We start from the raw sequence: 54,034 nt of genomic DNA, 5'->3' as shown, positions 1-54,034 counted from the left end.
TTTAGAAGCGCTGTCAACCACCATTTCAACCGCTTGCGATCTTTCGATCGTAGCCCTTTCAACGCCACCTTAACTACCTAACTCATTGAATCTCAAGGAGTTTGTCGTTCCGATGTCGCTGGAAGTGGGGCGCATTATAAGGGGATTCGAAAGGGCGTCAACCATTAATTTCAAGAAACCGTAATATCGCTGAAAAGCAAAGCAGGGAGGCCTGGCGGCCTCCCTGCTTTTATATAGCACCCGCCGCTTCTACAGCACGCCGGCCTCCCGCAAGCGCTGCACCTCACCTGCCTCCAGCCCCAGCACTTCCCCCAGTACCGCCTCGGTATGCTCACCCAGCAGCGGCGGCGCCCGTCGGTACTCCACCGGCGTCTCCGACAACCGTATAGGGCTGGCTACCTGCGGCACGCTACCCGCCAATGGATGCGGAATGTTCACCGCCAACCCACGCGCCAGCACCTGTGGGTCCTGAAACATCTGAGCCAGGTCATTGATAGGCCCGCACGGCACCCCAGCAGCCTCCAGCTGGGCAACCCATTCGGCGGTTGTCTTGAATACTGTGGCCTGGCGGATCAGTGGAATCAGCTCGGCCCTGTTGGCCACCCGCTGCTTATTGGTCAGGAAGCGTGGATCGTCCGCCCATTGTGGCTGCCCGGCCACTTCTGCGAATTTGCGGAACTGGCTGTCGTTGCCCACGGTAAGAATGAAGTCGCCATCCGCCGTCGGGAAGTCCTGGTAGGGCACTATATTGGGATGCGCATTGCCCAGGCGCCGAGGCGGGTTGCCCGTGGTCAGGTAATTCATGGCCTGGTTCGCCAGGCAGGCTACCTGTACATCGAGCAACGCCATGTCGACATGCTGGCCCACCCCGGTCTGCGCCCGATGGGCAAGGGCGGCAAGCATGGCCACCGTTGAGTACAGCCCGGTAAGGATGTCGGTAAGCGCCACACCCACTTTGACCGGCCCCGCGCCTTCCTCACCCTCCGGGCGGCCGGTCAGGCTCATCAGCCCACCCAGCCCCTGGATCATGAAGTCATAACCCGCACGCTTGGCATACGGGCCGGTCTGGCCGAAACCGGTAATGGAGCAATAGATAAGCTGCGGGTTGATCGCCTTCAGGCTCTGGTAGTCCAGCCCATAGGCCGCCAAACCACCCACCTTGAAGTTCTCGATGACAATATCGGACTTCGCCGCCAACTCACGCACCAGGCGCTGCCCTTCAGGCCGGGTGAAGTCGATGGTCACCGAACGCTTGTTACGGTTGGCCGACAGGTAGTAAGCCGCCTCGCTGGTGTTTTCACCCTCGGCATCCTTGAGGAAAGGCGGCCCCCACGCGCGGGTATCGTCACCACTGCCCGGGCGCTCCACCTTTATAACGTCAGCGCCCAGGTCAGCGAGAATCTGGCCAGACCATGGGCCGGCCAACACGCGCGAAAGGTCCAGCACCCGCAGATGTGATAGCGCGCCCATGGGCTGGCTCCTTATTAATAGAAGGCCTGGATACCGGTCTGCGCACGCCCCAGGATCAGTGCATGCACGTCGTGAGTACCTTCATAGGTGTTGACCACCTCCAGGTTTACCAGATGACGGGCCACGCCAAACTCATCGGAAATGCCGTTGCCACCCAGCATGTCGCGCGCCATGCGAGCGATATCCAGCGCCTTGCCGCAGGAATTGCGCTTCATGATCGAGGTAATTTCCACAGCAGCGGTACCTTCATCCTTCATGCGCCCCAGGCGCAGGCAGCCTTGCAGCGCCAGGGTGATTTCGGTCTGCATGTCGGCCAGCTTTTTCTGGATCAGCTGGTTGGCAGCCAGGGGGCGGCCGAACTGCTGACGGTCCAAGGTGTACTGACGCGCGGTGTGCCAGCACGCCTCGGCCGCACCCAACGCCCCCCACGAGATGCCGTAACGGGCAGAGTTGAGACAGGTGAACGGGCCTTTGAGGCCGCGCACATCCGGGAAGATGTTCTCTTCTGGCACGAACACATTGTCCATGACAACTTCACCGGTGATCGAGGCACGCAGGCCGACCTTGCCATGAATGGCCGGGGCACTGAGGCCCTGCCAGCCCTTCTCCAGGACAAAGCCGCGGATATCCCCTGCATCGTCCTTGGCCCACACCACGAACACATCAGCGATCGGGCTGTTGGTGATCCACATCTTGCTGCCGGTCAGACGGTAGCCGCCGTCGACCTTCCTGGCACGTGTGATCATCGAGCCAGGGTCGGAGCCGTGGTTGGGCTCGGTCAGACCAAAACAACCGATCCACTCGCCACTGGCCAGCTTGGGCAAGTACTTCTGCTTTTGGGCCTCGGTACCAAATTCATTGATGGGCACCATCACCAGCGACGACTGCACGCTCATCATCGAACGGTAGCCCGAGTCGATACGCTCGACCTCTCGGGCAATCAGCCCATAGCACACGTAGTTCAGGCCACTGCCACCGTACTGTTCGGGAATGGTGGCACCCAGCAGGCCGACTTCACCCATCTCCCGGAAGATCGCCGGGTCGGTCTGCTCGTGGCGGAAAGCCTCGAGCACACGCGGGGCAAGCTTGTCCTGGGCGAACTGATAAGCGCTGTCACGCACCATGCGCTCTTCTTCAGTGAGCTGTTGATCCAGCAGCAGTGGGTCGATCCAGTGGAAGCTTGCTTTACCGGCCATGAGCGAAATCCTCGTAATAGGGGGCAGTTTCTTGTGCGTTTGAGCCTAGGCCTGATCGGCCGCCGGGACAAACGAGGATTGCGCACCAATTAGTGATAATTTGTCACTTCGTAAATCGGCAAGACACCACAAAGACAGCCTTACGAGTGAGGTTGACGTACATGCGCCGCAAGATCCCCAGTACCACCGCTCTGGTTTGCTTCGAGGCGGCGGCACGCAACGAGAGCTTTACCAAGGCCGCCCAGGAACTCGCCCTGACCCAGGGTGCCGTTTGCCGGCAGATCGGCGGCCTCGAGGCTTTTCTGAATGTGGAACTGTTCCGCCGTTCCCGCCGCGGCGTGAAGCTGACCGAGGCCGGCCTGTCCTACAGTCGTCAGGTTGCCGCTCAACTGGATGCGGTAGAGCGCGACACCCTGTCGGTGATGGGTCAGCAGGGCGCCAGCGTGATCGAGCTGGCCGTAGTGCCTACCTTTGGTACCCAATGGCTGCTTCCGCGCCTCAAGGACTTCCAGCAACGCCACCCAGAGGTGACGGTCAACCTCACCAACCGCACCCGGCCATTCCTGTTCGCCGACACCCCCTTCGATGCCGCAATCTATTTCGGTGATGCCGACTGGTCCGGCACCCAGTCGCACCGGCTGATGGGGGAGAACCCGGTCCCCGTCTGCAGCCCGGCATTGCTGGCCGGGCAGGGCATACTCGAAGCACAGCGCATCGCCCAACTGCCACTGCTGCAGCAAAGCACGCGCCCCTATGCCTGGCGGCAGTGGTTCGGCAGCCTAGGGATGAATGTGCCACGCGACATGACAGGCCCGCGTTATGAACTATTCTCGATGCTCGCCCAGGCGGCCATACATGAAATGGGGGTCGCACTGATCCCACCGTTCCTGATCCAGCGCGAGTTGGGGGAGGGTAGGCTGGTGGTCGCTAACAGGCATGCCCTGATCAGCGACAAGGCCTACTATCTGATGATTCCGGATCGCAAGGTAGAGTCAGCTTCGCTGCGCGCCTTCCGAGACTGGCTGGTGAGCCAGGCCTGGGCCTACACCGCAACAGCTTGATGAAGTGCGACAAATTGACCCTGTAGTCAATTATTTTAAACACCTACAGATATATGTATTTGTCGCATATCCATAAACTGTTATGCCCGCCTGGAAATACCCTTTAACCCTGCTAACCACGCGGCTTTGCGGGTGATTTTGCGACATTCACCGTGCCGTAAGCGTATCAACCCAAATATTTTTGATTTTTTCTCCTAATCTGCCAATAGCCCATGCTTGACGGGCTGGAGCCTTACCGCTGCGACAAGCGGTCACAGGGTGACTTGTAGTTTTGACTTCGTTTCGCTCCATAACCGGTTGAAGGCCCCCGGGTTCGTCTGCAAAATGCTTCGCCCGCCCGGGAATCGGCGGGTCGGCGCTCCACAGCCGCCCCAGCGCACCATCCGAAGTGTGCTGGCTCATACAAAGACAAAAGGTCACCGCAGGAGAAATAGTCGTGCACATTGGTGTTCCTCTCGAGACGCAGACCGGTGAGACAAGGGTCGCTACGACCCCGGAAACCATCAAGAAACTGATTGGCCAAGGCCATCAGGTCACCGTCCAACGGGGGGCAGGGCTCAACGCCAGCATTCCGGACAGTGCCTATGAGGCCGCAGGCGCTTCCCTAGGGAGCGCAGCCGATGCATACGGCGCCCAATTGGTACTCAAAGTGGTCGCACCCAACGACCAGGAGCTGGCCCTGATCAACAGTGGCAGCCTCCTGGCGGGCATGCTCAACCCCTTCAACAGCGAACTGATCGCCAAGATGGCCGAACGCGGAATCACCGCTTTCGCCCTGGAAGCCGCTCCCCGCACCTCGCGGGCGCAGAGCCTCGACGTGCTGTCGTCACAGGCCAACATCGCGGGTTACAAAGCTGTGTTGCTGGCGGCCCATCACTACCCACGCTTCATGCCCATGCTGATGACCGCTGCAGGTACCGTGAAGGCCGCGCGCGTGCTGATCCTGGGGGCGGGCGTTGCCGGCCTGCAGGCCATCGCCACCGCCAAGCGCCTGGGTGCGGTGATCGAAGCGTCCGACGTACGCCCGGCAGTGAAGGAGCAAATCGAGTCGCTGGGTGCCAAGTTCATCGACGTGCCTTACGAGACCGATGAGGAGCGCGAGTGCGCCGAAGGCGTCGGCGGTTACGCCAGACCGATGCCAGCCAGCTGGATGCAACGCCAGGCCCAAGCCGTGCACGAGCGAGCCAGGCAGGCGGACATCGTCATTACCACCGCACTGATCCCCGGCCGCAAGGCTCCGACCCTGCTCAGTGCCGAGACCGTGGCGCAGATGAAGCCCGGCTCGGTGGTCATCGACCTCGCCGCAGCCCAGGGTGGCAACTGCCCACTCACCGTTGCTGATCAGGTAGTACGGGAGAATGGCGTGACCATCGTCGGCCCGACCAACCTGCCGGCCCAGCTGGGTGCCGATGCCTCGGCGCTGTATGCGCGCAACCTGCTGGACTTCATGAAACTGCTGTTCGACAAGGACGGCGCACTGGTCATCAACCTCGAAGACGACATCGTCGCGGCCTGCCTCATGTGCCGTGATGGTCAAGTCGTCCGCAAGAACGGCTAAGGAGCACGACAATGGAAGACATGCTGATTTCCCATGGCATCTACAACCTGATCATCTTCGTGCTGGCCATCTATGTGGGCTACCACGTGGTGTGGAACGTCACCCCGGCGTTGCACACGCCGCTGATGGCCGTGACCAATGCCATCTCTGCCATCGTAATCGTCGGCGCCATGCTTGCTGCCGCGCTGACTGTGACCCCAGCCGGCAAGCTCATGGGCACTCTCGCCGTAGCCCTGGCTGCGGTCAATGTGTTCGGTGGCTTCCTGGTCACCCGCCGCATGCTTGAGATGTTCAAGAAGAAAGCCAAGAACGAGGGGCAGAAGTAAGCATGAGCATGAATCTGGTAACACTTCTGTACCTGGTCGCTTCGGTGTGCTTCATCCAGGCGCTCAAGGGCCTGTCGCACCCAACCACCTCACGGCGCGGCAACCTGTTCGGCATGATCGGCATGGGCATCGCCATGCTCACCACGGTTGGCCTCATCTATAAGCTGGGCGCCGAGCTGGCCACCGCCGGTATTGGCTATGTCATCGTCGGCCTGCTGGTCGGTGGTACCGCGGGTTCGATCATGGCCAAGCGCGTCGAGATGACCAAGATGCCGGAACTGGTCGCCTTCATGCACAGCATGATCGGCCTGGCTGCGGTGTTCATCGCCATCGCCGCCGTGCTGGAGCCGCAGTCGATGGGCATCGTTGCCGCAATCACCGACCCGATCCCCACCGGTAACCGCCTGGAGCTATTCCTCGGCGCAGCCATCGGTGCAATCACCTTCTCCGGTTCGGTGATCGCCTTCGGCAAATTGTCGGGCAAGTACAAGTTCCGCCTGTTCCAGGGCGCACCGGTACAGTTCCCCGGCCAGCACAAGCTGAACCTGATCCTGGGCCTGACCACCATCGCCCTGGGCCTGCTGTTCACCTTCACTGGTCATTACAGCGCCTTCACCCTGATGCTGGCCCTGGCCTTCGTCATGGGCGTGCTGATCATCATCCCGATCGGCGGCGCCGACATGCCCGTGGTGGTGTCGATGCTCAACAGCTATTCGGGCTGGGCGGCGGCCGGTATCGGCTTCTCCCTGAACAATTCGATGCTGATCATCGCAGGCTCCCTGGTGGGTTCGTCCGGTGCCATCCTCTCGTACATCATGTGCAAGGCGATGAACCGGTCGTTCTTCAACGTCATCCTTGGGGGCTTTGGCGGCGATACCGATGCCGGCGCGGCACAAGGCTCGAAAGAGCAGCGCCCCGTGAAGTCCGGTTCGGCCGACGATGCCACCTTCTTGCTCAGCAACGCCGACAGCGTGATCATCGTCCCGGGATACGGCTTGGCGGTGGCCCGTGCCCAGCACGCGCTGAAGGAGCTGACCGAGAAGCTGACCCACAACGGCGTGACCGTGAAGTACGCCATCCACCCCGTGGCGGGCCGCATGCCCGGGCACATGAACGTGCTGCTGGCCGAAGCCGAAGTACCGTACGATCAGGTGTTCGAGATGGACGACATCAACGCCGAATTCGGCCAGGCCGACGTGGTGCTGGTGCTGGGCGCCAACGATGTGGTCAACCCGGCGGCGAAGAACGACCCCAAATCGCCAATTGCCGGTATGCCAATCCTCGAAGCGTTCAAAGCCAAGACCATCATCGTCAACAAGCGCTCCATGGCCAGCGGCTATGCCGGCCTGGACAACGAACTGTTCTACCTGGACAAGACCATGATGGTGTTTGGTGACGCCAAGAAAGTCATCGAGGACATGGTGAAGGCCGTGGAGTGAAAACCACGGCTGCAAACCAACTGATATAAAGGACGCCCCGGTCAGATTCTGCCGGGGCTTTCCTTTTATTGATCCGGATCAACGGCTCGACTTCAAGGCTTCTCATACGACCATGGTCGTGGGACGGCAATGGGCGAAATCTCTAGACTGCGCTGCAGTAGTTTCAGTAGCCCGAGATAACAATCCATGTACCGTGATCGTATCCGCTTGTCCTCCCTGCACAGCAAGGTAATGAGTGCGGCTGATGCCGCTGGTCTGATCGAGGACGGCATGACCGTCGGCATGAGCGGTTTCACCCGCGCCGGCGAAGCCAAGGCCGTACCGCATGCCCTGGCCGAACGTGCCAAGCAGTCGCCACTGAAAATCAGCCTGATGACCGGCGCCAGCCTGGGCAACGACCTGGACAAGCAGCTGACCGAGGCCGGTGTGCTGGCTCGCCGCATGCCGTTCCAGGTTGACAGCACCCTGCGCAAGGCCATCAACGACGGCCAGGTGATGTTCATCGACCAGCACCTGTCGGAAACTGTCGAACAACTGCGCAACCAGCAGCTAAAGCTTCCGGACATTGCGGTGATCGAGGCCGTGGCCATCACCGAGCAAGGCCACATCGTGCCAACCACGTCGGTAGGCAACTCGGCCAGTTTCGCGATCTTTGCCAAGCAGGTGATTGTCGAGATCAACCTCTCGCACAACCCCAACCTCGAAGGCCTGCACGATATCTACATCCCGACCTACCGCCCGACCCGCACGCCAATCCCACTGGTCAAGGTCGACGACCGCATCGGCAGCACCGCCATCCCGATCGACCCGGCCAAGATTGTCGGCATTGTCATCAGCAACCAGCCGGACTCCCCGTCCACCGTACTGCCGCCGGATGACGAAACCCAAGGCATCGCCGACCACCTGATCAACTTCCTCAAGAATGAAGTTGAAGCTGGCCGCATGACTAACAAGCTCGGCCCACTGCAAGCCGGTATTGGCAGCATCGCCAACGCGGTGATGTGCGGCCTGATCGAGTCGCCGTTCGAAGACCTGACCATGTACTCCGAAGTACTGCAGGACTCCACCTTCGACCTGATCGACGCCGGCAAGCTGAGCTTCGCGTCGGGCAGCTCGATCACCTTGTCCGGCCGCCGCAATGCCGACGTTTTCGGCAACCTGGAGCGATACAAGGACAAGCTGGTGCTGCGCCCGCAAGAAATCTCCAACCACCCGGAAGTGGTACGTCGTCTGGGGATCATTGGGATCAACACCGCACTGGAGTTCGATATCTACGGCAACGTCAACTCCACCCACGTGTGCGGCACCCGGATGATGAACGGCATCGGCGGCTCGGGTGACTTCGCCCGCAACGCCCACCTGGCCGTATTCGTCACCAAGTCGATTGCCAAGGGCGGCGCGATTTCCAGCGTGGTGCCGATGGTCAGCCATGTCGACCACACCGAGCATGACGTAGACATCCTGGTTACCGAGCAAGGCCTGGCCGACCTGCGTGGCCTGGCGCCTCGCGAGCGGGCACGGGCGATCATCGACAACTGTGTGCACCCGGACTACCGCGCTGCGCTGAACGATTACTTCGAGCGTGCGTGCCAGCGTGGCGGCCATACCCCGCACATCCTGCGCGAAGCGCTGAGCTGGCACGAAAATCTGGAAGAAACTGGTCGTATGCTGGCTAGCTGACCCAAATACCGGACGGAACAGCAGCCCTGCTTCTGCTGTTCCGGCCTCTTCGCGGGCAAACCCGCAAAAGGGCCATGACAGTCAAATCCTTCTACTCGTACACCCATTTACTGCGACTAAATAAAAGTGTACTACTGTACTGGTTGCCTTGCCTCGCTATACCTGTAAACGCCGCTATCCAACGTTAAAACGCACCAACAAAGTGCGGACCGGTACAGTTACGCCATTTTCGAGTGCAACAGTAGGGTTACACAGTTAACTGAGCCATCGTCTTACTACAGAACTGTATCTACTGTTATGGACAGCAGAGGAGGATCATTGGCATCAGTTAAATCACTACCTAATCCCGCCATAAGCGGAAGGATGAAGCATCATGGAACGTACCCTCAGTTCCGGTCTGGTTTTTGAAAGCAACGCTCAGCAATCCAACACCTCGATGCCGCTGCGCGCGCTGTCTACCCTGCTGCTGTGGCAGCGCCGTATGGCCAGCCGCCGTCAACTGGCTCGCCTGGACAGCCGTCTGCTGGCCGACGCCGGTATCAGCGAGTCGCAGCGTTACGAAGAGCTGAGCAAGCCTTTCTGGCGCTAAGCACCGGCTTGCCGGCTTAGGCCGGCACCGCGAATTCCCAAACCCGTTGCAGGTGACTGCGACGGGTTTTTTTATGTCCAGGCCGCACGGCAGAGCGCTTCAAGGTCAATAGGTACAGTTTTCATAAACACAAAACAAGCCAGCACAGTTTACTGGCGTGCCGTTCATTAACTTCCACAAACAACGGCGCGTGATACGCTTGGCTTAACAGTCTGTTGAAAGCCGCTGTTAAACGTACCGTGACGAGCTGTGTCAGCGTCCGATAAGCACCACCACCCGACCCTAGTCCAGGAGTCCACCATCATGTCCCGTAAATACCTGATTGGCGCCGCCCTGATGCTGAGCCTGGCCGGCACCGCAAACGCCACCAGCTTCGTTGTCACCACCGACGCCGTTGTCGGCGCAGTGGCCGCATCCACCGATGCCACTTCCGACGTCACCTCTTCGTTCAAAGACGACAAGATCGTGCAGGCCGCCCGTGACGACGCCGCCAGCTTCGTTGGCAGCCAGGGCGACATCCGTGGGGCCAAGCTGGAAAGCGCTTTTTTGCACATCCGTTCGCAGATGCCTGACCTGCAAGCCAGCGACGCGCAATTGGCCCAGGCTATCCTGGCGCTCTGACCCCGAATAAGCCGTGCAACTGCGCTGCTCAGCACCTGCCCAGTTACACGCGCTTCTGTCACCCACGTTCCCAGCCGTTGTAGAGCCCATGCGTTATCTGTTGCCACTGCTGTTCTCTGTTGCAGGTATGGCCAGTGCCCATGCCATGGATACCACCACGCAAGGCATGGTCATCACTGGCTATGTCACCAGCCAGGTCACCAGCGCACCGTTCGATCGCAAGCTGGTTCGCCAGGCGCGCGATGATGCTGCTGCCTTCGTTGCCAGCGACGGCCAGATCCGCGGTGTTCGGCTGGAAGCCGCGCTGGAATCATTACGCCACAATTGTTCACAGCACGCCGTCGGCGACCTGGAACTGGCGCAGGCAATTCTCGTCCAATAGCTACATCTGACTCCCTGTATTTTTTCGGAGATGCTCCATGCGTAAACCGCTGATTGCCGCTAGCCTCGGCATGTTGCTGCTGGCCGACCTGGCCCATGCACAGACCTTGGTGGCCACCAGCAACATCATCGTGCGTGCCTTTGGCCGCTCGATCGACTTCACCTCAGACACCACCACCTCGATTCGCGACTCCAAAGTAGTCCGCGAAGCGCACGATGACGCCGCCAGCTTCGTCGCCAGCAATGGCGACATTCGCGGTGTCCAGCTTGAGGCCGCCTTCAACACTCTGCGCGAGCGTGTGCCTGAAGCACGTGGCGCCAGCGACCAGGTACTGGCTGAAGCCATCCTCGCGCTGTGAACCGCATGCGTACCTGGCTGCTCGGCTGCGCCCTGACGCTGCTCGGTACGCCCGCATTGGCCGACCTGCAGCTCCAGCTGCAGGCATCGGGCCTCGACCCACAACAAACCCAAGCCACCCAGGCACTGCTTGACGAGGCCATGGGCAAACTGCCCCCTCGCTTCAAGCAGCAGCTGGACCGCCGCGTGCGGGTGAGCTGGAGCGACACCCTGCCGGCCGATGCCTACGGCCAGGCATCGCTGGTGTCCACCCTTGAGCTCAACCGTCGCCTGCTGCCCAGCCTCACCGACGGCAGCGCCGCAACCGAGCGTACCAATCGCCCACACGGCACAGTGCGTGAAGAACTGCTGGCCACCGTGTTGCATGAGCTCACCCATATCTACGACCGTGCCCGCCTGTGGCCCGCTGCCGAGAATTCGCTGATTGCCCGCTGCAAGCGCCAGCAAGGCACGCTGGGCAAGATCGGCCTGCCAGAAGCGTGCCGCGGCCAAGCCGAGCGCCGCTTCACCCTTAGCGACGACCCGCGCCTGCTCGACCTGGCTGGCTGGCAGCAGTACGTGGGCCGACGCGGCGAGCGCGAACAGCACAACGGCCAGTTCGTGCGCAGCCCCGACAGTTATGAACTGAGCAGCCCCAAGGAGTACATCGCGGTCAACATGGAGTATTTTCTCCTCGACCCGAGCTACGGTTGTCGCCGCCCGGCGCTGAACCAGTATCTGCGCGAGCACTTCGGTTGGGCCCCCCAACAGGACACTTGCGCCAAGGGCCTGCCGTTCATCAACGCTGGCAGCGACTTCGCTCGCCAGCCGTTGGGTGAAATCGATCCCGAGCGGGTCTATGAAGTGGACTACCTGCTGGCCGAAGCCAACCAGAACCTGGTCAGCCGTTGGGGCCACAGCATGCTGCGCCTGGTGATCTGCAAGCCCGGCCGCCCACGCGGGCCGGACTGCCGCCTTGACCTCGACCAGAGCCTGGTGCTGTCGTACCGCGCCTTCGTCAACGATGTGCAGCTGTCCAGCTGGGACGGCCTGGTCGGTGTCTACCCCTCGCGATTGTTCGTACTGCCGCTGGGGCAGGTGATCGATGAGTACACCAAGACCGAACTGCGTAGCCTGGCCTCGGTACCCTTGAGGCTCAGCCGCGAAGAAGTCGAGAGCCTGGTGCGTCAGGCAGCCGAGATGCACTGGAGCTATGACGGCAACTATTGGTTCCTGTCCAACAACTGTGCGGTGGAGTCGTTGAAACTGCTGCGCAGCGGCACCGCCAACCCACGCCTGAACGACCTCGACAGCATCATGCCCAACGGTTTGCTGGCCGTGCTCAAGGGCAGGGGGCTGGCCGATACCAGCGTGCTGGACAACCCGCGCGAGGCATTACGCCTTGGCTACCGCTTCGATTCCTACCGAGACCGCTACCAGGCGATGTTCGAGGTACTGAGGAAGCAGCTGCCGATCAAGCAGGCCCTGGTGGAAGACTGGCTGGCCCTGGATGCCGAGCAACGCCGCCCCTGGTTCGCCAAAGCCGACCTGCGCACCAGCGCTGCGTTGCTGCTGCTGGAACAGGCCAGCCTGCGCCGGCAGTTGCTGCTGGCCCAGGACGAGGTCAAGCAGCGCTACCTGAATGCAGCGGCGCTGAAAGATGGCAGCATCAACAAAGCTGACGCCACCCTCAAGCAGATGCTCGCGAACAGCGGTTTCCTCAGCCGCCCTGCAGAATTGCTCGATGCCAAAGGCTACGGGCTGCCACAACCCGAGGAGCGTAAGCACCTTGAGCAGGTGAGCAGCGAACGCCAGGCACAGCTGTTGCGCTTGAGTACCAGCCTGGACAAAGAGGTGAGGGCATTGCTGGAGCCATCGCGCGCCAAGGAAATTGCCGCCGTCGAGGCCAATGTGAAACAGATCGGTGAGCATTTGCGGGCGCTGCATAAAGCTGCGGGTGGCCTGCAATTGTAAGGAAGGCTGTACCGGCCCTATCGCCGGCAAGCCAGCTCCCACACATTCTGCACAGGCCTTGAGTACTGCGCAGTACCTGTAGAAGCTGGCTTGCCGGCGATAGGGCCTGCAGCACCAGCACAATTGCTTACTGGCTTTCGCCATCCTCTTCTGGCAAAGCTTCATCCAGATGCAACCAGGGCAGCCGGCTACCCACCCAGATATGCCGGGTGGCCCGCACCCGCTCCGGGTGATCCAGCGTCGCCACCGTCACGTCAACCGTCTCAGGGCTGTGCGTAGTCACCAGCGCCACATGCGCCCCGCAATGCCCGCAGAAGTACCGGTTGCAACTGGCCGGCGCCACATAGCAGTTGGGTTCGCCCGCCAGCCACTTGAACCCCGAACCGGGCAGGGTGAGCCAGGTGACCACCAGCCCGCCGCTTACCCGGCGGCAGATCGTACAATGGCAGTGGGCAACGTCTGTCAGGTCACCCTCCAATCGGTAACGCAAGGCGCCGCAATGACAGCCCCCTTCGGTCACATTCTGCATCACCTACCTCTCGTCGCCTTTGCTTCAGCGAAAGCTGGCTGAAAGCTTGCCCTCATAGGATAGCCCCCACTACCGGCACAAGACCGGTCAGCCAGGGCGCCGGTAAATACCGCGCCCGGCCCAATCAACAACAACAATGGTGATTCTGATGTATTCCTGTGCCCGCCTTCCTGCAGTACCTCTCCGCATGCTCCCCGCGCAGCGCCTGACGCGCTGATCCGCCCGAATCGACTTTCCTTTCGCCGCGCCACGCCTGGAGTATTGCCATGCTGACCTTCCTCGGCTTTGCCATGGTCATCACCTTCATGTACCTGATCATGACCAAGCGCCTGTCGGCCTTGATCGCGTTGATTCTGGTACCCATCCTGTTTGCCCTGTTCGGGGGCTTTTCTGCCAAGATCGGCCCCATGATGCTCGAAGGCATCAGCAAGCTCGCACCTACCGGCGTGATGCTGATGTTCGCCATCCTGTACTTCGCCCTGATGATCGACTCTGGCCTGTTCGACCCGGCCGTGCGCAAGATCCTGAAGCTGGTGAAGGGCGACCCGCTCAAAGTCTCTGTCGGCACTGCCGTGCTGGCCTTGGTGGTCTCCCTCGACGGTGACGGCGCCACGACCTACATGATCTGCTGCGCCGCCATGCTGCCCATGTACAGCCGCCTGGGGATGAGCCCGCGGATCATGGCCGGCCTCATCATTCTCGCCGGCGGGGTCATGAACATGACCCCGTGGGGTGGCCCCACTGCCCGCGCCGCCAGCGCCCTGCACGTCGACCCGTCGGACATCTTCGTGCCAATGATCCCGGCCATGCTGTTCGGCGTGCTGGCGATCCTGGCCATTGCCTACATGTACGGCAAACGGGAACGTGCCCGCCTGGGCGAGCTGCACCTGCCGACCGATGACATCGACCACAGCGAAATCACCGTTTCGCAATTTCCGGAAGCACGTCGGCCCAAACTGCTGTACTTCAACGGTGCGCTGACCGCCGCCCTGATGGTCGCGCTGATCGCCGGTGTGCTGCCGCTGCCAGTGCTGTTCATGATCGCCTTCAGCATCGCCATGATCGTCAACTACCCGTGCCTGCAACAGCAGAAGGACCGTATAGCCGCCCACGCTGGCAGCGTGCTGGCCGTGACCGGGCTGATCTTCGCCGCCGGCATCTTCACCGGCATCCTGTCGGGTACCGGCATGGTCGACGCCATGTCCAAGAGCCTGCTGGCAGTCATCCCAGAAGCGCTGGGCCCATACCTGGCGGTAATCACCGCGATCGTGAGCATGCCGTTCACCTTCTTCATGTCCAACGATGCCTTCTACTACGGCGTACTGCCCGTGCTGGCCGAAGCCGCCAGCCACTACGGCATCACCCCAGTGGAAATGGCCCGTGCGTCGATCGTCGGGCAGCCGGTACACCTGCTCAGCCCGCTGGTACCCTCCACGTACCTGCTGGTGGCCCTGGCCGGTATCGAGTTCGGCGATCATCAGCGCTTCACGCTCAAGTGGGCAGTGCTGGTATGCCTGTGCATAATGCTCGCCGCACTGCTGATGGGGATTTTCCCGCTGTTCAGTAGTCTTTAATACTGACGTATCACCTACGCGACGCGTCCCACCGGGGCGCGTCGCCATTACCGCTCGAAGGAAACTACATGGAATGGCTGACCAGCCCGGAAATCTGGGTTGCCTTTTTTACCCTTACCGCGCTTGAGATCGTCCTCGGTATCGACAACATCATCATGATCTCGATCCTGGTCAGCCGCATGCCCAAGCACATGCAGCCGCGCACCCGGATCTTTGGCCTGGCCCTGGCCATGGTTACCCGCATCATGCTGCTGCTGTCGATTACCTGGGTCATGCGCCTTACTGCCGACCTGTTCGTGGTGTTCGGCCAGGGCATCTCCGGACGTGATCTGATCCTGTTCTTCGGTGGCCTGTTCCTGCTGTGGAAAAGCTCGCAAGAGATTTACCACGGCCTGGAAGGCGAGGACGAAAGCCCGGATGAGCCAAAAGGCGCAGGTGGCAAGTTCTTCTACACCATTATCCAGATCGCCATCATCGACATCGTGTTCTCGCTGGACTCGGTAATCACCGCAGTGGGCATGGTTTCCCACGTACCGGTGATGATCGCCGCCATCGTCGTAGCCGTGCTGGTGATGATGCTGTGCGCCGGTGCGATCAGCAATTTCATCGACAAACACCCGTCGCTGAAAATGCTCGCACTGTCGTTCCTGATCGTGGTCGGTACCGTGCTGATCGCCGAGGCTTTCGAGGTGCACGTACCGAAGGGTTATGTCTACTTCGCCATGGCCTTCTCGCTGGCAGTGGAAGCTATCAACATCCGCATGCGCACTGCCTCGGCCCGCAAGAAAGGCACAGAACAGGAGCCGGTGAAACTGCGCAAGGACATCCCGGGTCAATAAAACCAGGGAGTGCAGGAAAACCAAAGGGCCCTTCGTTCGGGGCCCTTTTTCATGCCCGCTTTCTGAACACGATCCCTGTGGGAGCGGGTTCACCCCGCAAAAAAGCGCGCACAGGCAATCATTCATTTCCATGTGTTTCAAATAAATGACTGCCATGCGAAGCTGGCGACAGCTGCGCAAAACAACTAAAGCTTTGAGTGAGCACCGAAAATTCTTCAAACGCTCACGTTTCTTTTTCTGGGCCCTATGGGCCAGTGCAACAGGGGGCCTTCGCCATGTTGACCCTGCTCAACCTGCTTTCGGCCGTGACGCTGCTGGTCTGGGGCACCCACATCGTGCGTACCGGCATCCTTCGGGTATTCGGTTCGAACCTGCGGCGCATCATCAGCCAGAACATGGACAAGCGTCCGTTGGCTTTCATAGCCGGTATTCTGGTCACCGCCATGGTGCAAAGCAGTAACGCCACCGCCATGTTGGTCACGTCTTTCGTCGGCCAGGGCCTGATGGCCATGACCCCGGCCCTGGCGATCATGCTGGGTGCCGATGTGGGTACCGCGTTGATGGCCCGGGTATTGACCTTCGACCTGTCGTGGCTGTCACCGCTGCTGATCTTCCTGGGCGTTATTTTCTTCCTCTCGCGCAAGCAGACGCGCGCTGGCCAATTAGGTCGGGTAGGTATCGGGCTTGGCCTGATCATTCTGGCGCTGGAGCTGATCGTGCAGGCAGCTGCGCCTATCACCCATGCACAAGGCGTAAAAGTGCTGTTTGCTTCGCTGACCGGCGACATCATGCTGGACGCCCTGGTAGGCGCCATGTTCGCCATGATTTCCTATTCCAGCCTGGCCGCCGTACTGCTCACTGCGACATTGGCCGGCGCCGAAGTCATCAGCCTGCCGGTGGCCATCGGCCTGGTGGTCGGCGCAAACATCGGCAGTGGCTTGCTGGCCTTCATCAGCACCAGCATGCAGAACACCGCCGGGCGCCGGGTAGCTTTGGGCAGCCTGCTGTACAAGCTGTTCGGCCTGGTGCTGATCATCCCGGTGCTGCACCCACTGGTGGAGTGGATGGACTCGCTCAGCTTCAGCCCACAAGAGCTGGTCATCGGCTTTCACCTGCTCTACAACACGCTGCGCTGCCTGCTGATGCTACCCACAGTCAAACTCATGGGCCGGCTGTGCAACACACTGCTGCCTGAGCGCGAAACCGGTAACGGGCAAGTGCGCCCACGCCATCTGGACGCTTCGGCACTGGAAACGCCCAGCCTGGCCTTGGCCAACGCCGCCCGCGAAACCCTGCGCCTGGGCGATATCGTCGACAGCCTGCTCGAAGCCATGCTCGGCGCCCTGCGCGGAACCCAGACCGCCCTGCCACAGCAGGTTCGCGCCTTGGCCGAAGACGCCGAAGCCCTGTACAGCGCGATCAAACTGTACCTGGCGCAGATGTCCCGCGAAGACCTTAGCGAGCAGGACAACCGCCGCTGGGCGGAGATCATCGAACTGGCAATCAACCTCAAGCTGGCCTGCGACCTGATCGAGCGCATGTTGCGCAAGGTCCAGCAGCAAAAAACCAGCCAGCGCCGGGAGTTTTCCCAGACAGGCCTGGAGGAGCTGACCGGCCTGCAGGAGCAATTACTGGCCAACCTGCGCCTGGGCCTGTCGGTGTTTCTCAGCGCCGACCCGGAAAGCGCCCGCTTGCTGCTGCGGGAAAAACGCCGTTTTCGCGCCCAGGAACGGCGCTTGGCGCACGCCCATGTCAGCCGCTTGCAGCGTAAGGTGGTGCAAAGCATCGAGACCAGTTCGCTACACTTGGAACTGATTGCCGACATGAAACGGTTGAACTCTTTGTTCTGCAGCAGTGCCTATGTGGTACTAGGCGGCTCGGACACCGGCGGCCTGATGCTCGACAGCGTACCGGACGAAGCCCGTCTGCCCTGATTCTGCCTACAAAAGGACCCTCGCTCGCCCATGCGTTGCCTGATGTTCGTTTGCCTGCTGATCTGCAGCCTGCCCTCATTGGCCCTCGACCGCTCGCGAGTCGAGGGCTACCTGCTGCCCAATGGCCTGCAGATCATCCTGAAAAACGGCTACGAACGTGACCACGTGGCAATCCGCCTGGTGGTCGGGGTGGGCCTGGACGACTTCGATTGCGAGCAGAAAGAACTGCCTCACCTGCTTGAGCACCTGCTGTTCAGCGGCATTGACGAAACGGGCGAGGGCGGCCTGGAAGAGCGCCTGCAAGCGCTGGGTGGCGAGTGGAACGCCTACACCAGCAGCGCCGACACCACCTTTGTCATCGAAGCCCCGGCGCGCAACCAGCGCAAGGTCCTCGACCTGCTGCTGGCGGTTATCCGCGATACCCGCATCGACGCCAAAGCCCTGACCACTGCCAAGCGCATCATCGAGCGCGAAGATGGCGGCCATTATGGCCACCTGCAGCGCTGGCTCGACCGCCAGGACATCGGCCACCCTGCCAGCGACCAGCTGGCCACCGAGCTGGGCCTGAAATGCCCGGAGCGCTCCAATATCGACGACATGACCCTGGAGCAGGTGCAAGCCTTGCGTGATCGCTGGTACGCCGCCAACAACATGACCCTGATCATGGTCGGTGGCCTTGACCGCCTCTTACCGGCCTATCTAGAGCGCACCTTTGGCGAGCTACCCGCCACTGAACCGGAAGAGCGCCGCAACCTTGAAAGCATCACCCAACAGGCGGAGCAGCGTCGCGACCTGACCCGCGGCTGGCTGGGCGATGGCGTCAAGCTGCACTGGCTGTTCATCGAACCGGTGCTGGACAACGACCACCAGGCCACCCTCGACCTGCTGTCACGCTACCTGGACTGGGCGCTGTACGACCAGCTGCGCCTGCGCAACGGGCTGTCCTACGGACCCACGGTGCAGCGTGAGAGCTTTGGCGACACCGGCCTGCTCAGCCTCAACGCCGACCTGGAGCGCGATGACATCGACAAGGCAGTGAAGGTGATGCAGGCCCTGTTCGAACACCTTCGCAAGGAAGGCCTCGACCCGGACACCTTCGCCCGCATCAAGGACGCCAGCGTGGCCAAGGAAAGCTGGAGCACCCAGGGCAACAGTGCCCTGGCCGACTACTACTGGGGAGCGCTGAACGACTATACCGACGGGCGTTTTGCGAACCCGGTGCGCAAGTTGCGCCAGGTCAGCCTTGAACAGGCCAACGAGGCGCTGAAAGAACTGCTCAAGGAAGATGGCTATGTGCGCATCGAGAAGCCGTTGCTTGGCTATGACGAGCTTTACGGCTTGATCGCTTTGCTTGTGGGGGTGGTCCTGGCAGCAGGGTTGCTGCGCTGGCGGCGGCATGGGCCTGAACGGCCGAGTGGTGCTACACGGCAGCGGTGAATCGGCGGTATCCTTTTGCCAGTACCGCCTCCTTCGCGGGCACGCCCGCTCCCACAGGGACTGCATTATCGCCGAACCCTGTGGGAGCGGGCATGCCCGCGAAGGGGCCCGGACAGCCAACTCATCCTTTCTGTTGTAGCCCCTAATGCCCCAAATTCCCCATATCGTCCAGCGCATCATCGAACTGCTCAAACGCTACCCCGGCATCATCGCGCTCGGCGGTTTTCTCTCCGGTATAGGCAGCTTCATCCTGGTCGACAGGCAAGCCGGCCTGGCCAGCTGGGTTGCCGTGCTCATGCTGGTCAGTTGGGTCTGGCTGATGCTGGAAAACACCCTCACCGGCTTGTTCGCGCGTACTTTCAACCGCGAAATCCCGCAGCCGCTGTTGCGCTACGCGACGCAGATGATCCACCAAGAAACGCTGTTCTTCGTGCTGCCGTTCTTCTTCATCACCACCACCTGGAACAGCGGCCAGCTGGTGTTCACCGGTTTGCTCGGTGCCGCAGGCCTGATTTCGATCATCGATCCGCTGTACTACAAATGGCTGGCACCACGGCGCTGGCTGTTCCTGGCGCTGCATACCCTGACGCTGTTCGCCGCCCTGCTGACCGCGCTGCCGATCATCCTGCACCTGACAACCGCGCAGAGTTTCAAGCTGGCCCTGATCGCGGCCATGGCGCTGTCTTTCCCCAGCCTGGCCAGCAGCTTCCCGATCAACAACTGGCGCCGCGCCGTGGCGCTGGTGCTGGTCACCCTGTCGGTCGGTGCCGGGGGCTGGCTGCTGCGCTCCTGGGTACCGCCAGCAACCCTGTGGATGACCGAGGTGGCGGTGAGTACCGAAGTGCTGAACCGCCAGCCCGGCGAGTCGCTGGACGAAATTGCCGCCAGCCGCATACGCAGCAGCGGCCTGTACGCCTACACCGCCATCAACGCACCACGCGGCCTGAACGAGCGGATCTACCATGTGTGGCAAAAGGACGGCAAAGAGGTGGACCGCATCGCCCTGGACATCCATGGCGGGCGCAAGGAAGGCTACCGGGCCTGGACCCACAAGCAGAACTTCCCGCCAAACCCGGTGGGCAAGTGGCAGGTGAGGGTGCTGACCGAAGATGGCCAGGTGATTGGCGTACTGCGTTTCAAGGTGGTCGACGACACGCCAGCGCAGTAAATGAAAGGGGCGCTATGCGCCCCCGGGGCATCAACACACAGCACATAATCACCTAACAGCCCATGCCGGCTGCGCTATGATCAGCCCTTAAGCCTTAGCGCCGAGTCAATTGCATGGAGCCTATGACCCCACCCAGCGCCACCCTGGATGCCAGCAGCCAACCGGCCTGCCTGCGCATAACCGGTGACTGGACACTGGCGCACTACGCCAGCCTCAGGCGCGAGAGCGAGCAGCTACGCGCGCACTACACTGCTGACACCGTCGCCGACCTCAGCCAGCTGGGCCGCCTGGACACCGCCGGGGCCTCGCTGCTGGCCGAGCTGCTCGGCTCAGAACGCCTGTCACACTGTGCCGAGGACCTGCCCGAAGCCAGCCGCGCACTGCTCAAGAACGTCTACTGCTCGGTCCAGGACTACTGCATCCCGGTCAAGGAGCCCGAGCGCAACGTCCTGCTGATGCTGCTGGAACGCATCGGCCGTGCCGTCGGCACACTGTGGCAAGACTCCATGCAGTTGCTCGGCTTCATCGGTGTCATCTTCGAGACCCTGCTACGCCGCGCCCTGACACCGCACCGCTGGCGCCTCACGCCGGTTGTGGCACATATCGAACAGACCGGGCTGGACGCGGCCCCCATCGTCGCCTTGCTGACCTTCCTGGTGGGCGCGGTGGTGGCCTTCCTCGGTGCCACGGTACTGGCCGCATTCGGCGCGACCATTTTCACCGTGGACCTGGTGGCGTTCTCGTTCCTGCGCGAGTTCGCCGTGCTGCTGACCGCCATCCTCATGGCCGGCCGCACCGCCAGCGCTTTCACCGCGCAGATCGGCTCGATGAAGGCCAACGAGGAAATCGACGCCATCCGTACCCTGGGCCTGAACCCGATGGAGCTGCTGGTGGTGCCACGGGTACTGGCACTGCTGATTTCACTGCCCTTGCTCACCTTCATCGCGATGATCTGCGGCATTGTCGGCGGTGCAGTGGTATGCGCCCTGTCGCTGGGCATCTCGCCGGCGATGTTCCTCTCGCTGCTGCAAACCGATATAGGCGTGCAGCACTTCCTGGTGGGCTTGGCCAAGGCGCCGTTCTTCGCCTTCCTGATCGCCGCCATCGGCTGCCTCGAAGGCTTCAAGGTCAGCGGCAGCGCCGAATCGGTGGGCGCACACACCACCTCTGCGGTGGTGCAGTCGATTTTTGTGGTCATCGTCCTGGACGCCGTGGCCGCCCTGTTCTTCATGGAGATGGGCTGGTGAATGCTCGGGAAAAAGTGATCGAAGCCCGCGGCATCTGCAACCGTTTCGGCCGCCAGGTTGTGCATGAAAACCTCGACCTGGACCTTTACCGTGGCGAAATCCTGGCCGTGGTCGGTGGTTCGGGCAGCGGCAAGTCGGTACTGCTGCGCAGCATCATTGGCCTGCGCCGGCCCAATGAAGGGCTGATCAAGGTGTTCGGCCAGGACCTTGCGGGCCTGCGCGAAGAACAGCGCTCACTGGTCGAACGGCGCTTCGGCGTGCTGTTCCAGAAGGGCGCACTGTTCTCTTCGCTGACCGTCACCGAAAACGTGGCCTTGCCGTTGATCGAACACGCCGGGCTGTCCCGCGCCGATGCCGAGCACCTGGCCGGCGTCAAGCTGGCCTTGGCCGGGTTGCCAATCTCGGCCGCCGACAAGTACCCGTCCTCGCTGTCAGGGGGCATGATCAAGCGTGCAGCGCTGGCTCGCGCCTTGGCACTGGACCCGGACATCCTGTTCCTTGACGAGCCCACCGCCGGCCTGGACCCGATCGGCGCCGCCGCATTCGACCAGCTGATCCTGACGCTGCGCGATGCGCTGGGCCTGTCGGTGTTCCTCATCACCCACGACCTCGACACCCTGTACACCATTACCGACCGCATCGCGGTGCTGTCGCAAAAAAAGGTCCTGGTGGCCGGCCCGCTGGCCGAGGTCGAGCAGACCAACGACGCCTGGATTCAAGAATACTTTCACGGCCCACGCGGGCGCGCAGCCGAGCAGGCTGCCACCCGTGCCAGGCAGGAGCGCTGAGCAATGGAAACCCGAGCCCATCATGTCCTTATCGGCCTGGTCACCGTCCTGGTGGTGGCTGGTGCCATGCTGTTCGGCCTATGGCTGACCAAGTCCAGTGTCGATGACGCCTTCAAGGATTACGAAGTGGTGTTCAACGAAGCCGTTTCCGGCCTGTCGCGCGGCAGCCCGGTGCAGTACAACGGTATCAAGGTGGGTGATGTATCTACCCTGCGGCTGGACCCGAAGGACCCGCGTCGGGTACTGGCCCGGGTGCGCCTGAGCGGCGACACCCCAGTGAAAGAAGACACCCAGGCCAAGCTGACCCTGGCCGGCGTGACAGGCAACTCGTTCATCCAGCTGAGCGGCGGCACTCCGCACAGCCCTGAACTGAAGGGCAAGGACGGCAAGCTGCCAGTGATCATTGCCTCGCCGTCGCCGATCTCGCGCCTGCTCAATGACAGCAGCGATCTCGTCACCAACGTCAACCTGCTGCTGCACAACGCCAACCAGATGTTCTCGGAAGACAACATCGGCCACCTCAGCAACACCCTGGCCAACCTCGACAAGACCACCGGCGCCTTTGCCGGGCAGCACGGTGGCATCGCCGAGGCCATCGAACAGCTGGTGCAGGTGGGCAAGCAGGCCAGCGCGACCCTGGCCGAAACCCAGGCGCTGATGCGCAACGCCAACGGCCTGCTCGGCAGCCAAGGCAAACAGGCGATCGGAAGCGCCGAGCAGGCCATGCAGTCACTGGCTGAAAGTACGGCAACCATCAACAACCTGCTCAAGAACAACAGCGAGGCCCTCGGCGACGGCGCACAAGGCCTGAACCAGCTAACCCCAGCCATTCGCGAGCTGCGCGAAACCCTCAACGCGCTCAAAGGCATTTCCCGGCAACTGGAGGCCGACCCGAGCGGCTACCTGCTCGGCCGCGACAACAACAAGGAGTTCCAGCCATGAAACCGTCGTTGCGCCTGCTGGCCCTGGCGGCCTCGCTGAGCCTGGCCAGTGCCTGCTCGATCCTGCCCCAGACCGAGCCCGTCGACCTCTACCGCCTGCCGGTGAACCAGCCCAGCCGCACAGCGGCGCCGCTGGACTGGTCATTGCGCCTGAACAAACCGCTGGCCAGTGAGGTGTTGGCTGGCCCGCGCATTGCCGTCATTCCCCAAGGCGATGTGGTCAGCAGTTACAAGGGCGCGCGCTGGAGCGATGCGGCCCCGGTACTGCTGCGCAACCGCCTGCTCGATGGTTTCCAGCGTGACGGCCAGGTGCAGCGCTTGAGTGCCGACGACAGCAACCTGCAGGCCGACTACGAGCTGGCTGGCGAGTTGCAGGCGTTTCAGAGTGAATACCGCCCGGGCGGGGCGGTGGAAGTGGTGATCCGCTACGATGCCCGCCTGGTTCAGGGGCGCAACCAGCGCATCCTGGCCAGCAAGCGCTTCGAGATTCGCCAGCCCCTTGCCGACAAACAGGTGTCAGCGGTGGTCGCCGGCTTTGGTCAGGCCAGCGACCAGCTGGTGGGGCAGGTGGTGAACTGGACGATTGCCCAGGCCAACCAGGATCAGTTGAAGGTTCAGGCGAAGAACCAGTAGCAGACGAAGATCGCCGCGATCACCCCGGACAACTCGGCCAGCAGTGCGCAGCCTACCGCATGGCGCACGCGCTGGATGCCCACGGCGCCAAAGTACACGGCCAGTACGTAGAAGGTGGTTTCGGTGCTGCCCTGAACCGTTGCCGCCACCAGGGCCGGGAAACTGTCCACGCCTTGGGTCTGCATGGTCTCGATCAGCATGGCCCGTGCTGCGCTGCCAGAGAACGGCTTGACCAACGCGGTGGGCAAGCCCTCGACAAAGCGGGTGTCCAGGCCCATCCAGTTCACCGCATGACGGATACCGTCCAGGGCCAGCTCCAGGGCACCAGAGGCGCGCAGCACACCCACCGCCACCAGCATCGCCACCAGGTAGGGCAGCAGGTTCTTGGCCACATCGAAGCCTTCCTTCGCGCCTTCGACAAAGGCTTCATACACCTTCACCCGCTTCAGGGCACCTATCACCAGGAACAGCATGATCACGCCAAACAGCGTGAGGTTGCCCAGGATAGACGACAGGCTGGCCAGCGCGGCCGCCGACAAAGTGCCGAGAAAGGCCATGAACCCTCCCAGCAGCAAGGCGCCGGGAATGAAGTAGGCAAGTACCACCGGGTCCCACAGGCGCAAACGCTGCATCACTGCCACCGACAGCAGGCCGACCAGGGTCGAGACGCTGGTCGCCAGCAGGATGGGCAGAAACACCATGGTCGGGTCTGGCGCGCCCTGCTGGGCCCGGTACATGAAGATAGTGACTGGCAGCAGCGTCAGCGACGAGGCGTTGAGCACCAGGAACAGGATCTGCGCGTTACTCGCGGTGGTGCTGCTGGGGTTCAGCTCCTGCAGCGCGCGCATGGCCTTGAGCCCAATCGGCGTGGCGGCGTTGTCCAGGCCCAGACCGTTGGCGGCGAAGTTCATGGTTATCAGGCCAAGAGCCGGGTGGCCGGGCGGCACCTCCGGCATCAGGCGGGCAAACAGCGGGCCCAGCACCTTGGCCAGCCATTCGACGATACCGGCCTTCTCGGCGATCTTCAGAAAGCCCAGCCACAGGGTCAGTGTGCCGAACAGCAGCACCATCACCTCGACCGACAGCTTGGCCATGGCGAAGATGCTTTCGACCATTGCCGCGAAGATGCCAGCGTTCCCGCCTACCAGCCATTGGGCCAGGGCGGACACCGCCGCCACCAGGAAAAAGCCAAGCCAAAGGCCGTTGAGCATCCGCGTGTACCCCCTGAAAAATGCCCGAATGATAGCGTATCGCAGCCCCTGACTGGCGATCGCAGGCGAGGGCTGCGCCCTCGTATCGCGACACAAGGCCGCTCCCACAAAGATCGGTGAACGCCCGCCCTTGTGGGAGCGGCCTTGCGTCGCGATAGGGCCGCAACGCGGCCCAAGATCTCACAGACAACAAAAAGCCCCGACAGGTCGGGGCTCTTTATCAAACAGCGGTAAGGCTCAGCGCTTGGCGGTTTCGCCAGCGACTACAGCTTCCTTTTTGTCGGCCATCAGCGAGGCGTAGTACTGCTCGCCTTTGGCCGCGTCGTACATGCCCTCCCAGCGCGCGATGACCAATGCAGCCAAGGCGTTGCCCACCACGTTCAGTGCAGTACGGGCCATGTCCATGATGCGGTCGACACCTGCGATGAAGGCCAGGCCTTCCAGCGGGATGCCTACGCTGCCCAGGGTGGCCAGCAGGACCACGAACGATACGCCCGGCACGCCGGCGATACCTTTGGAGGTGACCATCAGGGTCAGCACCAGCAGCAGCTGCTGGCTCCACGACAGGTCGATACCGTACAGCTGGGCAATGAAGATGGCCGCAATGCTCTGGTACAGGGTCGAACCGTCAAGGTTGAAGGAGTAGCCGGTCGGTACCACGAACGAACAGATCGACTTCGGTGCGCCGTACTTCTCCATCTTCTCGATCACACGCGGCAGCACGGTTTCGGAGCTGGAGGTGGAGTAGGCCAGGATCAGCTCATCTTTCATGATGCGCATGATCTTGATCACCGAGAAGCCGAACACGCGGGCTACCAGGCCCAGCACCATGAAGGCGAAGAAGGCGATGGCGAAGTACACCAGCAGCACCAGCTTGGCCAGCGGCAGCAGCGAGCTGAAGCCGAAGTTGGCCACGGTCACGGCGATCAGGGCGAACACGCCGATCGGGGCGTAGTTCATGATCATGTGGGTGACCTTGAACATGGTTTCCGATACAGCCTGGAAGGTGCGTACCAGCGGGTCACGCAGTTCTGCCTGCAGGCTAGAAAGGCCCAGGCCGAACATTACCGAGAAGAAGATGATCGGCAGCATTTCGCCACGCATCAGCGCTGCGAAGATGTTCGACGGAATCAGGTTGAGCAGGGTTTCGATGAACGCGTGCTCATGCTGCACCTCAGCCGCAGTGGCCTGGTACTTGGAGATGTCCACGGTACCCAGGGTGCTCATGTCGATGCCGGCGCCCGGGTGGAACAGGTTGGCCAGCACCAGACCCACGACGATGGCGATGGTGGTCACCACTTCGAAGTAGATGATGGTCTTCAGGCCGATACTGCCCAGTTTCTTCGCGTCGCCAACCCCGGCGATACCCACGATCAGCGACGAGATCACGATCGGGACGACGATCATCTTGATCAGGCGAATGAAGATGTCACCGGCGGGCTGGAGAACGTTGCTGATCCACCATGCCTTTTCCGCGCTGAAGTGGTTCAGCAGCGCGCCGATTGCAACGCCCAGGACCAGACCGATGACGATCTGCCAGGCGAGGCTCAGTTTTGCCTTCTTCATGTCTTTACCCTTTGTTCTAGTGGTCATGGCACCGGACGAAAACGCCCGTGACAAAGCCATAGGCCAGGTCACGGGCAGCAAATCTTCCTTCCGGCGACTTCATGTAAGGACAGCGCAGGCGAGCGACAGGGCGCTCGTGCCAGCGAAAAAGGCGGCAACTATTGCGATGGCAAAGGGGGAAATCTAATGCCGGAAACGCATACCCCATGCCGTTTACGCATATCGATTTGCACTAAAACAGAGCGTCGGCAAGTGCTTGATTTATAACGTTCGGAATCCCGAACAAGTCCAAACCGCCATATTTCGGCAGATTTGACGGTATGCAAAGCACATGAAAGATGGCCTGTTCGACAATCCGAATGGCGGAAATGACACTTGAAGAAGCGCCATCGAGGTCGAAAAAAAGTTGATGTACGGTCGAGACAAAATGTGTCTTGAGGGAAAAAACGCGCAAGGGAAGGGACGTTTCCTACATGGCTCCTCGGAAGTCAGGTCTGCAAGGTGTCCCTGTGACACCGCCGACCTGATACTTCCGATTCCGCCTTTCCTGACCCGGCCCATTGCTGGAGGCACTCCCTGTACCCCTAGGCCACTCCGGTTCTCTAGCAACCAGAACAGCCCGGCCCCTTGGTCATGTGCTGCCCCTCCTCGGGGCGGCGCATCATAGAAGGCTGAACTATAGAAAGGTTCAGCTTCTATTACGTGACAGTCGATACCCTTACACCGCAATACCGGCAAAAAAATGCTCAGTACCAGTTAGGGTCACGTTTGAGCTGCTCCTGCAGCATCGCCTTCATGCCGTCATCGGGTTTGCCCAGCCAGCGGTACTGCGCATGGCGAGTGGGCGATTTGTCGCTGGGCAAACCCTCGGGTACCTCCACGAGCATCCCGTAGGCATCATCCTTGTCCCAGCTGAAGGCCACGATCAGCCGCTTGTAGGTACAGTTGTCCTGTTTTTCACACAGGGGGCCGACCAAGTATTTGTCGCCGTCTTCGGTAACGGCAGACATCTGCTGCTGGGCACTACCGGTCAGATTGACTACCCAATCGGGCAGTCGTTCCTCGCCCTTGATCGTGTCCTGCCAGGTATCCCGATACTCCGGGTCCGAGCCGAGCAACTGGTCGACCCGGACCTGGCCGTCATTGGCCGCCATGGCCGCCGCGCTGCCGCCCAGCAACAGGGCGGCGGCAAGGGCCGAACAAAGCTTCCTGCTCATTTTCAACCTCGTCCACGTCCAAAGAAGAAGGAGGCTACGAACAACACCAGGAAGACAATGAACAGGATCTTGGCGATACCCGTCGCAGCGCCCGCTATACCACCGAAGCCCAGTACGGCAGCGACAATGGCGATGATGAGGAAAGTGATAGCCCAGCTCAGCATGGTAGTTCTCCTTTCTTTTTGCGGAATCGATCGGGTCGGCAGGTCAGAAAACCCAGCGGTCCCGGGGTACGACATTTTCCAGGGTGGCCGGTGAGGCAGTGGCCTGGCCCGCTGGCAGGCGGTCAGCCGCCTGGACCAGGGTGTTGGCACGGGTTGCCTGAATTTGCGTCAACAGGGCAGTTTGAGCTGCCACCTGGTCAGCCAGACGCGCTGTCTGCCAGCTGTAATAGAAGAGGCCAGCAGCCAAGGTCAGCAGCAGCGCCATGCCAAGCGTGAGCATCTGGCGCAAAGGCAGTGCGGCGATCTGTGAGCGGTTGACGGATTGGCGGTTCATGCCGGCTCCTCCTGCTGTAATTTTTGTTCAAACCTGAACAGGTAATTGCAGCCTGCATGCCAGCCTTTTGATTTAATTAAAATGTTTATAAATCAATCACTTACATAATCATCAAGTGAACCGCGAGGACGTATCCTGCACGATGTCGCCTGCAGGGTCGTGCGAATTGCACGATCATCCCTCAACCTTGGTCGCCACCTTGAGCAGGTCGGCATCTACCCCGCGTACGCCGATGATCTGCCGGGCGATCTCCACGGCGATGGTTTTCTGCTCAGCGCTGACCACCTCACCCGACAGCCTGACCATCCCCGATTCGCTGGCCACCTTCAGGTTCAGGCCATCGAGGTTGCGGCTGAAGCGGTAGCTGCTCTGGATCTTGTCGATGATCCAGCTGTCACTCGGCTGCGGCCCGGTTGGCGCCCCCACCGGCGTTTCCCGCGCCTTGGCCATGGCGGCGGTATCGAGGCTGATCAGGTTATTGACCAAGTGCACGCCGTCGGTGGTACGCGCCACCACGCCTGCCAGCTCCTTGGCTTCGGCACTGTCGACCCTGCCGCGCAACGTCACCACGCCGTCGCTGCTCTGTACTTCTATAGGTGCTTTTTCGGTGGTGCGGCTCCACAACAGCCGGGCGCGGATCACCGCCGCCAGGGTGGCGTCCTCCAGGCGCTGGGCGTAGGCACGCTGCTCCAGCGGGTGCTCGACCAGTTGGGCATTGACCTGCAACTGGTTCTCAATGTGTTCGATGCCCCGGGTGGCCCGGGCCACATCTTCGGCCAGCTGCCGCTCGACCTCGCTCTCCACCTCACCGGAAAGCCGCGCCTGCTTGCCGTCCACTTCAACCTTTATACGGAATGGGTCGAGCATGCGGTTCAGTGCCAGTGCGGTTTGCAGGGCACCTTCCAGGCGCGCGTCCTGCACCGGGTCGGCCACGGCCGGGGTGAAAATTGGCAGCAGGGTGGCTGCCAAAACGGCAGTACGCAGGGAAAAGGGCATGGCTGTTCCTCCTTCGTAGGCAAAATCTGAAAAACATCGCAACCAATGTGCCAGTGCGTGCCTCTAAGTAAATCATTGGCAAATAGCGGTTTTTACGTATCGTTTGGCCGTTGGCTAGCATGCAAAGGACAGAATCCTTCAGAATTGACCATGCAACTTGCCCGATTTTTCCCACACTAAATAAAGATCTATCCCTAAGGAGCACAGGAAATGGAATCAGCCCAGGACAACCAAGGCCGCATTCTGCTGGTGGATGACGAGTCCGCGATCCTGCGCACCTTCCGCTACTGCCTGGAAGACGAGGGATACAGCGTGGCCACGGCCAACAGCGCCGCCCAGGCCGAAACCTTGCTGCAGCGACAGGTATTCGACCTGTGCTTCCTCGATTTACGCCTCGGTGAAGACAACGGCCTCGATGTGCTGGCGCAGATGCGTATCCAGGCCCCGTGGATGCGCGTGGTGATCGTTACCGCGCACTCGGCGATCGACACTGCGGTAGACGCGATTCAGGCCGGCGCTGCCGACTACCTGGTCAAACCGTGCAGCCCCGACCAGTTGCGCCTGGCCACGGCCAAGCAACTGGAGGTGCGCCAGCTTTCAGCGCGCCTGGAAGCCCTGGAAGGTGAAGTCCGCAAACCCAAGGACGGCCTCGACTCCCATAGCCCCGCCATGATGGCGGTGCTTGAAACCGCCCGCCAGGTCGCCACCACCGACGCCAACATCCTCATCCTGGGCGAGTCCGGCACCGGTAAGGGCGAGCTGGCACGGGCGATCCATGGCTGGAGCAAGCGTGCACGCAAAGCCTGCGTGACCATCAACTGCCCGTCGCTTAACGCCGAGCTGATGGAAAGCGAGCTGTTCGGCCATACCCGTGGCGCCTTCACCGGCGCGAGCGAAAGCACCTTGGGGCGGGTCAGCCAGGCAGATGGTGGCACGCTGTTCCTCGACGAGATCGGCGATTTCCCGCTGACCTTGCAGCCCAAACTGCTGCGCTTCATCCAGGACAAGGAATACGAACGCGTAGGCGACCCGGTCACCCGACGTGCAGATGTGCGTATTCTGGCCGCTACCAACCTGAACCTCGAAGAGATGGTGCGCGAAAGCCGCTTCCGTGAAGACCTGCTGTACCGCCTGAACGTCATCACACTGCACCTGCCACCGCTGCGCGAGCGCAGTGAGGACATCCTCACCCTGGCGGACCGCTTCCTGGCCCGCTTCGTCAAGGAATACTCCCGCCCCGCTCGCGGGTTCAGTGACGAGGCACGCTCGGCCCTGCTCAACTACCGATGGCCTGGCAACATTCGCGAACTGCGCAACGTGGTGGAACGGGCCAGCATCATTTGCCCGCAGGAACGCGTGGAAATCAGCCATCTGGGCATGGGCGAACAACCCGCCAGCAATGCCCCGCGCGTGGGCGCCGCCCTGAGCCTGGATGAGCTGGAGCGCGCCCATATCGGCGCCGTGCTGGCCGCCAGCGACACCCTGGACCAAGCCGCCAAGACCTTGGGCATCGATGCTTCAACCCTGTACCGCAAGCGCAAGCAGTACAACCTATGAAGTGGCCACCCATGAAGCTGCGCACGCGGCTTTTCCTCAGCATCTCGGCGCTGGTGACCGTGGCATTGCTAGGGCTCCTGCTGGGCCTGGTCAGCGTGCTGCAGATGGCCACAGTGCAACAGCAGCTGGTGCGTGAAACCACCCATGCCCTGGAAGTGGGCCTGAAGTTGCGCCAGAACCTGGGCGAACAGCTGACCCTGATCCTGGATGAAGACACCGCCCCGGAAAGCCTGCGGCTGCTACAGGAAAACTTCCAGGCCCTGCTCAATCAAGGGCTGGAGCAAGGCGGTGAACGCACCGGTTTCAGCAAGGCCAGCAGCAATTACCAGGCCTTCCTCCAGGCCTATCGCGACAGCGCCGCACCCGCTCGCAGCATGGGTCTCGATCAGCCGTTGGGGGCCGCATTCAACCAGGTCCGCAGCGACCTGATCGATTCCCACAAGCAGGCATTGGACCTGATTACCCGTAGCGAGGAACGCACCCGTGACCGAGCCTTGCTGGTCAGCGGTGTACTGGGCCTGATGGGCCTGGTGGTGCTGGTACTGGGCTTTATCACCGCGCACAACATCGCCCGGCGTTTCGGCCAGCCGATCGAAGCCTTGGCCAAGGCGGCCGACCAGCTGGGCAAAGGCAATTTCGACGTCACCTTGCCGGTCACTCAGGCGTCCGAGCTCAACCAGCTGACCCGTCGCTTTGGCCTGATGGCCGATGCCTTGCGCAAGCACCAGGCCACCAACGTTGACGAACTGCTGGCTGGTCAGCAACGTCTACAGGCCGTGCTCGACAGCATTGACGACGGTCTGCTGATCATCGACCGCCAAGGCCGCCTCGAGCACCTCAACCCGGTAGCGCAGCGCCAGCTGGGCTGGAACGACAGCCGCGTCGGCAGCAGCCTCGCAGAAGCCTTGCAGCGCCCCGAGCTTGAGCAACAGCTGCGCCAGGTGCTACGCGGAGGCAACCTCGACCGCCCACCTGACGATTTGAACATGGAGGTTGATGAAGAATCACGCCTGCTCACCTACAGCCTGACCCCGGTCAGCCACCCGCAGGGGCCAATCCTGGGTGCGGTGATGGTGCTGCACGATGTGACCGAGCAAAGGGCCTTCGAGCGGGTGCGCAGCGAGTTCGTGCTGCGCGCCTCCCACGAACTGCGTACCCCGGTGACTGGCATGCACATGGCCTTCGGCCTGTTGCGCGAGCGGGTAAAATTCCCGCCCGAGGCGCGCGAGAACGACCTGTTGGAAACCATCGGCGAAGAAATGCAGCGCCTGACCCAGCTGATCAACGACCTGCTGAACTTCTCGCGCTACCAGAGCGGGCTGCAGAAGCTGGACCTGGCCCCATGCTCCCTCGACGAGCTGCTTGAGCGGGCGCGACTGCGGTTTGCGGAGCAGGCAGCGCACAAGCAGATCGAATTGACCATGGAACTGGAAGCGCCGCTGCCGCGCATCCAGGCCGATGCCGCCCAGCTGGACCGCGTGCTGGACAACCTGCTGCACAACGCCGTCCGCCATACTGCCAACGGCGGGCGTATCCGCCTGCATGCCCGGCGGCATGCGGAACGGGTCATCATCAGCGTCGAGGACAACGGCGAGGGCATCGCCTATGGGCAGCAGGGGCGCATCTTCGAACCCTTCGTGCAGGTAGGTCGCAAGAAAGGCGGCGCTGGGCTGGGGCTGGCATTGTGCAAGGAGATCGTCCAGCTGCACGGCGGTCGCATGGGTGTATTTTCCCGACCGGGGCAGGGGACCCAGTTCTACATGGCGTTGCCGGTCTGAATGCGGTAACGCGCCTATACCCGCCGCGGGAGGTGCCCGCGGGTCACCAGCTCGGCAAATTGCCGGGCGTTCAGAGGCCGGGCAAACAGCCAGCCCTGGCCATAGTTGACCCCCTCGCTGTTCAGCAGCACCGCCTGGTCCTCGAACTCGATCCCTTCGGCGATCACCCGCAGGTGCAGGTCATGGGCCATGCGGATGATATGGGGGGCAACGCCGCTGCTGGCGGCATCATGGCCCAGGGCATCGATGAACGCCTTGTCGATTTTCAGGCAGTCCACCGGCAAGGTCTGCAGGTAGGCCAGGCTGCAATAACCCGTACCAAAATCGTCGATCAGCACCTGATGCCCCACGGCGCGCAGCGCCTGCAGGTTGTCACGGGCTACCACCACATCGATCAGGCCACGCTCGGTCACCTCAAAGGCAATCTGGCTGGGCGCCACTCGATGCAAGGCCAACAGGCGGGCCGCCACCCGACCAATACGCGGCACCATCACATCGCATGCCGCCAGGTTTATCGATATGTACAGTTTGGGGTGCGAGCGCAGTAGCTGCCCAAGCTGTTCAAGCACCCGTTGCAGGACAAAATCGGTGATCTGGCGAATCTGCCCGGTGTTCTCCGCCAGCGGAATAAACAAGTCCGGGCTGGTCAGGGTGCCGTCCGGTCGACGCCAGCGCACCAGCGCCTCGGCACCCACGCAACGCCGGCTGTCGAGCTCGATGATTGGCTGATAGAGCACCTGCAGCTCGCCACGGCGCAAGGCATTCTGCAACTCCGAGCTCATCGACCGTCGTTGCAGGATCAACTGGAGTACCAGCCAACCGATGCAGCAGGCCGCCAGCACGCTACCGGGGAACAGCAACCAGAGCATGCCGTTCATCCTCAGCGGCAGGCTCGCCCTCGGGGCTATCAGCACCAGCTGGTAATCCGGCGACTTGGTCGGCATTCGGTAGATCAGCCGATCACTGAGTTCCAGCAATGACTTGTGGCCGTTCGACCATGCGGAGGGCGGTGGCCATACCTGGGGCGGGCCGAGTACCGGAATGGCCCGGGCACCGTTGTCCAGCACCACCACCAGGCTGCCGCCCGGGGGCAGATCGACCACGTCGGTCAGGTGCCCGCGCGAGGTGGAGACCACGAACTTGCCCCGGCCCAGCATGAGTGCAGCCAGGTTCTCGTTGGGTTCGGTGGTGGTGTTCAACCAGTAGCTGTAGGTCGGCCCCTGAATGTCGGGTGCCCGCAGAGGTTCGAACGCCCGCTCATCGCCACGGTTGGAGCAGGCGACATCACCGTCCACATAAGCCGCTTCATAAATGAACCGCGAGCTCAGGCCCACTTGTTGCAACGCCGCCAGCATCGCCGGGCTGCAGCCACGCAAGGGCTGCGCCTGCAACAGGTCGACCCCTTCACGCAACTGGCCAAACACTTGTTCGAGGCGGTCGAGAAATCGCTCGCCCTGGGCGTTCATCTGCTCGCTCTCGCTTTGCTTCATCTGTTGCAGGGCAATGCCAATGCTGGCAGAGAGCAACAGGGCGGCGCTGGCCAGCGCTGCCAAGGAGGCCAGCATCCAGGGACGGTAAAAAATTTGGCGCAGCAGGGTGATGATGGCTGACATCAAAGGCATCCAGTTGATAACTAAGGTATAGCAACTGAATCGAGAATCACCCTCACCGTTTGGCGCTTATCCGCAGTTTACGCAGGCCTTTGCAGGAGCGGCCTTGTCGCGAACGGGCTGCAAAGCCCCCGGGATCTCAGCTTTTGCCTGGTCACCGGGGCCGCTTTGGGGCCCGTTCGCGACACAAGGCCGCTCCTGCAGGGCTCAGCGCATGCGGTTAAGCACCTGCAGCATCGCTGCCGTCTGCGCATCCGGCATGCCGTCGAAGCGCTGAGGGCGGAAGCGCATCTGGAACGCGGCAATCACATGCCGGGTGGCCACATCCAGCACCCCGGTCTGCTCGATTTGATAGCCAAACCGCGCCAGCTCCTGCTGGTACCAGCCAATGCCTGGCGGGTTGACGCTGAAGTAGGCCTGCTGCCGCGCCACAGCGTTGGCATCCGGCCAGATACCCAGCCCGGCATCAGCCAGGCGCTTCCACGGGAACAGCGGCCCCGGGTCCAGCTTGCGCAACGGGGCAATATCGCTGTGGCCGATGATGTGCCGCGGCTCGATGTTGTTGCGTTTGACAATGTCCTTGAGCAGCGCGATCAGCGATTGCACCTGCGCTTCGCTGTAAGGGTGCCAGACCCGGCCGTTCGGTGTGTCGGTAAACCCCGGATTGACGATCTCGATCCCAATGGACGAGGAGTTCAGCCAGGTGCGCCCCTGCCACTGGCTGTCACCGGCATGCCAGGCACGGCGGTTCTCATCCACCAGTTGATACACCGTCGCCGGGCCGTCGCCGATCAGGTAATGGCTGCTGACCTCACCATGGGTAAGCAACGCCAGGGAGCGCTCCAGCGAAGCATTGGTGTAATGCAGGACAACGAACTGGATGCGGTTGTCCTGGTTGGCCGAGGGGTGGCTGCGGTCAATGCGCAGGCCCGTCGAGCAACCGGCGATAGACAACAGCAGAAAGGGGATCAGCGTTTTTTTTAGCGTAGAAAGCACGTCAGTGGCCTCAGCGAATCAGCGCTACAGTATAACGTGCTCCCCATGGCCGCGCTTACCGTGGGTCAGTGTTTGCAGGCTAGCCCTGTTCGACCAGGTTGCGGCCCTGCTCCTTGGCCCGGTACAGCGCCGCATCGGCGCGCTTGAGTACCTGGTCGGCGCGCTCCCCGGAGCGAAACGCAGCCAGGCCTATGGAGGTGGTAATGACCACCCGCTCGCCCTTGAAGTGGAACGGGCAGGCTTCCACCGTGGCCCGCATGACTTCCGCCACTTGGGCAGCGGCAGCCGGCGACCTCTGAGGGAGCAGCAGGACGAATTCCTCACCACCGAAACGGGCGATGAAGTCACGACCCTGCAGGCGCTTGCGTAACTGGTCCGCAACAATCTTCAGTACCTTGTCACCCGCCAGGTGCCCATAACTGTCGTTGATGCGTTTGAAGTGATCCAGGTCGAGGATAGCCATGGCCAGATGGCCGCCGTTCTCTTGCCATTCGACCATTTCGCGCTCTACCCGCTCACTCCAGGCCGCGCGGTTGGGCAGGCCGGTGAGGGGGTCAAGCAGGGCTTTCTGGCGCTGCTCTTCCAGGTGCTCGCGGTAACCGAGCGCTTCGTGCTCCATGTTTGCCACCCGCTCGGACAGGCCTTGCAGGCGCCCCGCCAGCTCTTGCTCGCGGCGATCCCGTTCGTGCTTGTGCTCGTCCATGGTGACCAGCAGGCCTTCCAGGCGGTTTTCCAGGATGTGCTTGAGGCTATCGACGTCAGCGGCGCCCTGCACACTGGTTTGCAACCCATCGACATGCTCACGCAACTGGGTATCCAGCTCGCGAGCGGCAAAGCTGTTGTCGGCGTGGCCGGCGCTGGCCTCGTGCAGGTGGCTCTGGAACCCTTCCAGGCGCTCATTGAGCTGTTGCAGATAAGTTTCGAATTCGTGCTGGCCACTGTCAGTGATCGCCAGCATGAGCACGGCAAGGTCATCCAGCACCGGGATCAGCTCGTACCAGTTCAGGCCACGGGCAACTCGCTCGCGCATTTCCAGCGCCTGAGCCTTGTGCCGTTCGGGCAGGCTCAGGTCATCGAGCAGGCCGATCAGGGTCTTTTCGATGTGCGCCGCAACCTGGCTGTACGGCGGTTCAACCGCGTAGGGCAGGGCATAGGGGCCGTCTTCGCCGAAGGTTTCTTCGAGCGTGGGTGCCGGCTGTGCTTCTGCCAGAGGTTCGCTGACGTCAGCCCCCAGGTCGGGCGCATCATCCTGCGGCAGCTGGGCGGCTGATGTTTCAATTGTTTCAATCAGCGCCGGGCCAGACACCTCCAGATCCGGTTCGGGCAACCCGATCGCTTCGGCGGCCGAAGCGGAAAGCGGTTGCAGCGCATCCACATCGTCACGCTGCGGGGCTTCGGTACTGGCCTGTACAGCCTGGGGCGCCTCAGCAACAGGCACCGGCACCGGCACCGGCTCGCCTTGTGGGTCGTCCTCACGGCTGCCAAACAACCGTTGCAAAAAGCCGGGCCGGGCTTCGTCCGCCTGTTTGCCAAGGGCCGACAGTGCAAGCCCCTGCAGGCCGCTCAGCTCGCCCAACAGCGGCGGCAGATCGCGGGACTGGGCAACCCCACCATCGAGTTTTTTTGCCAGCTTTTTCAACGGCCGCGAGATATCGCTGGGCAGCGGTAAGGCTTGCAGCTGGCCGACCAGCGCGGTCAACGCATCGCTGACCTGATTCATGCGGGTTTCCCGGCGCTGTTCGGAGTCCAGCACCGCTTTTTCCAGGCGCGGAATCAACCCGGCGAGGCCAGCATCCATGTTGTCGCTGCGAATAACCTCGCGCATCTCCTTCATGCACGCGTCCACCACCTTGTCACTGCCTTCGGCAGCCAGGGTGCTGCGCACCAGACCACGACGCAGCAGGTCGAGACGGGCGTCCCAGCGGCGTTCGAGCTTTTCTTGCTGCTCGATGCTTTTAAGGTATTTTTCTTTCCAGCGCTCAGCGTCTTCAGTCATGCCGGGGTCCGCAAACGGTGATGGCAATTAGCTCAAGGCCGGCAGCGTATCCACAGTCAATGCATCAGGCAATCGAATCTCGACAGCAACGGGAAGGTGGTCGGAAATTGGCCGCGCCAACACCTCGACACGCTCCAGCGTGAGGCTTGGGCTGAGCAGGATATGGTCCAGGCAACGCTGCGGACGCCAGCTGGGGAAGGTTGCCTCGACTTGCGGGGCAATCAGGCCCAGATCGCGCAACGGCGAGTGCTCCAGCAGGTCGGCGGCATGGGTATTCATGTCGCCCATCAGCACCTGGTGGCGGTAACCGCCAATCAGCTCGCGGATGTAACCCAGTTGCAGGGCGCGGGTCTTGGCTCCTAGCGCCAGGTGCATCATCACCACGATCAGGGCGTCTTCACCTTCACCAAAACGCACCAGGATCGCCCCACGGCCGGCCGGGCCGGGCAACGGGTGATCTTCGAGCAGTTGCGGCTTCAGCCGGCTGAGAACGCCATTGCTGTGCTGGGCAAAACGCCCAAGGTTGCGGTTGAGCTGCTGATACCAATAAGGGAAGGCCCCCAGTTGGGCAAGGTGTTCGACCTGGTTGACGTAGCCCGAGCGCATGCTGCCACCGTCGGCTTCCTGCAAGGCCACCAGGTCGAAGTCGGCCAGCAATTCACCGATCTTCTGCAGGTTGCCGGCACGCCCGTTGTGCGGCAGCAAGTGCTGCCAGCTGCGGGTCAGGTAATGCCGGTAGCGCTCGGTGCTGATGCCGACCTGAATGTTGAAACTGAGCAGCCGCAGTCGACCATCCTCGGGCAGGCCGGAGGCCTGCAGGTGATGCTCGTTGACCTGCGGCTGGTGCAGGCCAATGCCACGCGTGGTTCTGAAGCGGGGCATGGGTTACGCCGCCTACTTGGCGGCGCGCTCCTTGGCGATCAGTTGGTCGGCGACGTCCAGCACCTCTTTCGGCCCGCCTGCGGTACCCAGGTCGAAGCGGTACTTGCCGTTGACGACCATGCTCGGTACGCCGGTGATTTCATACTTCTTCGCCAGTTCCTTGGCCTGGTTGACCTGGCCCTTGATGGCGAACGAGTTGAAGGTGGCCAGGAACTTGTCCTTGTCCACACCTTGGGTGGCGAGGAAGTCAGCCATGTCCTGCGGGTCGGTCAGGCGCTTTTTCTGGTTCTGGATGGCGTCGAACACCGCGGCGTGCACCTTGTGCTCGACGCCCATGGCTTCGAGGGTCAGGAACATCTGGCCATGAGCGTCCCATGGGCCGCCAAACATGGCCGGTACGCGCTTGAAGTTGACATCCTGTGGCAGTTTTTCAACCCAGGGGTTGATGACCGGCTCGAAGTGGTAGCAATGTGGGCAGCCGTACCAGAACAGCTCGACCACTTCGATCTTGCCAGGCACGGAAACCTGAACAGGGTTGCTCAGCTCGAAGTATTCCTTGCCAGCAACAGGCTCGGCGGCCTGGACGGCAGTCATACCAAATACGCTGGCAGCGACCAGCGCGGCGCTGAGAATCAGTTTACGCATGCTTTACTCCTGAGCAGTCATAGGTCGCCACGACCCTAACTGCACTGAGACAGGCCGGGAAGGGGTCGAGTTCTGTAGTGTAACGGCTGCGGACTGAAAAAAGGGCGGCCCGGCCGCCCTTTCATCATTGGCCTACAACATTAACCGAAAGTTAATGCAGGCCCTGGATGTAGCTGGCCAACGCCTCGATGTCGTGGTTGCTCAGCTTGCCGGCAATGGTGCGCATGGTCATGGCATCACCATCGTTGGTGCGGTTGCCTTCGCGGAAGTCCGTGAGCTGCTTGGTCACGTACTGCGAGTGCTGGCCGCTCAGGTGCGGGAAGCCGGCCAAAGCAATACCTGCGCCGTTGGGGGAGTGGCAACCGGTGCAGGCAGGCATGCCTTTCTCCAGGTCGCCGCCATTGAACAGCGCACGGCCACGTTCGACCAGCTTGGGATCGGCGGCACCCACGCTGCCTTTCTGGCTGGAGAAATAGGCGGCGATGTCGGCAAGGTCCTGGTCGTTGAACGCGGCCAGCATGCCGGTCATCTCCAGCACCGTGCGCTTGCCCGACTTGATATCGTGCAGTTGTTTTTCAAGGTAACGCTGGCCTTGGCCGGCCAGTTTAGGGAAGTTCGGTGCCAGGCTATTGCCGTCGGGGTTGTGGCAGGCGCCACAGACGGCCGTCTTGGCCTGACCGGCGGCGGCATCGCCCTTGACAGTTTGCGCAGCAGTGGCCGCACCTGCGACACCCAGGGTCAACAGCAGACTCACGACTAGTTTGTTCATCAGCTAATCCAACACGGCTAAGGGTGAAATGTTATGTATCGGGACTGCCGCTCATCCAAAGGATGACCAAACGGTAGTCCTCGGCACTGCAGTCCATGCACAATCCACGCGGCGGCATAGCCTTGAAACCCTGGGTCACGTGCTTCACCAGTACATCCATGCCTTGCGCCAGCCTTGGCTCCCATGCTGCCCGGTCACCCTGTCTGGGTGCCTGTGGCAACTGCCCGGTGTGACAGGCCGCACACGTGCGGTTGTACAACACCTCGGGATCCTGTGTAGCCTGTGCGCTGAAAACCGGCAGGAACATACCGACAGCAAGCAGCCATTTCGCCATGCGGAACGACCTTCAGGGTTGGGGGCCGCGCTGCGTTCTGATGCGCGAGCTATTGTTCGACACCCCATGCCCGTTCTCCTTCGCTGGGAGAATGAGCACACAAAAACTGGGGCATTATATACTTCCGCCATCCAAACGGAAACGACACCGCTTGCCAGGCTCGGGCCTTCAGAGTCAGGCAACACCCACATCGGATATCCCATGCAAGTCAAGAACCCCATCCTCGGCCTCTGCCAGAAAGCCACATTCGCCCTCAGCGCTGCCAAGGTCGAACAATGCCCGGACGACCAGGGTTACGAGGTGGCTTTTGCCGGCCGCTCCAATGCCGGCAAATCCAGCGCCCTCAACACCCTGACCCATGCCAGCCTGGCGCGCACCTCGAAAACCCCCGGGCGCACCCAACTGCTGAATTTCTTCAGTCTGGACGATGAACGGCGTTTGGTCGACCTGCCGGGCTACGGTTATGCAAAAGTGCCGATCCCGCTCAAGCAACACTGGCAAAAACACCTGGAAGCCTACCTGGGCAGCCGTGAGTGCCTGCGCGGCGTGATCCTGATGATGGACGTGCGCCACCCGATGACCGACTTCGACAAAATGATGCTCGACTGGGCCAAGGCCAGCCATATGCCCATGCATATTCTGCTGACCAAAGCCGACAAGCTGACCCACGGCGCGGGCAAGAACACCCTGCTGAAAGTGCAGTCGGAAATCCGCAAGGGCTGGGGCGATGGCGTGACCATCCAGCTGTTCTCGGCACCCAAGCGCCTGGGCGTGGAAGACGCCTACCGCGTGCTGGCGGGCTGGATGGAGCTGGAAGACAAGCCTGCTGTTTGAGGGCCCTATCGCCGGCAAGCCAGCTCCCACAGGTTCAACACAGGCCTCAAGGGAAGTGATACCCCTGTGGGAGCTGGCTTGCCGGCGATGAGGCCGGTACGGTCGACCCAAATTCCGGGCAAAAAAAACCCCGGACTTCGTATGGGGAGGGGGAAGTTCGGGGTCCAAGTCCGGACCGCTAGGGCGGGGTCCAGATATCTGCCAACACTTAACACAACATAGGAGCATCGAAGGGCTTCACCAGCCATTCAGTTACTCTGAGTTCCGCTTCACCGGTTTAGTTCCGAAGCCCTGAAAACTATTTGCGATAGTTTCATGAAACTTCCGTACCGACGGCACTGAGCCGTGCCAGGATCCGCGTCACTACGCCGCAGATCCTACACAGCTTTCCGCGCTCAATCAGTGAGCTTCGTCCCAATTCGCACCAATTCCTGCCTCCACCAGCAGCGGCACATCCAGTTGTGCGGCCTGGCTCATGTGCTGGCGAATTTCATCTTTCACCTGCTGCACCAGGTCCTCACGCACCTCCAGGACCAATTCGTCGTGTACCTGCAGGATCACCCGGGCATCCAGCCCGCTCTCGCTCAGCCAGTTATCCACATTGACCATGGCCCGCTTGATGATATCGGCGGCAGTGCCCTGCATCGGCGCGTTGATCGCCGTACGCTCCGCGCCTTTGCGCAGGGCCGGGTTCTTGGCGTTGATGTCTGGCAGGTACAGGCGGCGGCCGAACAGGGTTTCGACAAAGCCTTGCTCGGCGGCCTGGGCACGGGTGCGCTCCATGTAGGCCAGCACGCCCGGATAGCGGGCGAAGTAGCGGTCGATGTAGTCCTGCGACTGCTTGCGGTCGACACCGATCTGCTTGGCCAGCCCAAAGGCGCTCATCCCGTAGATAAGGCCGAAGTTGATGGCCTTGGCTTTACGGCGCTGGTCGGTGGTGACGTCTTCCAGGGCCACACCGAACACTTCCGCCGCCGTTGCCCGGTGCACATCGAGGTCGTTGCGGAAGGCGTGCAGCAGGCCTTCGTCCTTGGCCAGATGAGCCATGATGCGCAGTTCGATCTGCGAATAGTCCGCCGCCAGCAGTTTGTAACCCGGGCTGGCAATGAACGCCTGGCGAATACGCCGGCCTTCGGCAGTACGAATCGGGATGTTCTGCAGGTTCGGGTCGCTCGACGACAGCCGGCCGGTGGCTGCCACTGCCTGCTGATAGGAGGTATGGATACGCCCGGTGCGGGGGTTGATCTGGCCCGGCAGCTTGTCGGTGTAGGTGCTCTTGAGCTTGCTCAGGCTGCGGTACTGCATCAGTACCTCAGGCAGTGGATAACCGAGCAAGGCCAGCTCATCGAGCACGGCTTCGGCAGTGGATGGCTGGCCCTTGGCGGTCTTGCTCAGCACCGGCATGCCTAGCTTGTCGTAAAGGATCGCGCCCAGCTGCTTGGGTGAACCGAGGTTGAACTCTTCACCGGCCAGCGCGTAGGCGCGCTGCTCCAGTTCGGCCATCTTCACGCCCAGTTCACCGCTTTGCACATGCAGCAGCGCAGCATCGACCAGCGCTCCCTGGCGTTCGATCTTGGCCAGCACCGGCACCAGCGGCATCTCGATGTCCATCAGCACCGGCTGCAGGCTAGGCGTCTGTGCCAGGCGCGCCTGCAACGCCTGGTGCAGGCGCAGGGTAATGTCGGCGTCTTCGGCAGCGTAGGGGCCGGCCTTGTCCAGGTGGATCTGGTTGAAGGTCAGCTGCTTGGCGCCCTTGCCGGCGATGTCCTCGAAGGCAATGGTGGTGTGGTCGAGGTACTTCTGCGCCAGGCTATCCATGTCATGACGGGTGGCGGTGGAGTTCAGCACGTACGACTCGAGCATGGTGTCGTAGGCCACGCCACGCATTTCGATGGCGGGTGAGCCATTGGCGAGGATGTTGATGTCGTACTTGGCGTTCTGCCCGACCTTGGCCTTGGCCGGGTCTTCCAGCAACGGTTTCAGTGCCAGCAATACGGCCTCACGGTCCAGCTGGGCCGGTGCACCTTCATAGTCGTGGGCCAACGGCACATAAGCCGCCTCATGGGGCGCGACAGCGAAAGACAGGCCAACCAGCTGCGCCTTCTGGGCGTCAAGGCCGGTAGTTTCGGTATCGAAGGCGAACAGCGGCGCCTGGCGCAGCTTTTCCAGCCAGGCTTCAAAACGGGCTTGGTCAAGAATGGTTTCATACTGCGGCTCGACCTTGGCTGCCGGCTCTTCGACCGGCGCAACGTCATCGCCAGCCCTTGCGGCATCACGCTGCACCTCGGCAACCCAGCTCTTGAACTCCATCTCGGTGTACAACGCCAGCAACGCCTCGCGATCAGGCTCACCGCAGACCAACGCCTCGACCTCGACATCCAGTGGCACGTCTACCTTGATGGTAGCCAGCTCGTAGGACAGGAACGCCGCATCGCGGTGTTCCTCCAGCTTGGCCGGCAGGGTCTTGGCACCGCGAATGGCCAGTGCCGGCACCTTGTCCAGATTGGCGTACAGGTCGCTGAGGCCGCCGCCAATACCGGTCAGCAGGCCCACAGCGGTTTTTTCGCCAACGCCGGGTACGCCGGGGATGTTGTCGACCTTGTCGCCCATCAGCGCCAGGAAGTCGATGATATGTTCCGGGCCGACGCCAAATTTCTCGTGCACGCCAGCCACGTCCAGCACGCTACCGGTCATGGTGTTGACCAAGGTAATGTGCCCGTCCACCAGCTGCGCCATGTCCTTGTCGCCGGTCGAGATGATCACCGGGCGGCCCTGGGCGGCGCTGCTGCGCGCCAGGGTGCCAATCACGTCATCAGCTTCGACACCCTCGACGCACAGCAGCGGGTAGCCAAGTGCCCGCACGCTGGCATGCAGCGGCTCGACCTGCACCCGCAGGTCGTCAGGCATGCTTGGGCGGTTTGCCTTGTACTCTGCGAACATGGCATCGCGGAATGTGCCGCCCTTGGCGTCGAATACCACCGCGAACAAGCTGTCCGGGTACTGCTTGCGCAGGCTCTTGAGCATGTTCAGCACACCCTTCACCGCACCGGTCGGCATGCCCTTGGACGTGGTCAGCGGCGGCAGCGCGTGGAAGGCGCGGTACAGGTAGGAGGAACCGTCCACCAGGACGAGGGGGGCTTGGCTCATGAGCAGAATCAACCTTTTCGACGGGTCCGGCGCTAGAATAGCCAGAATCATTGACGACAAAGGGACTAGGTTATCATGCGTACACTCAATCGCCTGTTACTGCTCGGCCTGTTGGCAACCACGCCAGTCGTCACCCTGGCGGCGGACGACGCCCCCTCGGCCGATCCCGAGGTGACCATTCGCACGGAAGGCGACAAAACCATCCAGGAGTACCGGCAGAACGGGTTCCTGTATGCGATCAAGATCACGCCGAAAAACGGCAAGCCTTATTTTCTGGTGCGCGCTGATGGCACTGATGCCAATTTCATTCGATCCGACCAGCCGGACATGCTGATTCCGTCCTGGAAGATTTTCGAGTGGTAATCTGACGCGCACCGTTCACATCAACCCGGCACTTCCCGGCGGAAGTGCCCGTATGGGCAAATTTTCATCATGTCAGTCTTCACCCCCGTGACCCGGCCTGAGCTGGAAACCTTTCTGGCACCGTATGAGCTGGGCCGTCTGCTCGACTTCCAGGGCATTGCCGCCGGCACCGAGAACAGCAATTTCTTCGTCAGCCTCGAACAGGGGGAGTTCGTCCTGACGCTGATCGAGCGTGGGCCAAGCGAAGACATGCCGTTCTTCATAGAACTGCTAGACACCCTGCACGACGCTGACATGCCGGTGCCCTATGCCGTTCGTGACCGCGACGGCAACGGCCTGCGCGAGCTGTGCGGCAAGCCGGCGTTGCTGCAGCCACGGCTGTCGGGCAAGCACATCAAGGCGCCCAACAACCAGCACTGCGCCCAGGTCGGCGAGCTGCTGGCGCACATTCACCTGGCCACCCGCGAGCACATCATCGAGCGCAAGACCGACCGTGGCCTGGACTGGATGCTGGCTTCGGGTGCCGAGTTGTTGCCACGCCTGTCCGCCGAGCAAGCCGCACTGCTGCAGCCGGCACTGCAAGAGATCAGCGCGCACAAGGCGCAGATCCTGGCTTTGCCGCGGTCCAACCTGCATGCCGATCTGTTCCGCGACAACGTGATGTTCGAAGGCACCCACCTGACCGGTGTGATCGACTTCTACAACGCCTGCTCCGGGCCGATGCTGTATGACATCGCCATCACCGTGAACGACTGGTGCCTGGACGAGAAAGGCGCAGTGGATGTACCGCGTGCCCAGGCACTGCTGGCAGCCTATGCGGCGCTGCGGCCGTTCACGGCGGCCGAAGCCGAGCTGTGGCCGGAAATGTTGCGGGTAGGTTGCGTGCGCTTCTGGCTGTCGCGCCTGATCGCGGCCGAATCGTTTGCCGGGATGGATGTGATGATCCACGACCCGAGCGAGTTCGAAGTGCGCCTGGCACAGCGCCAGCAAGTGGCCTTGCACCTCCCGTTCGCCCTCTAGACCCCGTCTGCTTCTTCGCGGGCATGCCCGCGAAGAGGCCGGTACAGGCTTACAGCTGTTCCAGGCACCCCGCCAGCTCACCACCCAGCTTCTCAAGCAAGCGCTCATACCCTTTGCCATCCACCGGGTCGGTACCGCCTAGTGCATCCAGCTCGGCCAGACGCACCGGCAGCCCGGCAGTCAGGGTCTCGGCCAGGCGCGGTCGCAATGGCGGTTCGCTGAACACGCACGTCTTGCCCACTTCCTGCAGGCGCTTGCGCATGGCCGCTACATGTTGCGCCCCAGGCTGCACCTCGGACGCCACGCTGAACACGCCGGCGTGCTTCAAGCCATACTCAGCTTCGAAATAATCGAACGCTTCGTGGAACACGAAGTACGGCTTGTCGGCAATACCGGCCACCCGCGCCTTGATACGCTCATCCAAAGCATCCAGGCGTTCGTCGAAGGCCTTGAGGTTGTTTTGGTAGCGGGCAGCATTAGCCGGGTCGACCTGGGCCAGGTCAGACGCCATTTTTGCCGCGATTACCCGCGCGTTGACCGACGATAGCCACAAATGAGCATCCAGGCTGCCCGGGCGGTGATCGTGGTCATGATCGTCGTGATCCTCTTCCTCATGGGAATGGCTGTCCTCACCAAAGTGGCGCAGCTTCATGCCCGTCAGCGACTGCACAGCCACCGTCGCCTTGCTACGGCTCGCCAGTACCCGAGGCAGGAAATTCTCCATGTCCGGGCCGATCCAGTACAGCAGGTCGGCATCACCTACCCGCCGCACATCGGAGGGGCGCAATGCATAGTGGTGCGGCGAGGCACCTGGCGGCAGCAATACGTCAGGGCTGCCTACGCCATCCTGCACGGCGGCGGCAATCTGCTGCAGGGGCTTGATACTGGTGAGCACACGCACATCGGCGTGAGCGGAAAATGCGATGAAAGCGACAAACAGAGCTAGGAATCGGGACACGGTGGATACTCGAGTCGTCAGAAACAGGTAACATAATAACGTCTCCATCCAGAACCGTCGCTGCCCATGTCCATCACGCCGCTGGCCAACCGTCCTCACGATCACTCCCATTGCGTACACAGCGCACTGTCTGAAGCCGACGCCTTGTGCACCCGCCAGGGCCTGCGCCTGACTGCGCTACGCCGCCGTGTGCTGGAGCTGGTGTGGCAAAGCCACAAGCCGCTGGGCGCCTATGACATTCTCGCCGTGCTCAGCGAGCAGGACGGCCGCCGTGCCGCCCCGCCCACGGTATACCGCGCGCTGGATTTCCTGCTGGAAAACGGCCTGGTCCACCGCATCGCCTCGCTCAACGCCTTCATCGGCTGCAGCCACCCCGAGCACGTGCACCAAGGCCAGTTCCTTATTTGCCGGGCCTGCCATGTGGCCATCGAGCTGGAGCAGAGCAGCATCAGCGAGGCCATCATCAGCAGCGCCAAAGGCGTGGGCTTTGCGGTCGAGACCCAGACCGTGGAAGTGGTCGGCCTGTGCGGCAGCTGCCGGAGCGCGGCATGAGCGATGCCCTGATCCGTCTTGAGCAGGTCGGCGTCACCTATGGCGGCGAGGCGGTGCTCGACAGCATCGACCTGTCGGTCGCCCCCGGCCAGATCGTCACCCTGATCGGCCCCAACGGGGCGGGCAAGACGACCTTGGTCCGTGCCGTACTCGGGCTGCTCAAGCCGCACCGCGGCAAGGTATGGCGCAAGCCGAAGCTGCGCATTGGCTACATGCCGCAAAAGATTCAGGTCGATGCCACGCTGCCGCTGTCGGTGCTGCGCTTTTTGCGCCTGGTGCCCGGCGTAGACCGTGCAGCAGCCTTGTCGGCGCTACAGGAGGTAGGCGCCGAACAGGTCATCGACAACCCGATCCAGACCATTTCCGGCGGCGAGATGCAACGCGTGCTGCTGGCCCGCGCCCTGCTGCGCGAACCCCAGTTGCTGGTGCTCGACGAGCCGGTGCAGGGCGTGGATGTGGTCGGCCAGACCGAGCTGTACAACCTCATCACCCGCCTGCGTGATCGTCATGGTTGCGGCGTGCTGATGGTGTCCCACGACCTGCACCTGGTAATGAGCGCCACCGACCAGGTGGTATGCCTGAACCGTCACGTGTGCTGCTCGGGTCACCCCGAGCAAGTCAGCGGCGACCCGGCGTTCGTCGAGCTGTTCGGCCAGACCGCGCCAAGCCTGGCCATTTACCACCATCACCACGACCACAGCCACGACCTGCACGGTTCGGTGGTCGCCCCTGGCACCCATGTTCACGGAGAGCACTGCAAGCATGGCTGATTTTCTTCTCTACGCCCTGCTTGCCGGTTTGTCCCTGGCGCTGGTGGCTGGCCCGCTGGGCTCCTTCGTGGTGTGGCGACGCATGGCCTATTTTGGCGACACGCTGTCCCACGCGGCCCTGCTCGGCGTGGCCCTCGGGTTCGCCCTGGATGTCAGCCCGACGCTGGCAGTTACTATCGGCTGCCTGTTGCTGGCGATCCTGCTGGTCACCTTGCAGCAACGCCAACCGCTGGCCTCCGATACCCTGCTCGGCATTCTCGCCCCCAGCACCCTGTCGCTGGGCCTGGTGGTACTGAGTTTCATGCACGACGTGCGCATCGACCTTATGGCCTACCTGTTCGGCGACCTGCTGGCCATCAGCACCACCGACCTGGCCTGGATCCTCGGCGGCAGTGCGCTGGTGTTGCTGCTACTCGCCGCGCTGTGGCGGCCGCTGCTGGCGGTTACCGTGCACGAAGAACTGGCCATGGTCGAAGGCCTGCCGGTGGCCGGCTTGCGCCTGGCATTGATGCTGCTGATTGCGGTGGTGATTGCCGTGGCCATGAAGATCGTCGGTGTGCTGCTGATCACCTCGCTACTGATCATCCCTGCTGCTGCGGCGCAGCGACACGCCCGCTCCCCCGAGCAGATGGCCCTGGGCGCCAGCTTGCTGGGCGTCACCGCCGTCTGCGGTGGCCTGGCCATGTCCTGGTTCAAGGATACCCCCGCTGGCCCGTCGATCGTGGTCTGCGCGGCGGTGCTATTCTTGCTGAGCCTGGCCCTGCCGAAACGCTGAAAGACAGGGCGTGTGCAGGCACGCCTTGCAACCTTTTGCCGGGTAAAGGGTCTGTAAGACCTGTTTTCGAGCGTGCGCACCTGGGTGTAGACTTGCTCGCTTTTTGCGCAAATAGAGAGTCGCAGGAATGAAGCCGTTCGCCTCCCGTTATCTGCTTGTTGCCGCGTTTTCCCTGTTCCTGGGTGCCTGCTCCAGCGCGCCGGTCGAACAGGCCACCGCACCTGCCCAAGCCGATGCCTGGCAGCAGTTGCAACAAAACATCGCCAGCAACGAACTGGCCACCGCCGAAGACCAGCTTGCAGCCCTGCAGGCTCAGTCGCCCGACGACGCACGCCTGGAGCAATACCAGCGTCAGTTGGCCGAAGCCTACCTGCAACGCAGCCAGATCGTCTTGCAAAAGGGCGATGTGAACGCAGCGGCTACCGCCCTGGCCCGCGCCCGAGCTCTGATGCCACAAGCCCCGGCCGTGACCGGGGGCGACCCCCTGACCCAGGCACGCAAGGCCGAGCTGGAAAAAGCGGAGGCTGCCTTGAAAGCCGCCGAATCCAAGCCCCAGGCACGCCTCATTGACCCAACGGCGCCAAGCACGGTGGTGGCCTTGAAGACCACTGACAGCCGTGCCATGCGCCGCCAGCTCGATGACATTGCCGCCGATGTGGTGAGCTATGACTGCGAAGTGGTGTTTCAGGTGCCGCGTACCGACGATGCGCCGTGGCTGAAGACCTTGCTGGAGAAACGCGTGCGCAAGATCGACAGCGGGTTCGAGCTGAAGCAGAAGCATGAAATCCAGCGCTCGCTGCCGGCGCAGGTGGTTCTGGTTCCGCACCAGCATTGAGAATCTGGGGGCGCTGTGCTCCCCATCGCGACACAAGGCCGCCCCTACAGGGATAGCAGTTCCCTGTAGGGGCGGCCTTGTGTCGCGATGGGGTGTCGAAGCAGCCCTTAGGCCGGCACAGCCTCCGCGGCAGCTTCACGCTCCCACACCCTATGCCCCTCGACCGCTTTGACGAAAGCGTCCAGCGTCTTCTGGTCATCGCCCAGCAACAGCCCCTTGTCTTCCTTGAGGCCCAGTGCGTCCACCAGCACCTTGCCTTCTTTGGCAAAGCCGATCGCCTTCAGGTGCTTGTAGGCCTCGAGCAGGAAGTGCTTGGCCAACCCACTCGCCCCCAGCGCATCCAGCGCGGCCTTGCCGGCCGGTACCAATACCCCGTCGAACATGATCGAAGGCATGCCCTCCATCGACGCATCCACTGGCAGTGCCTTGCCGTCAGCAGCCTTGACCGGTGCCGAGGTTGGGCCAAGCAGCATGATGCGTGCGCTATGCGCCTCAAGCGCCTTGACCAGCCGGTCGACACTGCCGGCATCCACGCCATCGGCCAGCAGCACGGCTATCTTGCGCCCCTTGATGCCCACAACCCCCGGGTGGTTCATCTGGCTCAGCGCGGGGGACTCGGCCAGTTTGCTGCCCTTCACCTGAACGGTGCCCGCCTTGGGTGCCGGCAACCCCAGGTTGGCGGCCACGGCGGCGGCCAACTTGAGGTCGATGTTGGCTAGAATTTCATTCACCTCACGGGCACGAATGGCCTCGCGCTCGACCTTGCCCAGTTCGAAGCTGTAGGCCTTGATGATGTGCTGTTGCTCTGTCGGGCTCATGCTCTGGAAGAACAACCGCGCCTGTGAGAAGTGGTCGCCAAACGACTCGCTGCGCTGGCGAATCTTGTGCGCATCAACGCGTTCCTGATAGCTCTCGAAGCCGCCATCCTGCGCCGCAGGTGGCGTTTCCTTCGGCCAGCCGCCGTCGATGGAGTTCGGCTCATACGAGGCACGGCCCCTGTGCACGATGTGCTGGTGCAACGCGTCACGCTGGTTGTTGTGGTTGGGCGCCACCGGGCGGTTGATCGGGATCTGGTGGAAATTCGGCCCACCCAGCCGGCTCAGTTGCGTGTCGGTATAGGAGAACAGCCGGCCCTGCAGCAAGGGGTCATTGGTGAAGTCGATACCCGGCACGATATGGCCAGGGCAGAAGGCAACCTGCTCGACCTCGGCAAAGAAATTGTCCGGGTTGCGGTTCAGGACCATCTTGCCCAGCGGGGTAACCGGTACCAGTTCTTCGGGAATGATCTTGGTCGGGTCCAGCAGGTCGAAGTCGAATTTGTGTTCGTCAGCCTCAGGCACAATCTGCACGCCCAGTTCCCATTCCGGGTAGTCACCGGTTTCAATGGCTTCCCACAGGTCACGGCGCTGGAAGTCTGTATCCTTGCCCGCCAGTTTCTGGGCTTCGTCCCACAGCAGCGAATGCACGCCCTGGCTCGGCTTCCAGTGAAACTTGACGAAGCTGGCCACGCCCTCGGCATTGATCAGCCGGAAGGTGTGCACGCCAAAGCCTTCCATCATGCGCAGGCTGCGCGGGATGGCGCGGTCAGACATGGCCCACATGACCATGTGGGCCGATTCCGGTACCAGCGAGACAAAATCCCAGAAAGTGTCATGCGCCGAGCCGCCGGTAGGTATTTCGTTGTGTGGCTCCGGCTTAACCGCGTGAACAAAATCGGGGAACTTGATGGCATCCTGGATGAAAAACACCGGCATGTTGTTGCCAACCAGGTCGAAATTACCCTCGTCGGTATAGAACTTGACTGCAAAGCCCCGCACATCTCGCACCGTGTCGCCAGAACCACGTGGGCCCTGAACCGTGGAAAAGCGCACAAAAACCGGGGTGATCTTTTCCGGATCCTGCAGGAAACCGGCCTTGGTCAGTTCCGCGTGATTGCCATAGCTCTGGAAGAACCCGTGTGCACCGGTACCGCGTGCGTGCACGATGCGCTCGGGGATCCGCTCATGGTCGAAGTGGGTGATCTTCTCGCGCATGATGAAGTCTTCAAGCAGCGAAGGCCCGCGGTCACCCGCCTTCAGGGTGTTCTGATTGTCCGCAATACGTACGCCTTGGTTGGTGCGCAGCGCATGCCCGGTCGCATCACTGCGGTCGGCCTCCAGGCTTTGCAGCTTGGCATTGGTATTGGCCCGGTCAGGGGTCTGGGTGCCGGCGGCTTCACTCTGCTTGGGCGCGTCCGTTTTCTTGCTGGGCATGATCGGCTCTCCTCATCAGTCTTAAGGCTTGCCCGTTCAGGGCTTGTCCAAGTAGTGACTGGAGGGCGTGGCCGAGCGTTCAATCAGGATTACCAGTTGTCGCGATATGCCCGAAGGATTGGTGCATTACGAAATAAATGCTAAGAACAGCTATTGGAAAAGGCTAAAATGCGCGACCCCAGCTAACCGCTGACCCAAATTTCAATGCGCCCCACAAGGTTCGCTACGTGATCGAGTTCCAACAGGTACATAAAACCTACCGCGTTGCCGGTAGGGAAATCCCCGCACTGAATCCGACCAGCCTGACCATCGAAGATGGCCAGGTGTTCGGCCTGATCGGCCATTCCGGCGCCGGCAAAAGCACCATGCTGCGCCTGATCAACCGCCTGGAAGAACCCTCCGGCGGCAAGATCATCGTCGACGGCGAAGACGTCACCGCGTTCAACGCCAGCCAGCTGCGCGGCTTCCGCCAGCAGGTCGGGATGATTTTCCAGCACTTCAACCTGCTGGCTTCCAAGACCGTCGCCGACAACGTCGCCCTGCCGCTCACTCTGGCCGGCGAGCTGTCGCGCAGCGAAATCGACAAGCGCGTTACCGAGCTGCTGGCCCGCGTGGGCCTGTCGGACCACGCCAGAAAGTACCCGGCGCAGCTGTCCGGCGGCCAAAAGCAGCGTGTCGGCATCGCCCGCGCTCTGTCCACCAACCCGAAGATCCTGCTGTGCGACGAGGCCACCAGTGCCCTCGACCCGCAAACCACGGCCTCGGTCCTGCAACTGCTGGCCGAAATCAACCGTGAGCTGAAGCTGACCATCGTGCTGATCACCCACGAGATGGACGTGATCCGCCGTGTCTGCGACTGCGTGGCCGTGATGGACGCCGGCCAGATCGTCGAGCAAGGCTCGGTGGCCGATGTGTTCCTGCACCCGCAGCACCCCACCACCAAGCGCTTCGTCCAGGAAGACGAGCAGGTCGACGAAGGCGAGCAACGCGACGACTTTGCCCACGTGCCGGGCCGCATCGTGCGCCTGACCTTCCAGGGCGACGCCACCTACGCCCCACTGCTGGGCACCGTGGCCCGCGAAACCGGTGTGGACTACAGCATCCTCGCCGGGCGTATCGATCGCATCAAGGATGTCCCCTATGGCCAGCTCACCCTCGCCCTGATCGGCGGTGACATGGAAGCGGCGTTCGCCCGCTTCAAGGCAGCTGACGTACATATGGAGGTACTGCGTTGATGGACGCCCTGAATTTCTTTGCCAACGTCGACTGGGCCGAAATCTGGCTGGCCACCATCGACACCATGATCATGCTGTTCGGCTCGCTGTTCTTCACCGTGCTGCTGGGCCTGCCACTGGGTGTGCTGCTGTTCCTCTGCGGGCCGAAGCAAATGTTCGAACAGAAGGGCGTATATGCGCTGCTTTCGCTGGTGGTCAACATCCTGCGCTCGCTGCCGTTCATCATCCTGCTGATCGTGATGATCCCGTTCACCGTGCTGATCACCGGCACCTCGCTGGGCGTTGCCGGCGCCATCCCGCCGCTGGTGGTGGGTGCAACGCCGTTCTTCGCGCGCCTGGTGGAAACCGCCCTGCGTGAAGTGGACCGCGGCATCATCGAAGCTACCCAGTCGATGGGCGCTACCACCCGCCAGATCATCACCAGCGCGCTGCTGCCGGAGGCCCGCCCGGGTATCTTCGCGGCCATTACCGTCACCGCCATCACCCTCGTTTCGTACACCGCCATGGCCGGTGTGGTGGGTGCCGGTGGCCTGGGCGACCTGGCTATCCGCTTCGGTTACCAGCGTTTCCAGACCGACGTGATGGTCGTGACCGTGGTACTACTGCTGGTACTGGTTCAAGTACTGCAGAGCGTGGGCGACAAACTGGTCGTGCATTTTTCCCGTAAGTAACCCCAATGGGGTCGGCCTGGCCGACCCGTTCGGGGGCCGTCGCGGCCCTCACAAGGAGTGATCAATGAAGAAGCTGCTTGCTGTTGCTGCCGCTGTTGCGGCCTTCTCGGCCCACGCCGATACCCTGACCGTTGCCGCCACCCCGGTGCCGCATGCCGAAATCCTCAACTTCGTCAAACCGCAACTCGACAAAGAAGGCGTTGATCTGAAGGTCAAGGAATTCACCGACTACGTCCAGCCGAACGTACAGGTTGCCGAAAAGCGCCTGGACGCCAACTTCTTCCAGCACCAGCCGTACCTGGATGAGTTCAACAAGGCCAAGGGCACCCAACTGGTCAGCGTGGCCGGCGTGCACATCGAGCCGCTGGGGGTGTATTCGGCCAAGATCAAGAAGCTGGACGAGCTGTCTTCCGGCGCCACCGTGGTCATCCCCAACGACGCCACCAACGGCGGCCGCGCCCTGCTGCTGCTGGACAAGGCCGGTGTGATCAAGCTCAAGGACAGCAAGAACATCCTGTCCACCGTGAAGGATGTTGCCGAAAACCCGAAAAGCATCAAGTTCCGTGAGCTGGAAGCCGCCACCATCCCGCGTGTGCTGACCCAAGTCGATGCCGCCTTGATCAACACCAACTACGCGCTGGAAGCCAAGCTGAACCCGGAAAAAGACGCCCTGGCCATCGAAGGCAGCGACTCGCCTTACGTGAACATCCTGGTTGCCCGCCCGGACAACAAGGACTCGGACGACATGAAAAAACTGGCGGCTGCACTGCACTCGCCAGAGGTGAAGCAGTTCATCATCGAGAAGTACAAGGGCGCTGTGGTTCCGGCGTTCTGATCCAACATCC

The 54,034-nt window shown here is 61.9% G+C and carries 49 protein-coding genes and 1 pseudogene; 31 read left to right on the top strand and 19 right to left on the bottom strand.

All coding sequences use genetic code 11. The features are described 5' to 3' along the window. Positions 1 to 249: 249 nt before the first annotated feature. Both AC07XM_RS06035 and AC07XM_RS06030 read right to left on the bottom strand, forming a co-directional pair. The gene (locus tag AC07XM_RS06035) at positions 250 to 1,470 is read right to left on the bottom strand and encodes a CaiB/BaiF CoA transferase family protein (protein WP_016484312.1); all 1,221 of its coding nucleotides are present in this window, start codon (positions 1,468 to 1,470) and stop codon (positions 250 to 252) included. Positions 1,471 to 1,484: 14 nt separating this feature from the next. Next, entirely contained in the window at positions 1,485 to 2,666 is a 1,182-nt protein-coding gene (locus AC07XM_RS06030; protein WP_016484311.1) for an acyl-CoA dehydrogenase, read from the bottom strand. A 161-nt stretch (positions 2,667 to 2,827) separates the two neighbouring features. Here AC07XM_RS06030 and AC07XM_RS06025 point away from each other — a divergent pair, with 161 nt between their 5' ends. The 10 genes from AC07XM_RS06025 (at position 2,828) to AC07XM_RS05980 (ending at position 12,632) form a co-directional block, all read left to right on the top strand. Further along, the gene (locus AC07XM_RS06025) at positions 2,828 to 3,727 is read left to right on the top strand and encodes a LysR family transcriptional regulator (protein ID WP_016484310.1); all 900 of its coding nucleotides are present in this window, start codon (positions 2,828 to 2,830) and stop codon (positions 3,725 to 3,727) included. 436 nt (positions 3,728 to 4,163) lie between these two features. Further along, entirely contained in the window at positions 4,164 to 5,285 is a 1,122-nt protein-coding gene (locus AC07XM_RS06020; RefSeq protein WP_102689256.1) for a Re/Si-specific NAD(P)(+) transhydrogenase subunit alpha, read from the top strand. Positions 5,286 to 5,296: 11 nt separating this feature from the next. After that, complete coding sequence (locus tag AC07XM_RS06015) at positions 5,297 to 5,611, top strand: NAD(P) transhydrogenase subunit alpha part 2 (protein WP_016484308.1); 315 nt, start codon at positions 5,297 to 5,299, stop codon at positions 5,609 to 5,611. 2 nt (positions 5,612 to 5,613) lie between these two features. Beyond that, positions 5,614 to 7,050: an NAD(P)(+) transhydrogenase (Re/Si-specific) subunit beta gene (locus AC07XM_RS06010; RefSeq protein ID WP_016484307.1), complete on the top strand. Its 1,437-nt coding sequence runs from the start codon at positions 5,614 to 5,616 to the stop codon at positions 7,048 to 7,050. Positions 7,051 to 7,236: 186 nt separating this feature from the next. Further along, the gene (gene scpC / locus AC07XM_RS06005) at positions 7,237 to 8,730 is read left to right on the top strand and encodes a succinyl-CoA:acetate CoA-transferase ScpC (protein WP_102689255.1); all 1,494 of its coding nucleotides are present in this window, start codon (positions 7,237 to 7,239) and stop codon (positions 8,728 to 8,730) included. 373 nt (positions 8,731 to 9,103) lie between these two features. Further along, positions 9,104 to 9,319 carry a DUF1127 domain-containing protein gene (locus AC07XM_RS06000; RefSeq protein ID WP_016484305.1) on the top strand — a complete coding sequence of 72 codons (216 nt, stop codon included), beginning with the start codon at positions 9,104 to 9,106 and terminating at the stop codon, positions 9,317 to 9,319. Positions 9,320 to 9,622: 303 nt separating this feature from the next. Further along, positions 9,623 to 9,940 carry a DUF2388 domain-containing protein gene (locus AC07XM_RS05995; RefSeq protein WP_016484304.1) on the top strand — a complete coding sequence of 106 codons (318 nt, stop codon included), beginning with the start codon at positions 9,623 to 9,625 and terminating at the stop codon, positions 9,938 to 9,940. An 88-nt stretch (positions 9,941 to 10,028) separates the two neighbouring features. Beyond that, positions 10,029 to 10,322, top strand: coding sequence for a DUF2388 domain-containing protein (locus tag AC07XM_RS05990; protein ID WP_016484303.1), 294 nt, complete (start codon positions 10,029 to 10,031; stop codon positions 10,320 to 10,322). Between the two features lie 37 nt (positions 10,323 to 10,359). Beyond that, a complete protein-coding gene (locus tag AC07XM_RS05985) occupies positions 10,360 to 10,680 on the top strand; it encodes a DUF2388 domain-containing protein (RefSeq protein ID WP_016484302.1) in 321 nt (106 codons plus the stop codon). Beyond that, positions 10,677 to 12,632 carry a DUF7844 domain-containing protein gene (locus AC07XM_RS05980; protein ID WP_024717860.1) on the top strand — a complete coding sequence of 652 codons (1,956 nt, stop codon included), beginning with the start codon at positions 10,677 to 10,679 and terminating at the stop codon, positions 12,630 to 12,632. The genes AC07XM_RS05985 and AC07XM_RS05980 overlap by 4 nt, the downstream gene beginning before the upstream one ends. Before the next feature lie 127 nt (positions 12,633 to 12,759). Here AC07XM_RS05980 and AC07XM_RS05975 read toward each other — a convergent pair whose 3' ends face one another. Further along, on the bottom strand, positions 12,760 to 13,161 hold the full coding sequence (locus AC07XM_RS05975) for a GFA family protein (RefSeq protein WP_016484300.1): 402 nt from the start codon (positions 13,159 to 13,161) through the stop codon (positions 12,760 to 12,762). A gap of 266 nt (positions 13,162 to 13,427) precedes the next feature. Here AC07XM_RS05975 and AC07XM_RS05970 point away from each other — a divergent pair, with 266 nt between their 5' ends. From AC07XM_RS05970 to AC07XM_RS05930, 9 genes are all read left to right on the top strand, one after another. After that, the gene (locus AC07XM_RS05970) at positions 13,428 to 14,735 is read left to right on the top strand and encodes a CitMHS family transporter (RefSeq protein ID WP_023047261.1); all 1,308 of its coding nucleotides are present in this window, start codon (positions 13,428 to 13,430) and stop codon (positions 14,733 to 14,735) included. 68 nt (positions 14,736 to 14,803) lie between these two features. After that, positions 14,804 to 15,574, top strand: a complete 771-nt coding sequence (locus AC07XM_RS05965) for a TerC family protein (protein ID WP_016484298.1) — start codon at positions 14,804 to 14,806, stop codon at positions 15,572 to 15,574. Positions 15,575 to 15,849: 275 nt separating this feature from the next. After that, positions 15,850 to 17,508 (top strand): Na/Pi cotransporter family protein, encoded by a 1,659-nt coding sequence (locus AC07XM_RS05960; RefSeq protein WP_016484297.1) that lies wholly within the window; start codon positions 15,850 to 15,852, stop codon positions 17,506 to 17,508. 30 nt (positions 17,509 to 17,538) lie between these two features. Next, positions 17,539 to 18,945, top strand: a complete 1,407-nt coding sequence (locus tag AC07XM_RS05955; protein ID WP_016484296.1) for a M16 family metallopeptidase — start codon at positions 17,539 to 17,541, stop codon at positions 18,943 to 18,945. Positions 18,946 to 19,090: 145 nt separating this feature from the next. Continuing rightward, positions 19,091 to 20,113: a DUF5924 family protein gene (locus AC07XM_RS05950; protein WP_016484295.1), complete on the top strand. Its 1,023-nt coding sequence runs from the start codon at positions 19,091 to 19,093 to the stop codon at positions 20,111 to 20,113. A gap of 113 nt (positions 20,114 to 20,226) precedes the next feature. Next, positions 20,227 to 21,360 carry an ABC transporter permease gene (locus AC07XM_RS05945; RefSeq protein WP_102689254.1) on the top strand — a complete coding sequence of 378 codons (1,134 nt, stop codon included), beginning with the start codon at positions 20,227 to 20,229 and terminating at the stop codon, positions 21,358 to 21,360. Continuing rightward, a complete protein-coding gene (locus AC07XM_RS05940) occupies positions 21,357 to 22,148 on the top strand; it encodes an ABC transporter ATP-binding protein (protein WP_016484293.1) in 792 nt (263 codons plus the stop codon). The genes AC07XM_RS05945 and AC07XM_RS05940 overlap by 4 nt, the downstream gene beginning before the upstream one ends. Positions 22,149 to 22,151: 3 nt before the next feature. Further along, positions 22,152 to 23,090, top strand: coding sequence for an MlaD family protein (locus tag AC07XM_RS05935; RefSeq protein WP_016484292.1), 939 nt, complete (start codon positions 22,152 to 22,154; stop codon positions 23,088 to 23,090). After that, positions 23,087 to 23,722, top strand: a complete 636-nt coding sequence (locus AC07XM_RS05930) for an ABC-type transport auxiliary lipoprotein family protein (protein WP_016484291.1) — start codon at positions 23,087 to 23,089, stop codon at positions 23,720 to 23,722. The genes AC07XM_RS05935 and AC07XM_RS05930 overlap by 4 nt, the downstream gene beginning before the upstream one ends. Here the strand turns inward: AC07XM_RS05930 and AC07XM_RS05925 are convergent. From AC07XM_RS05925 to AC07XM_RS05900, 6 genes are all read right to left on the bottom strand, one after another. Next, the gene (locus AC07XM_RS05925; protein WP_060519857.1) at positions 23,704 to 24,933 is read right to left on the bottom strand and encodes a nucleoside recognition domain-containing protein; all 1,230 of its coding nucleotides are present in this window, start codon (positions 24,931 to 24,933) and stop codon (positions 23,704 to 23,706) included. The genes AC07XM_RS05930 and AC07XM_RS05925 overlap by 19 nt on opposite strands. A 237-nt stretch (positions 24,934 to 25,170) precedes the next feature. Beyond that, a complete protein-coding gene (gene gltP / locus AC07XM_RS05920) occupies positions 25,171 to 26,499 on the bottom strand; it encodes a glutamate/aspartate:proton symporter GltP (RefSeq protein ID WP_016484289.1) in 1,329 nt (442 codons plus the stop codon). Between the two features lie 746 nt (positions 26,500 to 27,245). Further along, the gene (locus tag AC07XM_RS05915) at positions 27,246 to 27,716 is read right to left on the bottom strand and encodes an inhibitor of vertebrate lysozyme family protein (RefSeq protein ID WP_016484287.1); all 471 of its coding nucleotides are present in this window, start codon (positions 27,714 to 27,716) and stop codon (positions 27,246 to 27,248) included. A gap of 2 nt (positions 27,717 to 27,718) precedes the next feature. Continuing rightward, positions 27,719 to 27,880 carry a DUF1328 domain-containing protein gene (locus tag AC07XM_RS05910; protein WP_003252966.1) on the bottom strand — a complete coding sequence of 54 codons (162 nt, stop codon included), beginning with the start codon at positions 27,878 to 27,880 and terminating at the stop codon, positions 27,719 to 27,721. Between the two features lie 43 nt (positions 27,881 to 27,923). Continuing rightward, positions 27,924 to 28,214: a hypothetical protein gene (locus AC07XM_RS05905; RefSeq protein ID WP_016484286.1), complete on the bottom strand. Its 291-nt coding sequence runs from the start codon at positions 28,212 to 28,214 to the stop codon at positions 27,924 to 27,926. A gap of 174 nt (positions 28,215 to 28,388) precedes the next feature. Continuing rightward, positions 28,389 to 29,210, bottom strand: a complete 822-nt coding sequence (locus tag AC07XM_RS05900) for a BON domain-containing protein (protein WP_102689253.1) — start codon at positions 29,208 to 29,210, stop codon at positions 28,389 to 28,391. A 210-nt stretch (positions 29,211 to 29,420) separates the two neighbouring features. Between AC07XM_RS05900 and algB the strand changes: the two genes are divergently transcribed. Both algB and AC07XM_RS05890 read left to right on the top strand, forming a co-directional pair. Then, positions 29,421 to 30,767, top strand: a complete 1,347-nt coding sequence (gene algB / locus AC07XM_RS05895) for a sigma-54-dependent response regulator transcription factor AlgB (RefSeq protein ID WP_016484284.1) — start codon at positions 29,421 to 29,423, stop codon at positions 30,765 to 30,767. Beyond that, complete coding sequence (locus AC07XM_RS05890) at positions 30,764 to 32,545, top strand: KinB sensor domain-containing domain (RefSeq protein ID WP_016484283.1); 1,782 nt, start codon at positions 30,764 to 30,766, stop codon at positions 32,543 to 32,545. The genes algB and AC07XM_RS05890 overlap by 4 nt, the downstream gene beginning before the upstream one ends. A 14-nt stretch (positions 32,546 to 32,559) precedes the next feature. Here the strand turns inward: AC07XM_RS05890 and AC07XM_RS05885 are convergent, their stop codons facing one another. The 7 genes and pseudogenes from AC07XM_RS05885 to AC07XM_RS05855 all read right to left on the bottom strand — a co-directional run bounded on the left by AC07XM_RS05885 (position 32,560) and on the right by AC07XM_RS05855 (position 39,777). Continuing rightward, entirely contained in the window at positions 32,560 to 34,158 is a 1,599-nt protein-coding gene (locus AC07XM_RS05885) for an EAL domain-containing protein (protein WP_016484282.1), read from the bottom strand. Between the two features lie 204 nt (positions 34,159 to 34,362). Beyond that, positions 34,363 to 35,151, bottom strand: coding sequence for an N-acetylmuramoyl-L-alanine amidase (locus AC07XM_RS05880; RefSeq protein WP_016484281.1), 789 nt, complete (start codon positions 35,149 to 35,151; stop codon positions 34,363 to 34,365). 79 nt (positions 35,152 to 35,230) lie between these two features. After that, positions 35,231 to 37,147 (bottom strand): GGDEF domain-containing protein, encoded by a 1,917-nt coding sequence (locus tag AC07XM_RS05875; RefSeq protein ID WP_102689252.1) that lies wholly within the window; start codon positions 37,145 to 37,147, stop codon positions 35,231 to 35,233. A 27-nt stretch (positions 37,148 to 37,174) separates the two neighbouring features. Further along, positions 37,175 to 38,007: pseudogene (locus tag AC07XM_RS05870) on the bottom strand (endonuclease/exonuclease/phosphatase family protein). A gap of 34 nt (positions 38,008 to 38,041) precedes the next feature. After that, positions 38,042 to 38,674, bottom strand: coding sequence for a thiol:disulfide interchange protein DsbA (dsbA, locus tag AC07XM_RS05865; protein ID WP_016484278.1), 633 nt, complete (start codon positions 38,672 to 38,674; stop codon positions 38,042 to 38,044). Between the two features lie 151 nt (positions 38,675 to 38,825). After that, complete coding sequence (locus AC07XM_RS05860) at positions 38,826 to 39,443, bottom strand: c-type cytochrome (protein ID WP_016484277.1); 618 nt, start codon at positions 39,441 to 39,443, stop codon at positions 38,826 to 38,828. A 31-nt stretch (positions 39,444 to 39,474) separates the two neighbouring features. Continuing rightward, positions 39,475 to 39,777, bottom strand: coding sequence for a c-type cytochrome (locus AC07XM_RS05855; protein ID WP_016484276.1), 303 nt, complete (start codon positions 39,775 to 39,777; stop codon positions 39,475 to 39,477). A 201-nt stretch (positions 39,778 to 39,978) separates the two neighbouring features. Between AC07XM_RS05855 and yihA the strand changes: the two genes are divergently transcribed. Continuing rightward, positions 39,979 to 40,611 carry a ribosome biogenesis GTP-binding protein YihA/YsxC gene (gene yihA / locus AC07XM_RS05850; protein WP_016484275.1) on the top strand — a complete coding sequence of 211 codons (633 nt, stop codon included), beginning with the start codon at positions 39,979 to 39,981 and terminating at the stop codon, positions 40,609 to 40,611. 399 nt (positions 40,612 to 41,010) lie between these two features. On the opposite strand, the gene polA is transcribed toward yihA, so the two are convergent. Continuing rightward, positions 41,011 to 43,758, bottom strand: a complete 2,748-nt coding sequence (polA, locus tag AC07XM_RS05845; protein WP_016484274.1) for a DNA polymerase I — start codon at positions 43,756 to 43,758, stop codon at positions 41,011 to 41,013. Positions 43,759 to 43,833: 75 nt separating this feature from the next. On the opposite strand from polA, the gene AC07XM_RS05840 reads away from it, so the two are divergent. Together AC07XM_RS05840 and AC07XM_RS05835 are read left to right on the top strand one after the other, a co-directional pair. Then, the gene (locus tag AC07XM_RS05840) at positions 43,834 to 44,121 is read left to right on the top strand and encodes a DUF2782 domain-containing protein (protein ID WP_003252997.1); all 288 of its coding nucleotides are present in this window, start codon (positions 43,834 to 43,836) and stop codon (positions 44,119 to 44,121) included. Between the two features lie 69 nt (positions 44,122 to 44,190). Beyond that, a complete protein-coding gene (locus tag AC07XM_RS05835; RefSeq protein ID WP_060519851.1) occupies positions 44,191 to 45,141 on the top strand; it encodes a homoserine kinase in 951 nt (316 codons plus the stop codon). Positions 45,142 to 45,190: 49 nt separating this feature from the next. Here the strand turns inward: AC07XM_RS05835 and AC07XM_RS05830 are convergent, their stop codons facing one another. Beyond that, positions 45,191 to 46,147, bottom strand: a complete 957-nt coding sequence (locus AC07XM_RS05830; protein ID WP_070086751.1) for a zinc ABC transporter substrate-binding protein — start codon at positions 46,145 to 46,147, stop codon at positions 45,191 to 45,193. A gap of 18 nt (positions 46,148 to 46,165) precedes the next feature. On the opposite strand from AC07XM_RS05830, the gene zur reads away from it, so the two are divergent. The 4 genes from zur to AC07XM_RS05810 all read left to right on the top strand — a co-directional run bounded on the left by zur (position 46,166) and on the right by AC07XM_RS05810 (position 49,031). Next, positions 46,166 to 46,651 carry a zinc uptake transcriptional repressor Zur gene (gene zur, locus AC07XM_RS05825; protein ID WP_102689251.1) on the top strand — a complete coding sequence of 162 codons (486 nt, stop codon included), beginning with the start codon at positions 46,166 to 46,168 and terminating at the stop codon, positions 46,649 to 46,651. Continuing rightward, positions 46,648 to 47,421, top strand: coding sequence for a zinc ABC transporter ATP-binding protein ZnuC (znuC, locus tag AC07XM_RS05820; protein WP_016484270.1), 774 nt, complete (start codon positions 46,648 to 46,650; stop codon positions 47,419 to 47,421). Before zur ends, znuC begins: the two co-directional genes overlap by 4 nt. Continuing rightward, entirely contained in the window at positions 47,414 to 48,196 is a 783-nt protein-coding gene (gene znuB, locus AC07XM_RS05815) for a zinc ABC transporter permease subunit ZnuB (RefSeq protein ID WP_016484269.1), read from the top strand. Before znuC ends, znuB begins: the two co-directional genes overlap by 8 nt. Before the next feature lie 127 nt (positions 48,197 to 48,323). Further along, entirely contained in the window at positions 48,324 to 49,031 is a 708-nt protein-coding gene (locus AC07XM_RS05810; protein WP_016484268.1) for a PA5502 family lipoprotein, read from the top strand. 107 nt (positions 49,032 to 49,138) lie between these two features. On the opposite strand, the gene katE is transcribed toward AC07XM_RS05810, so the two are convergent. Continuing rightward, the gene (gene katE, locus AC07XM_RS05805; RefSeq protein ID WP_096425434.1) at positions 49,139 to 51,283 is read right to left on the bottom strand and encodes a catalase HPII; all 2,145 of its coding nucleotides are present in this window, start codon (positions 51,281 to 51,283) and stop codon (positions 49,139 to 49,141) included. A gap of 227 nt (positions 51,284 to 51,510) precedes the next feature. Between katE and AC07XM_RS05800 the strand changes: the two genes are divergently transcribed. The 3 genes from AC07XM_RS05800 (at position 51,511) to AC07XM_RS05790 (ending at position 54,024) form a co-directional block, all read left to right on the top strand. Beyond that, positions 51,511 to 52,518 (top strand): methionine ABC transporter ATP-binding protein, encoded by a 1,008-nt coding sequence (locus AC07XM_RS05800; protein WP_016484266.1) that lies wholly within the window; start codon positions 51,511 to 51,513, stop codon positions 52,516 to 52,518. After that, positions 52,518 to 53,189: a methionine ABC transporter permease gene (locus AC07XM_RS05795; protein WP_012269918.1), complete on the top strand. Its 672-nt coding sequence runs from the start codon at positions 52,518 to 52,520 to the stop codon at positions 53,187 to 53,189. Before AC07XM_RS05800 ends, AC07XM_RS05795 begins: the two co-directional genes overlap by 1 nt. A 64-nt stretch (positions 53,190 to 53,253) precedes the next feature. Continuing rightward, positions 53,254 to 54,024, top strand: coding sequence for a MetQ/NlpA family ABC transporter substrate-binding protein (locus tag AC07XM_RS05790; protein WP_102689250.1), 771 nt, complete (start codon positions 53,254 to 53,256; stop codon positions 54,022 to 54,024). The last annotated feature ends 10 nt before the right edge of the window (positions 54,025 to 54,034 follow it).

It is taken from the genome of Pseudomonas sp. GW460-LB5 (assembly GCF_059423245.1).
This window is presented reverse-complemented; position numbering and strand designations above follow the sequence as displayed.

Coding starts and splice junctions, on each gene's coding strand:
- AC07XM_RS06035 (WP_016484312.1), bottom strand. CDS start 1,470: ATGGGCGCGCTATCACATCTGCGGGTGCTGGACCTTTCGCGCGTGTTG.
- AC07XM_RS06030 (WP_016484311.1), bottom strand. CDS start 2,666: ATGGCCGGTAAAGCAAGCTTCCACTGGATCGACCCACTGCTGCTGGAT.
- AC07XM_RS06025 (WP_016484310.1), top strand. CDS start 2,828: ATGCGCCGCAAGATCCCCAGTACCACCGCTCTGGTTTGCTTCGAGGCG.
- AC07XM_RS06015 (WP_016484308.1), top strand. CDS start 5,297: ATGGAAGACATGCTGATTTCCCATGGCATCTACAACCTGATCATCTTC.
- AC07XM_RS06010 (WP_016484307.1), top strand. CDS start 5,614: ATGAGCATGAATCTGGTAACACTTCTGTACCTGGTCGCTTCGGTGTGC.
- scpC (WP_102689255.1), top strand. CDS start 7,237: ATGTACCGTGATCGTATCCGCTTGTCCTCCCTGCACAGCAAGGTAATG.
- AC07XM_RS06000 (WP_016484305.1), top strand. CDS start 9,104: ATGGAACGTACCCTCAGTTCCGGTCTGGTTTTTGAAAGCAACGCTCAG.
- AC07XM_RS05995 (WP_016484304.1), top strand. CDS start 9,623: ATGTCCCGTAAATACCTGATTGGCGCCGCCCTGATGCTGAGCCTGGCC.
- AC07XM_RS05990 (WP_016484303.1), top strand. CDS start 10,029: ATGCGTTATCTGTTGCCACTGCTGTTCTCTGTTGCAGGTATGGCCAGT.
- AC07XM_RS05985 (WP_016484302.1), top strand. CDS start 10,360: ATGCGTAAACCGCTGATTGCCGCTAGCCTCGGCATGTTGCTGCTGGCC.
- AC07XM_RS05975 (WP_016484300.1), bottom strand. CDS start 13,161: ATGCAGAATGTGACCGAAGGGGGCTGTCATTGCGGCGCCTTGCGTTAC.
- AC07XM_RS05970 (WP_023047261.1), top strand. CDS start 13,428: ATGCTGACCTTCCTCGGCTTTGCCATGGTCATCACCTTCATGTACCTG.
- AC07XM_RS05965 (WP_016484298.1), top strand. CDS start 14,804: ATGGAATGGCTGACCAGCCCGGAAATCTGGGTTGCCTTTTTTACCCTT.
- AC07XM_RS05960 (WP_016484297.1), top strand. CDS start 15,850: ATGTTGACCCTGCTCAACCTGCTTTCGGCCGTGACGCTGCTGGTCTGG.
- AC07XM_RS05955 (WP_016484296.1), top strand. CDS start 17,539: ATGCGTTGCCTGATGTTCGTTTGCCTGCTGATCTGCAGCCTGCCCTCA.
- AC07XM_RS05950 (WP_016484295.1), top strand. CDS start 19,091: ATGCCCCAAATTCCCCATATCGTCCAGCGCATCATCGAACTGCTCAAA.
- AC07XM_RS05945 (WP_102689254.1), top strand. CDS start 20,227: ATGGAGCCTATGACCCCACCCAGCGCCACCCTGGATGCCAGCAGCCAA.
- AC07XM_RS05935 (WP_016484292.1), top strand. CDS start 22,152: ATGGAAACCCGAGCCCATCATGTCCTTATCGGCCTGGTCACCGTCCTG.
- AC07XM_RS05930 (WP_016484291.1), top strand. CDS start 23,087: ATGAAACCGTCGTTGCGCCTGCTGGCCCTGGCGGCCTCGCTGAGCCTG.
- AC07XM_RS05925 (WP_060519857.1), bottom strand. CDS start 24,933: ATGCTCAACGGCCTTTGGCTTGGCTTTTTCCTGGTGGCGGCGGTGTCC.
- gltP (WP_016484289.1), bottom strand. CDS start 26,499: ATGAAGAAGGCAAAACTGAGCCTCGCCTGGCAGATCGTCATCGGTCTG.
- AC07XM_RS05915 (WP_016484287.1), bottom strand. CDS start 27,716: ATGAGCAGGAAGCTTTGTTCGGCCCTTGCCGCCGCCCTGTTGCTGGGC.
- AC07XM_RS05910 (WP_003252966.1), bottom strand. CDS start 27,880: ATGCTGAGCTGGGCTATCACTTTCCTCATCATCGCCATTGTCGCTGCC.
- AC07XM_RS05905 (WP_016484286.1), bottom strand. CDS start 28,214: ATGAACCGCCAATCCGTCAACCGCTCACAGATCGCCGCACTGCCTTTG.
- AC07XM_RS05900 (WP_102689253.1), bottom strand. CDS start 29,210: ATGCCCTTTTCCCTGCGTACTGCCGTTTTGGCAGCCACCCTGCTGCCA.
- algB (WP_016484284.1), top strand. CDS start 29,421: ATGGAATCAGCCCAGGACAACCAAGGCCGCATTCTGCTGGTGGATGAC.
- AC07XM_RS05890 (WP_016484283.1), top strand. CDS start 30,764: ATGAAGTGGCCACCCATGAAGCTGCGCACGCGGCTTTTCCTCAGCATC.
- AC07XM_RS05885 (WP_016484282.1), bottom strand. CDS start 34,158: ATGTCAGCCATCATCACCCTGCTGCGCCAAATTTTTTACCGTCCCTGG.
- AC07XM_RS05875 (WP_102689252.1), bottom strand. CDS start 37,147: ATGACTGAAGACGCTGAGCGCTGGAAAGAAAAATACCTTAAAAGCATC.
- dsbA (WP_016484278.1), bottom strand. CDS start 38,674: ATGCGTAAACTGATTCTCAGCGCCGCGCTGGTCGCTGCCAGCGTATTT.
- AC07XM_RS05860 (WP_016484277.1), bottom strand. CDS start 39,443: ATGAACAAACTAGTCGTGAGTCTGCTGTTGACCCTGGGTGTCGCAGGT.
- AC07XM_RS05855 (WP_016484276.1), bottom strand. CDS start 39,777: ATGGCGAAATGGCTGCTTGCTGTCGGTATGTTCCTGCCGGTTTTCAGC.
- yihA (WP_016484275.1), top strand. CDS start 39,979: ATGCAAGTCAAGAACCCCATCCTCGGCCTCTGCCAGAAAGCCACATTC.
- polA (WP_016484274.1), bottom strand. CDS start 43,758: ATGAGCCAAGCCCCCCTCGTCCTGGTGGACGGTTCCTCCTACCTGTAC.
- AC07XM_RS05840 (WP_003252997.1), top strand. CDS start 43,834: ATGCGTACACTCAATCGCCTGTTACTGCTCGGCCTGTTGGCAACCACG.
- AC07XM_RS05835 (WP_060519851.1), top strand. CDS start 44,191: ATGTCAGTCTTCACCCCCGTGACCCGGCCTGAGCTGGAAACCTTTCTG.
- AC07XM_RS05830 (WP_070086751.1), bottom strand. CDS start 46,147: ATGGAGACGTTATTATGTTACCTGTTTCTGACGACTCGAGTATCCACC.
- zur (WP_102689251.1), top strand. CDS start 46,166: ATGTCCATCACGCCGCTGGCCAACCGTCCTCACGATCACTCCCATTGC.
- znuC (WP_016484270.1), top strand. CDS start 46,648: ATGAGCGATGCCCTGATCCGTCTTGAGCAGGTCGGCGTCACCTATGGC.
- znuB (WP_016484269.1), top strand. CDS start 47,414: ATGGCTGATTTTCTTCTCTACGCCCTGCTTGCCGGTTTGTCCCTGGCG.
- AC07XM_RS05810 (WP_016484268.1), top strand. CDS start 48,324: ATGAAGCCGTTCGCCTCCCGTTATCTGCTTGTTGCCGCGTTTTCCCTG.
- katE (WP_096425434.1), bottom strand. CDS start 51,283: ATGCCCAGCAAGAAAACGGACGCGCCCAAGCAGAGTGAAGCCGCCGGC.
- AC07XM_RS05795 (WP_012269918.1), top strand. CDS start 52,518: ATGGACGCCCTGAATTTCTTTGCCAACGTCGACTGGGCCGAAATCTGG.
- AC07XM_RS05790 (WP_102689250.1), top strand. CDS start 53,254: ATGAAGAAGCTGCTTGCTGTTGCTGCCGCTGTTGCGGCCTTCTCGGCC.